Raw genomic sequence first — 57,671 nt, 5'->3', positions numbered from 1 at the left:
ACCGGGCAAGACTCCGTCCTGACGGCGGCAAAAGCGCTGGTAGGAAAATCGATTGCGCCGATACGGGCAGCCTGACAGGGTTGTCCCGTTCTTGTTCGGCGCGCGATCGCTTCGGTGGTCGCCCAGGGAGAGTTGAGGAGGTGGAATACGTGACTGCAGCACGGATTGTCGTGCCCGCGCGAGGTTCGTTCGATCGAACCGGCGCGCCGCGCGTACCCACCTCGAATTTCCCGCGCTGAGTCCTCGAACGGGCTCGGCCCGTCGAAGGACTCTCCCCTCATGTCTGTGGTCGATTTCGACCTGCTCGCCCCCTACGGCTGGACCGCCTCCGTGGCCGCCGAATACCTTCCGCTGCTCGGCAATTCGCTGATTCCGGCGCGGGTGCTCCGCATGGATCGCAGCGAATGCGATGTGGCCGTGCCCATTTCCGGCACCCGGCTGCCCGATCAGACTGCCGCCGTTATCGTGCGGGCTCGCTGCCCGCGCCCGGATTCCGACGTCAGTGGCCTGTGCACGGGCGACTGGGTCGCCCTGGGCAGTGATTCGGGGCAGCTGCCCGCCACGCGCGGGATGCTGAACAATGCGGTGGTGCGGCACTTGCTGCCGCGGCGCACCGCGATCGTGCGAGCCGCGGTGTCGGGGCACTCCGATTCCCGCGGCCGCGCGGCCGATCAGGTCCTCGCCGCGAATGTGGACGTCGTGCTGATCTGCACGCCCGGTGACGGGGATGTGGATCTCGGGCGCATCGAGCGCATGCTCGCCCTGGCCTGGGAATCCGGAGCGCAACCGGTGGTCGTGCTGACCAAAGCCGAACTGGCTCCGGATCTTTCGCTCGACGAGGTGCGCGGCGTCGCACCCGGCGCCACGGTGCTCGCGGTGAGTGCCGCGACCGGTCTCGGCATGGAGGCGCTGATCGCCGTCCTGGAGGGCACCGTCGCCCTGCTCGGCCCCTCCGGTGCGGGCAAATCCACACTCGCCAATGCCCTCCTGGGTGCGGAGGTGTTCGCCACCAACGCGGTTCGCGAAGGCGATAAGCGTGGCCGCCACACCACGGTGCACCGGGAACTCCGTCCACTCCCCACGGGCGGAACCCTCATCGACACCCCGGGCCTGCGTTCCATCGGGCTCTGGGAAGCCGCCGAGGGACTGGGGCGGACCTTCAGCGATATCGAATCCTTGGCTACCAGTTGCCGTTTCGCCGACTGCTCCCACAATCAGGAGCCGGGGTGCGCGGTGCTGGCCGCAATCGAAGCGGGCGCCCTCCCCCGGCGCCGGCTGGACAGCTACCGCAAACTGACCCGCGAAAACGATTGGATGGCCGCCCGCTCCGACAGCCGCCTGCGCGCCGAACGCCAGCGCGCCTGGAAACAAATCAACAAGGACCAGCGCCGAATGTACCGAGAGCGCAGCCAATTCGGGCGCTGAGCACCTGGTCAATCGATCACCGGGCTCTGATGGTGGCGACACGCCGCCAACCCCCACCATCAGAGCCCACTCGGCGAATCACCCCACCCTCGAGACTCTCTCGACCACCTCGATGGGTGGAGCGAGCGCCGAATGGGCGCTGTGCGGGTTGGACGAGTGATCACCAGGAACTGGTGGCGGGAGTTTCTCGGATGATGCCGCCGTCAGTTCCTGGTGATCGATTGTCCAGGGGGCTAGTCCTTTTGGCAGGTGAGGTCGGTGGTGGGGAGGGTGCCGTCTTTGAGGTAGGTGTTGACGGCGGAGTAGACGCAGGTGTTGGGGTAGCGGCCGAAGATCCAGTGGATGGCTACGTTGTCGAGGGTGACCATGCGGGAGGCGGTCAGGGCGCGGTGCATGCCTTCGGCGTTCGCGTAGGTGGTGCGGGTGTCCCCGGTGGATTGCACGATCAGGGTGGGGATCGAATTGTTCACCACGGTGGGCGTTTCGATGGGAGGCGCCCAGAATGCACACGGGGTGATGTTGTTGGTGAAGGCGCCGAAGACCGGCTGGGTGGGGCGGGCCGCTTCGATATTGCGCCAGTACCAGGCCGGATCGCGGGGGACTGCGACGTCACCGCACATGATCGCCATTTGCGCCGAACCGTCCGACGGGAGGGCGCGCACCATGTAGGCGAGGGCTTTTGTGGTGCCTTCGTCGGGCTGTACCGCGCGGCCGTCGGCGGCGTCGGCGAGCAGTCGCACCTGTTCCGCGACCTGCTGATGCTGCCGCGGATCGTCCAGTCCGGCGAACAGCAGCATGGGCAGATCGTGCTGATCGACATCGAATTCACCGACCCGGAGCGGCTTTTCGGCCGCGCGGCGAATCAGATCGACCACGGTGGCGCGCACTTGATCCCGGGTGCTGCCGAGGTGGTAATCGCCATCGTGCGCAGCGGTCCAGTCGGCCCAGTCGTCGAGAGCGGCCTCGTTCGCGGGACCCATGTCCTGGGTCATCTGCACCGCGCCGTAGCGGGCAGGGTCGACCGCGCTGTCCAGCACGATGCGATCGCTGCGCTGAGGGAACATCTGGGTGAAGACCGAGCCGAGGTAGGTGCCGTACGAGGTGCCGTAGTAGCTGACCTTCTCCTCGCCGAGTGCGCCGCGAATGACGTCCATATCGCGGGCGGTATTGCGGGTTGTGATGTGCCGCAGCCAATCACCCTCGGTGGTGGCGCAGCGCAGCGCGAGATCCGATTGTGTCGCAACGGTTTCGGCGTAAGCCCTGGCATCGATGCCTGCCGATTGCAGGCCGAAGCCGCGAGGCCACTTGCAGTTCACCGGGGTCGAGCGGCCGACACCGCGCGGGTCCATGCCGATGAGGTCGTAGCGGGCGCGGACATCGGGGGTCATGGCCGCACCGACGTCCACCATGAAGTCCAGGCCCGAACCGCCGGGGCCGCCGGAATTGGAGAGCATGACGCCGTGCCGTTGCGCCGAGTCGGTGGCAGCGATGCGGGAGATCGCGACGGTAATCGTCTTGCCCTGCGGCTCAGCGTAATTCAGTGGCACGGTGATATCGGCGCACTGGGCCTTGGCGGCGTCCAGTCTCGGGTCGTCGCAGGGTTTCCATTCGGGGCGCTGACTGTAGAAGCGATCCAGGCCGACGGTCGGGGACGGGTCGGCGCTCGCCCGATCGGTGATCACGACGCTGGTCACCGCGGTGGCCGCGGCGACGACGGTGAGGGCGGCGAAGGCGATTGCGTGTGTGCGGCGCATGGCTGGTTCTCTCATCCTTCACAGAGCGCGGTATCGAGCACCTTGGTGACGGCGGCGGAGGTCGCCTCATCGGTCGGCAGCTGGTTCACGGTGACCGTGACGGCCGCGCCGCCGGTCGCGACGCCATTGCGGGTTTCGAAGCCCGGAATGCTGCCGCCGTGTCCCCAGACCTCTTTGCCGCACGGACTGGACTGGCGGACGAGCCCCAGTCCGTAACCCGCGCCGGGCATTCGGTCGAAGGGGACCGTCTGCTTCATCTGCGCCAGTTGGGCGGCGGGCAGCAGATCGCCCTTCAGCAGTGCGGTGAAGAAGCGGTTGAGGTCGGCTCCGGTAGAGATCATGGCGCCGGCCGTACCGCCCCAGGACGGATCAAGATCGGTGAAATCGACTCGCTTGCCGTCGATTACGTGATAGCCCTCGGGGTGGGCGCCGCGGATCACGGATTCACCCGAGGCCGGGTAGTAGGTGTCGTGCAGGCCGAGCCGGTCGATGATGCGGCTGGTGATCTCGTCTGCGGCGGGACGGCCGGTCATGCGTTCGATGAGCATGCCGAGCAGTACGTAATTGGTGTTGGTGTACACCGCTTTCGCGCCGGGGGTGAATTGCGGCGGCATGGACATGGCGATGCGCACCAGATCGGCGGCTTCGAAGTGCTTCGTGCGCATGGCCTCCGTATCCACCTTCAGCTGCGGCGAATTCGGGTCCGGCGTGCGGGAGGGATCGCCGCTCGCGAGGTAGTCGGGCAGGCCGCTGGTGTGCTGCAGCAACTGCCGCACGCTGATTCGATTACCGTCATTGCCATTGCCCTGCACCACGCCCGGCAGATAGCGCTCGACGGGGGCATCCAGTTCGATCTCGCCCTCGGCGACCAGCTGCAACACCACCGCCGAGACGAAGGTCTTGGTATTGCTGCCTATGCGGACTCGCGAATCGTCGGCGATGGGTGCGCCGGTCGCGATATCACCCACACCCGCGGTCAGGGTGCGCTGCCCGTCCGGCCGGGTGATCACCACCTGAATGCCCGGAAATCCGGCCTTGACCGCCGCGTTCATCGCGTCCGCGATGGCCCGGTTCCGGTCCGGACTGCTGGGCTCCGAGGCCGTTCCCGCACTCGTGCAGCCCGCCGAGGCGAGCACCACGGCAAGGCCGACGCCGGCCAGTGCAATGCGACTCCGGCGCACCCGAGGTGTGCTCATAAGAAGGCGTTCCTCCTGTTCAGGCCAGTTTCTCCAGCCACCTCGAGCCTAGGAACGCAAGCCCGCCCCGCCGATCCGGCTCGCGCCCGAATCGCCGATAGCGGTGGCAGGTGCCGCGGGGTAGGGATAGCCCCACCTCGACGAGCACTAGTCCATGAAGCCCGGGGGCCGGGCCCCCGGGTAAGAATTCACTCGGCGAGTGTTATGCAACTCGTTGCATAACGTTCCGATCTCCCCTAGTGTCCGAATCAGGGGTTTCGCTCCGCCTGCGCATGGACGCGCGGATTATCGGAACCGGGGCGAAGCAGGAGACAGGAGCTGACCATGACGGAAGCGCGGAAGCCGCTGGCGGGCCGGACCATGATCATGTCCGGCGGAAGTCGCGGGATCGGCCTGGAGATCGCCCGCCGGGCGGCGGCGGACGGGGCGAATATCACCCTCATCGCCAAGACCGACACGCCCAACCCGAAACTGCCCGGCACCATCCACACCGCAGCGGCCGAGCTGGAGCAGGCCGGGGGTTCGGTACTGAAGTACGTCGGCGATGTGCGCGATGACGGCGCGGTCGCCGAGGCGGTCCAGCAGACGATCGAGCGGTTCGGCGGCATCGACCTGGTGGTGAACAACGCATCGGCAATCGACCTGTCCCCCACCGAATTCCTGCCCATGAAGAAGTACGACCTCATGCAGGACATCAATGCCCGCGGCAGCTTCCTGCTGTCCAAGCTGAGCATTCCGGCACTCAAGGATTCGGCGCAGTCCGGCCGGAATCCGCACATCCTCACCCTGTCGCCACCGCTCAACCTGGACCCGAAGTGGGCGGGCGCCTCACTCGGCTACACCATCGCCAAGTACGGAATGTCGCTGACCACACTAGGTTTGGCGGAAGAGCTGCGCAAATACGGCATCGGCGTGAACTCACTCTGGCCGCGCACCACCATCGCGACCGCCGCCGTCCGCAACCTGCTCGGCGGCGACGACATGATCGCCTCCTCCCGCACCCCCGACATCTACGCCGACGCCGCCTACCTGGTCCTGACCTCCCCCGCCAAGGACACCACCGGCAATTTCTTCCTCGACGACGATGTCCTTGCCGCCCACGGCATCACCGACCTCGACAAGTACCGCGTAGTCCCCGGCGACGGCCCCCTCACCACCGACCTTTTCCTCTGACCGCCCTCCCTCCGACCACACAACCCGCCCACTGACCGCACAGCCTGTGCGGCCGCTGCGCGACGGCCACACAGGCTGTGCGATGCAGCGCGGGTGTGGTGCGCCGCTGCCATCGGCCGCACAGTCCGTGTCGCAAACCGAACAACCCGCATTGGCACTGCGCGGCTGGTACGCGGGCTGTTCGATGTCAGTGCGGCACAGGCTGTTCGGCATCTGCGGGCGGAGCAGGGTGCGCTTCGCTCTCGGCCAGGTTCCTCAGGGTGAGGAGTTGTTTGCGCATCATGAGGTAGTCGCCGAATACCAGTGGGGCCACAAGGTATCGGGGGCCGCGGAAGTGGACTCGGGCGTGCAGGCGACTGGCGCCTGCGGCGGGGACGGGGTGTACGGCGTAGGTGACTGCCACACCGGAGGCGCGGAGGGTGATCTGTTCGCCCGGGGTGTATCCGGTGAGCGCGAACAGCTTCATGAAACGCTGGCCCGCAACGAGTTCGGTGAGCTTCGGGTCGCGGATTACAGGGCTGCGGTGGCCGAAATTGTCCAGTAGGTCGTAGCTGTACGGGGCTGCGCGCAGCTGGCACACCCAGGCGAATACCAGTTCTGGCGGGGCGGCGATATCGACGGCTCGGTCGCATACCACCGTCCGGCCGGAAAGTTCACTGTCACAAGGCAATTCCATGCCGACTTCGGCGGCCGTGACACCCCAGTATCGGCCGGGCATCCACGACCGTGGCCCGGTCATCACCGCTCCTCCGCCGCTCCGGCTATGCGGTGCAACATTTCTCGGACAACCAGGCGGTGTAGGCCGGTGCCGATCACCAGAGCTTTGTAGATCCCACCGTGCAGCCCGGGAAACGCGGCGTGAGTCAGGGCGGTCAGGCGGGTGGTGTGCGGGTCGAGCTCGTCCAGGGTGAAGGTGAGGCGGTAACGGGAGAAGGGGTGGCGGCCTATCGCGGACAATCGGGCGGGCGGGTCGGCCTCGTCGAGCGTGAAACCGGGTGCGAGTGTGCTGAGATCATCCGGGTTCTTGCAGGTCGTGCGCAGTAGGGCAGCCCAGGCCCGGGTGCGATCGGCGGCGATTGATGTGGAATGCTGATCGATATAGGGCAAACGCTCCATATAGAAGGACTGTACTAGTTCATGGCACCTCCCCGGAAGCACAGCACCGACGTGATCCTCGACGCAGCCCGCACCCTGGTGCTGCGCGACGGCCCCCGCGCGGCAGGTGTGGCCGCCATTGCCGAGGCCAGTGGCGCGCCCGTCGGCACCCTCTACCACCGCTTCGGCAATCGGGACGGGGTGCTCAGCGCGACCTGGCTGCGTGCGCTGGAACGCTTCCAAGCCGGGGTGCTGACCGCCACCGAAGTGGCTGATCCGATCGAGGCGGCCGTCGTCATCACCAGCGCCGCCCTCGCTTTCGGCCGCGAATTCCCCGACGATGCCCGCCTCATGCTGAACCTGCGCCTCGGCGATCTGCTGGACAACGGCCCCGACGCGCAATTCCGCGAACGCCGCGCGGAGATGAACACTCCGCTCTTCCAACTGCTGAACCGCATCGCCCACGGCATCTACGGCGCGGCCGGCGAACGCGAAATAGACGCCGTCACCCGCGCGGTCGTGGATCTCCCCTACTCCGCGCTGCGCCGCCACGCCCAGTCGAAGGAACTACCGGAGTGGCTGGAGGCCGACCTCGCCACCGCCACCCGCGCCCTGCTCACCGCCCACGCTTGAACAGCCTCGTCACGACCGGCCAGTCGGCCGACCACCGGCAATCGGCCGAACAGCCCATATCGCCCCCGTAGGAGGGCTGCGGCATTGCCACACAGCTGTTCGGAGTCATTGCCGCACAGGACGTTCGGTGCCATAGCCGCACACGCTGTGCGGCGGCATTGCCGCACACGCTATTCGGAGTCATTGCCGCACAGTCTGTTCGGTCCGGGAACTCGGCGGCAATGACGAAGCGGCCGCACCCTCTGGTGGGTGCGGCCGCTCGGTCGTTCAGGTCGGTTTACTTGGGGTCGATGCCGTAGAGGCGTTCCCAGTTCTCGCGGCTGGTGAGTTCCGGCATGGCGTTGCGCCACTGCTGTTGCAGGGCCGGGAGTTCGGTGCGGAGGCGCTTGAGGACGCGGTAGGCGCGCACCAGTAGACGGCGCGCGGTTTCCTTGTCCCGCTGGCGAATTCGTACACCGGACTGTGAGGCGTCGGTGACGACCACGTGGTCGAACAGACCCACGTGCCACCAGTGCGCGTCCTCGCGGGTGACGCCGACAACACCGTGGATGGTGCGGCCGGTCCACTGGTTCAGGGCGCGCTTGAACAGGATCAGCAGCGGGCGGCTGGGTTCACCGCCGGCGCGGCGCTGTTGCACGTGTGCGTTGACGACGGGCGCGGTGGCCGCCGGATGCTTGACGGTCTCCGGGTAGTCGCCGCGCGAACCGCGCGCGGCGGCCAGGGCCGCAATACCGCCGTCCTGCAGCGCCTTCGGGCCGCGCAGATAGTCCTCGATGCCCTGCAGCGTGGTGTGCGCCAGGCCGTACTGCATACCGACCAGGTATTCGCTGATCTCCCGGAAGAGTTGCCGGGTAACGGCTTTCGGATCCAGATCGGTGTGCAGGGAGGACACGATGAGCGAGTTGCGCGAGGAGAAGTAGCGCGCCCAGTCGTCGAAGTCCTTCCAGTAGAAGTCGGCATGCCAGACGGCCGCATTCGGCAGCGTGACGGTGCGGAAGCCGTGCTCGCGAGCGCGCAGGCCGTATTCGACGTCGTCCCACTGGAAGAAGATGGGCACCGGCAGGCCGATCTCGGCCACCACTTCGGCGGGGATGAGGCAGGTCCACCAGGCCTGGTAGCCGGCGTCCACGCGGCGTTCCTGATGCTTCTTGAGCATGCTGGTGTTGCGCAGCGCCTTGGACACCTTCTGCCCGTGCCGCAGCCTGCCCAGATCCGTCTCCTCCGCCCCGACATTCAGGTAGTCGGGGTTGTAGAGGAACAGCATCTGCGCGCCCACCAGCGTGGGCTCCACGGTCATATTCGCAAAGGCGTTGAGCCGCAGCACCGTTTCCGGTTCGCACAGGATGTCGTCGTCCATGAGGATGACGTCGGCGTGCTGATTGGCGCCGGACACCTCGTACAGCCCGCGCGTGAAACCGCCCGCGCCACCGAGATTCGGCTGCCGGATATAGCGCAGCTTGTCACCCAATTTGGGTGCCGTCTCGGCGAACACCGGCTGATCCTGCACCAGATCGGTGCCCTGATCGACCACGTACACGGCATCGATGGACGACAGCACGGTCGCGTCCGAGGCCAGCGCCGCCATGGTGGCGGCGCAGTCCGGTGCGCGGTTGAACGTGCAGATGGCAATGGCGACCGGGCGCACGGTCTCCGGCGCGGGCGCGGTCCACTCCAGGTCGGTAATGGTGACCTCGCCGCCGATGGCGTCGATCTCCAGCCACAGCGCACCGCCGTCGATGAACATATCGAGTGCCGTGTTGAGCACCAGCCGCCCGGTCTCCCGGGTTTCGGCGGTGGCGACAACACGCCGGTGACCGGCGATATCGGACGCAGCCAGGCGCACCTTGGTGCGGCCCGCGACCTCGAGGGTCATGGCGACCTGGACCGCCGTGACGGTGGTCCAGCGCTGCCAGTAGCTGGCGGCGAATCTCCCGAAGTAGGTATTGGTGTGTGCCGTCGCGCCCTTCTCCAGCCGCAGGCTGAAGCGTTCGCGGTGTGCCTTGCCGCCCTTCACGACCGCGTACAGCTCATCGCTGATCCGCTGCGCCGGTCCGGTGAACAGGCCACGCGCCAGCACCAGCCGCTCAGGAGCCACGTGCTCCGCGCGCAAAGTCGCGGGGGCCCCGGCAGTCTGCGGGTCACTGATTTCGGTCACGGCTTGTCCAGCCGACGCATCCATGAAATCCCTCGACATCCCTCGAAAAAATAGACACCGGCAACATACGACGTGGGATGCCTACCCACTGTCACCGCTCGGCGCGCCGACAATATCAATCAGCTCCGGTGGCGGCACCGCGAACCCGCGTTAACGCGCTTCTTCGCGCGCGCCGGTGAAGACGAATTTGTCATATGCCCAGTAGCGGAAGACTACTGCCACGATCTGCCCGATGAGGGTGCCGGAGATGTTGTCCGCCAACGGACTAGACAGGTGCAGTACGTAGCGGGAGAACCCGAGGCAGCTCAGTTGCAGGCCGATGGCGACAACATTGAACAGCGCGTAGAGGACATATTCGCGGGTCGGGCTGCCGCCCTTCTTGTGCGCGAATGTCCACCATTTGTTGCCGAAATAGGTGACGACGGTGGCCACCAGGATGGCGATGATCTTGGCGAGCAGCGGCTGATGGAACAGCACGCCCTCCCCGCCCCAGAACACCAGCAGGTTGTAGGTGCCCGCATCCACCACGAATCCGAGTGCGCCGACAACCAGGAAGGCGCTGCCCTGCTTGAGTGCCGCGCGCACCTTGCCGACGAAGGACTGCGGGTCGTTCTCGACGGCTGTCGACTCACTGCTGGACACTCGGCGACGGTACCGCAGCGATCTCGGGTACCCTCCCCGATGTTCGTATTCGCCTTCCGATCACATCGAGGATTGACCGGGTGGACCCCACCGAGCTCCGAATTGCCGCAGTGGTTCCGTGCCACAACGAAGAGGCCTCGGTCGCACAGGTCGTCACCGACCTCAAGGCTGCCGTGCCGGGAATTGTCGTATACGTCTACGACAACCTGAGCACCGACGCGACCGCGGAGCGGGCGCGCGAGGCCGGCGCGATCGTCCGTCACGAATATCGCAAGGGCAAAGGCAATGTGGTGCGCCGCGCCTTCGCCGATATCGAAGCCGACGTCTATTTGATGATCGACGGCGACGACACCTACGACGCCTCCGCCGCACCGCGGTTGATCGAGGCGCTGCTGTCGGGACCGTACGACCATGTCCTGGGTGTGCGCCGCGAACTAGCGGGCGAGTCGGCGTACCGGCCCGGCCACGCGACCGGCAACAAGGTGCTCAATGGCGTGGTCGCGCAGGTGTTCGGCGAGAACGTCGAGGACATGCTGAGCGGATACCGGGTCTTCTCACGGCGTTTCGTGAAGAGCTTCCCCGCCGTATCGCGCGAATTCGAGATCGAGACCGAGTTGACGGTGCATACGCTGCATCTGCGGGTGCCGCAGACGGCCGTGCCGGTCGGCTTCAAGGATCGGCCGGAGGGCAGCGAATCCAAGCTGCGCACCTATCACGACGGCTTCAAGATCCTGCGGCTGATCATCGGCCTGGCCCGGCACGAGCGCCCGGTCGCCTTCTACGGCCTGTTCGGCACCCTGGCCTGGATCATCTCGATCATCCTGATCACGCCGATAGTGATCCAGTTCTACGAAATCCATTCGGTCCCGCGCTTTCCGACGCTGTTCCTGGGCTTCACGCTGATGCTGCTGGGCAGTCTCGCCTGGACCGCCGGACTGGTGCTGGACGGCATCCGCCGGTCCCGGCACGAGGCCGCGCGGCTGATGTACCTGCGCTATTCGGCCGTCGGGGCGGACGAATGCGCCGGTGAACGCTCAGGCGGTACCCGGCGATGACGATCCGGACCGAACCGGACGCAACACCCCCGCCTACCGCCCCACCCACCACCCGTCCAGCAGAATCGGACATTGTGGCAACCGAAGTGAGCGATAACGGCAATCTCGAACCCGATGCGGCGCAGCCCGACACCGAGGTCGTGATCGCCACCCCCGTCGTCCCCGCGGACCTCGTACCCGAGACGCCTGCCGAGCTGTTGCCGGCCGACGCCGTGGAGGCGCCCGGCGTCGCACAGCCGACGAAGATCGCACCGGCGCCGGTTCCCGAGCCGCAGACCGGTGTGCGGCGGGTCGCGGCCCGGATCGAACAGCGTTTCGGCACCGCGACTTTGGTGTTCCTGCTGCTGGCCGGGGTGTTCGGCGCGGTGTTCTCGGTATTGACGCCGCCGTTCTGGGGGCATGACGAGATCACCCAGTTCGGGCGGGCCTATCAGGTGGCGCACGGCGGATTCCTGCCGGAGAAGATCCACGATGACCGCGGTCCCGCCTGGGGCGGCGACGTACCCGCGAGCGTGGACGCTCTCATGGGCTACGCGCACAACGATTACGTGAACAACAGTCCCGACGAGCAGGATCCGATGGTCGAGGATCCGCACGGCTACGACGTACTCGGCGACAAGGCGGTCTCGGCCCAGACCAAGCAGGTGTGGTTCACCAATACCGCCGCCTACTCCCTCGTCCCGTATCTGCCTGCCGCGGCGGGCATTCGGCTGGCCGAGGCCTTCGACTTCAATGTCGGCGGCATGGTGCTGGCGACCCGCTGGGCCGGGCTCATCGCCTATCTCGTGATCGTCGCGTTCGCGGTGCGCGCCCTGCGCGGGCACCGCATCCAGTGGCTGGCGCTGACGGTGGCGGTACTGCCGATCGCGGTGTTCCAGGCGGGCACGGTCACCGCCGATACGGTGACCAACGCACTGGCACTGCTGGTTTCGGCGCTCATCGTGAAGAGCCTGTTCCTCGGCGAGCGCCTGTCCCGGCCGGAAACCGTTGCGGCACTGGCCGCGGCGATCCTGCTGCCGGTCTGCAAGCCCACCTATGTACTGCTGGCCATGCTCATCGTGCTGATTCCCGCGCAGCGCTTCGGTTTCGGCAGCGCCGACCGTCCGGCCGTCTGGCAGCGCATCCTGCCGTGGGCCGGTGCGGGCCTCGGTGCGGTGGCCTTCGCCGTCTGGATGAAGATCGCCGCACCGACCGGTGACGGTATGAGCCTCATGCGCCCGCAGGAGCAGTGGGGCAGCGTCCGCCCCGGCGACCAGCTGCACGGAATCCTCAGCGACCCAGGGCATTTCCTGCGGGTGTTCGGCGACAGCATCGCCCGCCGCGATCAGCGCTGGTTCAGCCAGTTCTTCGGTGAGCTCGGCTTCGCGTACATCGACGTCCCCGCACTCACCATCTGCGCCAGCCTGCTGGCCTTCGTGGTGAGCCTCGGCATCGCCGACCGCCTGACCGGTGACCGGCTGCGCACCTGGCTGGTGCTGCTCACCATGCTCGCCAGCGTCGCGATGATCTACGTGACCCTGTACATGTCATTCACGCCGGTCGGCTACTTCATCATCGACGGCGTCCAGGGCCGCTACTTCGTGCCGCTGGCGCTGCTGTTCCTGGCCGTGCTGCTGCGCTGGATGCCTTTGCGCCTCACCACTTCCGCGGGCAGGATCCCGACCAGGGGTCCGGCCATCACGGTGGTCGTGGCCGTCACCGTCGCGCTCGCCGCCGCGGTGATCAAGTATTCGACCATCGTCTGGGGCTGACCCGCTCGGTAGTGTGCGGAGGTGGGTACACAGGGGTGGCTACGACGCCGCGTCGCGGCCACCCGTGCCGCAGGGCAGGGCCGGTCGCACCGGCACAGGTGGTGGCGGCGCATTTCGGTGACACTGCTGCTCATCGTGTGCACACTGCTGACACCGATCGGCGCCGCGGCCGCCTATCTGCGGCTACAGGATGCGGGCACGCCCGCCGCCTCCGCGCGCACGCGCGGCCGGGACGCGGTGTGGCTGGGGCACGCCTGGGTGGACGGCCGCAAGACCGAGGCCGATGTCGCCCAGCTCGGAGTCCTGCTGTCCGGCACCGGAATCAAGGACCTCTACGTCCACACCGGCCCGCTCGCGCATGACGGCACCCTGCCGCCGGAGCTGTATCCACAGGCCCGCTGGTTCGTCGAGACGGTGCATCGGCTGCTGCCCGGGATCCGGGTGCAGTCCTGGCTCGGCGATGTGCTGGCCCCCGAATTCGACGGTCTGAACCTCGACGATGCCGCGACCCGCGACCATATGGTCACCGCCGCGAACCAGGTGCTGGATCTCGGATTCGACGGCATCCATTTCGATCTGGAGCCGGTGCGCTCGGGTGCGGCCGGATTCCTGACGCTGCTGGATCGGGTGCGTCCCGTGACCGCCGCCCGCCAGGCCCTGCTGTCGGTGTCCGCACCGGTGATCGATCCGCTGCCGGGTCTGCATCTGCTGGGCCTGGCGCTGGCCGATCACGGAAAGTGGTGGTCGCAAGCCTATTTCGCGTCGGTGGCGCGGCGCGTAGACCAGATCGCGATGATGTCCTACGACACCGCCATGCCGACGGGCTCACTCTACGGCGGCTATGTCGCACAGCAGACCCGGCTGGCGTTGCAGGTCACGCCGCCGCAGGTGGATCTGCTGCTGGGGCTGCCCGCCTTCTGGGCCGACGATCTCGGTCACCACGGTGCGGCGGAGACGGTGGCGAGTGCGATACGCGGTGTCCGTTTGGGTTTGGGGCGCACCGCGCTCGACCGCCGGACATTCGGGGTGGCATTGTACGTGGATTTCGCAGCGACGCCAGCGGATTGGGCGGCGTATCGGCACGATTGGGGTGGGCTCACCCGTCCTGAGTGAGCCCTTTCCGGGGCTACAGGACTTTCTCTCCCGCGGCCGCGTAGGCCGTTTCGGTGGTGTCTTTCTGCGGGCGCCACCAGGCCTCATTGTCGCGGTACCACTGCACGGTCGCGGCCAAACCGGTACGGAAGTCCGAATATTCGGGCTGCCAGCCGAGTTCGGTGCGCAGCAGCGTCGAATCGATGGCATAGCGGAGATCGTGACCGGGACGATCGGTGACGTGATCGAAGTCGTCACGATCACGGCCGAAGGCTTCCAGAATCAGCTCGACAACGGATTTGTTGTCACGTTCGCCCTCGGCGCCGATGAGGTACGTCTGCCCGATTCGGCCGCGCTGCAGAATTTCCCATACGGCGCTGTTGTGGTCGTCGACGTGGATCCAGTCCCGCACTTGATGTCCGGTGCCATAGAGCCGGGGACGGACACCGTCGATGAGATTGGTGATCTGGCGTGGGATGAATTTCTCGACGTGCTGGTACGGGCCATAGTTGTTGGAGCAGTTGGAAAGTGTGGCCTGCACCCCGAAGGAGCGCACCCAGGCCCGGACCAGCATATCGCTGGAGGCCTTGCTCGCCGAGTACGGACTCGACGGGTTATAGGGTGTGACCTCGGTGAACGCCGTCGGATCATCCAGTGCGAGATCGCCGTACACCTCATCGGTGGAGATGTGGTGGTAGCGCACCTCGTGCCGGCGCACCGCCTGCAGTAGCGAATACGTACCGACGATATTGGTCTGGACAAATGGCCAGGGGTCGGCGAGCGAATTGTCATTGTGTGATTCGGCGGCGAAATGCACCACCGCGTCCACACCGCCGACAAGCCGGTCGACCAGCGCGGGATCGGCAATGTCGCCCTGTACGAACTCGATCCGGTCGGCAACGGCGGCCAGTGAGGCGCGATTGCCCGCATAGGTGAGTTTGTCCAGCACGGTGACATGGACGCCGGGACGACGGGTCACGGTCTGATGAACGAAGTTCGCGCCGATGAAGCCGGCGCCTCCGGTTACGAGCACTCGCACACCGAAAACCCTACGTCGCCTTGGTCTGCCGCCGCCGCGCGGACTCCGTGTTGCCGGGCCCACACTCGCTGTGAGTTTCCTGTGAGCGGAATCGGCTACAAGAAGGAAACAAGTTATCCCAACAATATTCGTACTTTCATCCGAAAAGTTGCAATTTCGTGGACTCTTCGAGAATTTCCGGTCAGGATCATTCCGGTTTTCAAGCATTCGATGTGACCTTGACCACAAACAGACCGATCAGTAACGGACTGGGTGTCGGGGAGCGGACCTGAAAACCATACGTACGCAGGGGATTTCCAGAACCTGACGAACCGCGTGATCACCGAGGTGAACGGAATTTGAACGAACGGTCACGGTGGGTTCACCGCACGTTAGCTGTCCTGGATTTGTATTCCCGTGTCCCCCCGAGCTATTCCGATGAGGTTTGCAACAAATGCTGATGAGGAAATTCGCCGCCACGTCGGCGCTGCTGATCGCGGCCATGGGCGTCACCGCCGGCACCGTGAACGCCGCGCCTGCTGCCGACGCCAACGCGCCGATCAACTACACCGCCACCACCACCGACGCCAGCACCATCATCAAGACCGATGGCGGCTCGCTGGTCAACGACAACGGTGTGTTCAAGATCAAGGCCGCCGACGGCACCACCGTCGCGGGCACCGATCTGAGCTTCCGTGTCGACGACTTCCAGTTCCCGATCGCTGCGCAGATCAGCGACAACGTCGCCACCCTGACCCCGCAGTTCGACGTGGACCACGCCGTCTACAAGCCGGTCGACCTGCCGTTCCAGGACACCGCCCCGTGGAAGTCCCCGTACGACCGTGAGCAGGCTGCCTGGAACCGCCTCAAGGACACCATCGCGACCGGCGCCACCATCGGCACCCTCGTCGGTGGCATCAGTGGCGCGGCTGTCGGCTGTGTCATCGGTGGCGTCATCGGCGCCGGTGCCGCTGCCGCGGCCATCGTCGGCCTCTTCGGCCCGATCGTCCCGGCCGCCGTCCTCGGCTGCCTCGGCGGCATGGCTGCCATCGGCTTCCTGGGCACCCTTGCCGGTCAGCTCTTCGTGACCGCCCCGGTCGCCATCCTGGCCGCGGTGCAGTACTTCACCACCATCAACGCGCCTTTCACCCCGGCCAAGTAATACAGCCGGTAATTCGGAACGCGTCCGGCGTTCCGGCGCAAGCGAACCCGCTCGACCACCATGGTCGAGCGGGTTCGCCCGTTTTCGGAACTGCTGTGCCCGCCGGGAACCGCTACGCGATCCGGGCGACCCGACCTGCTTCGATACGCTCGCGCACGAACTGTGCGACATGCGCCAGTGCGGCCCGGCTCTCCGGCATGCTCGGGAAGATCGCCATGAACGCGTGCACCTGGCCCCGCCAGATCTCCAGCGTCGCAGGCACTCCCGAGGCGGCCAGCCGCTGCGCCATGAGCTCGCTGTCATGCCGCAGCACCTCGTCCTCGGCGACGATCAGCAGTGCGGGCGGCAGCCCGACGAGCACATTGTTGACCGGCGAGAGCTGCGGATCCAGCCGCCCGTCCACCTCGGCCCCGAGCTTGACCACCGATTCCAAGGCGGACAACGGAATCAGCGAATCACGGTGGTAGTTGGGATGCGCGCGCTTCTCTGTGCAATCCAGATTCAGCGCGGGACACAGGCCGACCAGACCGGCGGGCACCGGAAGTCCGGCATCACGAGCGCGCAGCGCGGTCGCGAAAGTCATATAGCCACCGGCGGAGTCGCCTGCGAAGACGATGCGCGAAGCGGGCACGCCGTGTCCGAGCAGCCACTTGTAGGCGGTCAGGCAATCGGTGACCGAACCCGAGATATCGGTGTCGGGCAGCTGCCGGTACTCGACACTCACCACCGGCATGCCGGTGCGGCGGGCGATGGCGGCCACCACGGGCCGATGCGTGTCCAGGCCGCAGAGGAAGAAGCCGCCGCCGTGCATGTACATGACAACGCCCTCGCTCATCGAGCTGCGCGCTCCGGCGGGCCGCACGATCTCCATGCGGAAGCCGTTGAGCCGCACCTGCTCCCGTTCCACGCCGCGCGGGGCGGGGCGCAGTTTGGCGAGGGTGTTGATGACTCCGCTGACCACCGGCATGGCGCCCGCGCTGAGCGTCATCATGTCGCCGGCGGGGCGGATGGTGGCTCGGCAGGCGGCCTCGAGGGTGCGCGCGTAGACGCTGACACTGTCGGGATTGATCACCGGATCGGCGGAGTGGACGTTGCGGGTCGTCGCCATTGCGCACCTACTTCGTTGTTGGCGCGCCGAGCCGTTCGTCCGGTGACCGAAGGAGGGCTCGGCACCCGGTGCGGGAGAGTCGGCGCTGACATCTCACATAGCGTTGTTTCAGAACACCATGGGAACGTGACCTACGCAACAGATATCGCCGGATCGGTATGGCCGTAAACACATGTGACCGTTTCGCCGTCCACTCGGAACCTCCCCGCTCTCGCTCGCGATCGAACTGGCAGACTCTTGTGACATGCGTGGAATCATCCTGGCGGGCGGCACCGGGTCGCGTTTGCACCCGATAACGCGCGGGGTGAGCAAACAACTTGTCCCCGTCTACGACAAACCGATGGTGTACTACCCGCTGTCCACCCTCATGCTGGCGGGCATCCGGGACATCCTGGTCATCACCACCCCCGAGGATTCGGCGGCCTTCCACCGATTGCTGGGCGACGGCAGCCAGTTCGGGCTCAACCTCAGCTATGTGGTGCAGCCGGAGCCGGATGGGCTGGCGCGGGCCTTCGTGCTCGGCGCGGACCACATCGGCACCGAGCCCGCGGCACTGGTGCTGGGCGACAACATCTTCCACGGCCCGGGCCTGGGCACCAATCTGCGCCGCTACGCCGAGGTCGACGGCGGTGCGGTCTTCGCGTACCGGGTCTCGGACCCGACCGCGTACGGCGTAGTCGAATTCGCCGACGGCAAGGCCATTTCCATCGAGGAGAAGCCGAAGGCGCCGCGCTCCAGCTATGCGATTCCCGGGCTGTACTTCTACGACAACGACGTCCTCGCGATCGCGCGCGAGCTGAAGCCCTCCGACCGCGGCGAATACGAGATCACCGATATCAACCGCGCGTACCTCGAACAGGGCAGGTTGAATGTCGAGGTGCTGCACCGCGGCACCGCCTGGCTCGACACCGGCACCTTCGATTCGCTGCTGGCCGCGGCCAATTACGTGCGCACCATCGAAGAACGGCAGGGCCTGAAGATCGGCGTGCCCGAGGAAGTGGCCTGGCGGATGCGATTCATCGACGACGAACAGTTGCGGGCGGCAGCCGAACCGCTGGTGCGCTCCGGATACGGCGCCTACCTGCTGGGCCTGCTGGAACAGGGACGAGACGAATGAGCATGCGGATTCGGGAACTGTCGATTCCGGGCGCCTGGGAGTTCACCCCCAGCCTGCACGGCGACGATCGCGGGGTGTTCGCCGAGACCTTCAAATCCTCGGAGTTCGAGAAGACGGTCGGGCGCCCCTTCGACCTGCTCCAGGTCAACACCTCCACCTCGGCCGCCGGTGTGCTGCGCGGCATCCACTACACCGAAACCCCGCCCGGCCAGGCCAAATACGTGACCTGCGTGCGCGGTGCGTTCCTGGATGTGGTGGTGGACCTGCGGCCCGATTCGCCGACGTTCCGGCAGTGGGACAGCGTCGTCATCGACGATGTGGAGCGTAAATCGGTATTCCTCGCCGAGGGTCTCGGGCACGCACTGCTGTCCCTGGAGGACGACTCCACCGTCATCTACCTCTGCTCACTGGAGTACTCCCCCGAATTCGACCGGGACCTGGACGCTTTCGACCCGGAGCTCGGTATCGAATGGCCCGCGGTGGATCGCAATGGTGACCCGATGACGTTCACCCGCTCCCCCAAGGACGCTGCCGCGCCCTGCCTGGCGGACCTGAAACTCCCGCACTGACGAGCATTCCCCGATACGCAACTGGGGCGCACCACGTAATCGCGGTGCGCCCCAGCGCTTTTCTGCCGTGGCCGGATGGTTGCCCGTGTGAGCGGCGGGCGGGGCCCGGCGTGCCTGTCGGCCGAAACCAGGCGGTGCGGATCAGCCGACCAGGGCGACCTCGGCTTCCTCGGCCGCGGCCTTGCGGGCGCGGCGTTTGGGGAGGAAGGCGGTGAGGGCTACCAGGGCGCCGACAATGGCGACGCCGGCGGCGAATTGGAGGCCGGGGCGGTAGTTGTCGAGGGCCTCGGCCGGGCTGGTGCCGGTGTGCGAACCGGAGGAGATGATCGCGGTGGTCACCGCGAGCACGATGGCGGCGCCGACCTGCATGGAGGTCTGCAGTACGCCGGCCGCCAGGCCCTGCTCGTCATCGTCGATACCGCTGGTGGCCTGAATATTGATGGCGGGGAAGCCGACCCAGCCGATGCCGACCAGCAGGACGGCGGGCAGCAGGACCGTCAGATAGGCGGGCGAGGTGTCCAGGCGCAGGTACATCAGGTAGCCGAGGGCCATGATCACCATGGTGACCGCGATGATCGGGCCGGTGCCGAAGCGGTCGACCAGCTTGTCCGAGATGAAGGCCGAGGCGACGACCAGCACACCGACCGGCAGCAGTGCCAGCGACAGGTGCAGCGGCGTCCAGCCGAGCGTGTCCTGCAGGTACAGCGTGGTGATGAACTGCCAGCTGAAGAACGATCCGGCGACCGCGATGATGGCCAGGCTGGCCCGCCACAGGGTCGGCTTCTTCAGAATGCCCAGGCGGACAAGCGGGTAGCGCACCCGCTTCTCGACCACCACGAAACCGGCGAACAGGGCGGCGGCCGCCACGAACGACAGGACGGTGCGGGCCGAGGCCCAGCCGGCCTGCGGCGCCGAGACCACGGTGTAGACCAGCAGCAGCATGCCCGCGGTGGACAGCAGCGCGCCCAGCAGATCGTGACCGCCCTCTTCGGCGGGCTTGTCCTTGGGCACCAGGTAGAAGGCCGCGATCAGCGCGGCGATCGCGATCGGGAAGGGCAGCAGGAAGGTCCAGCGCCAGCCGAAGCCGGTCATCAGACCGCCGAACAGCAAGCCCATGGAGTAGCCGCCGGCGCCGAACACGGTGTAGATGGACAGCGCCTTGTTGCGGGCGGGCCCTTCGGCGAAATTGGTTGTGATGATGGACAGTCCGGTCGGCGCGGTGAACGCGGCGGCCAGGCCCTTGACGAAACGGGTGAGGATCAGCAGCGCGGCGGAGCTGACCAGTCCGCCGCCCAGGGACGCGATGGCGAAGACGGCCAGTGCGATCAGGAAGACCTTGCGCCGGCCGAGCAGATCGGCGGTGCGGCCGCCGAGCAGCAGCAGGCCGCCGTAGCCGAGGACATAACCGGAGACCAGCCACTGCAGGGTGGAGGTTCCGAGGTGGAGTTCGGTGCCGATGGACGGGAGCGCGACGCCGATCATCGACACATCGAGGCCGTCGAGGAACAGGACGATGCACAGGGTGATGAGCATGCCCCAGAGCCGAGGTGTCCACTGTGTGGAGGAGTCGGCCGCGGTGCTCACTGCGGGGCGAGTGTCTGTGGAAGTCACGAGAGAGGACGGTACATGCGTGTGCATTTATTGTCTACACATTTAATGCAGTTGCATGGGTTGCCGTGGCGGGCTAAGATCGCGGGCATGCCGAAGCCGACAGCGCCTGTCGAGCAGGTCGTTCCTGACGCCCTGGTTGCCCAATGGCGCGATCTGCTGACCAGGCACGCGACGACCTCCTGCGCCCTCGAAAAGGAACTGCAGGGCCGCCACCACCTCGGGCTCAGCGAATTCGAAACCCTGGACCGGCTCATCGACGCCGGCGGCGAGACCTACAAGATGAGCGATCTCGCCAATGACATCCACCTCAGCCAGAGCGCGCTCAGCCGCGCCGTGGCCAGGCTGGAACGCGACGGACTCGTCAACCGCACGCTCTGTACCGAGGACCGGCGGGCCATCTTCGTCTGCCTCACCGACAAGGGGCGTGAACTACATTCCGCGGCCGCGCCGACGCACCGCGAAGTACTGGAACAGTCGCTGCACTGACCGGAACGGTCACCACGCACTGACCGGAACGGTCACCGCACACCGACCGGAACGGTCACCGCGCAGCGCGGCCCGCCCCGTCATGCCATGCATGACGGGGCGGTTCTCACGGCCTAGCCGTCAGATCACACGGCGTAGCGCTCAGACTGCGGCGCGGATCGTATCGATCATCGGAAGTGCGTCCACCGCAATGGAAGCCGAGGCCGCGAAGGCTTCGCGGTAGCGCTCCACATCGGGCTCCTTGTCCAGATACGAGGCTCCGGTGAGGGATTCGACGTAGACCACCGGCGGTTCGGTGTTTTCGTTTGCGGCAGTGGGAAATTCGAGCAGTACGAAACGCCCGGCATCCATGCCGTGGTGGTAGCCGCAGTCCGCGGGCAGCAGGCGCAGCCGCACATTCGACAGTTCGCCGAGTTTGCGCAATCGCTCCAGTTGGCCGACGGTCACCTCGTCACCGCCGATGCGATGCCAGAGCACCGCCTCGGAGATCACCACATCCACCTGCAGTGGTGATTCAGCACGGGTGAGCAGCGATTGCCGGGCGGTGCGGACCCGTACGCGGCGGTCCATCTGCTCGGCGGAAATGCCCGGATAGGCGCCGGCCAGCACCGCGCGCATATACGCCTCGGTTTGCAAAAGCCCTGGCACCAACTCATTTTCGTAGGTGGTGAGCCGGGCGGCGGCCTCCTCCAGGCCGATGTAGACCTCGTACCCCTCGTCGATCACATCGCCGAATTCGGTCCACCAGCCGCGGGCCTTGGTTTCCCGGGCGAGGGCGGTGAGCGGCTCGATAGCCTCCTCGGGAGCGCCGTAGATGCGGCACATGGCCTCGACATCCAGGCTGCGCAACGAGGTCTGCCCGGTTTCGATGCGCCAGATCTTGGCCTCGGACCATTCCAGCCGCTGCGCTGCCACCCGGGTCGTCATCCGCGCGCGATTACGCAGGTCACGCAGGTTACGACCCAGTTGCCGCCGCGGCATGGTGGATCCGGTGATCCCCTGTGGTAGTGCCATCCCTCCCCCTTACGAGTTATGCGCTCGCATTGTCGCACAATTATTTGCGCGAGGACCGCCCTCGATAGCGCCAGAACTGCACGGCCCGAACGTCTTCCGACAATTGATTGACCGGTTCGGCCACATCCGACAGCGCCTGGAACAGGTCATCGGCCAACTCGGAGATGTGTTCCACCCGGGTGGCCAGCCGCGAAGCATTGAGCACGAACTCCAGCAGCAGTCGCACCACCGCGGCGATCGTCAGGGCCAGCGGGATCGCGAACACCACCGCGAAAACCACGCCCAGCCATGCCGAAACACGCCACAGCAGCACGGTTCCCACGACCGGAATGGCGAAAGCGCCTGCCAGGCCCAGTAGATAGGCCAGCGGCAGCAGGGTGCGGGTGGCCGAGCGCTTGAACTGCAGGTCCAGCAGCGACTTCGCCGCCTCCACGCTCCAGGATCCGAAAGCGCTTGGGCTGGTGAAGGGTTCGACCGGCTGCTCTTCGATCGCGGCCTCCGCTTCGAGCCGCCGGTTCCGGCGCCGGGTCGCGGATTCCTTCAGGGCCGCCCACCGCCCGACCTCGAACTCCTCGGCCTCGAGCGCGGCCAGCTCCGCTGCGTTCCCGTTCGATTGATCGGCCATGCCGACGATCTCCTCTCCCGCAGATCTTTTCGACCAAGCGAAGTCTCATCGCAATCCCCGCACCGGGACAGCTCGAAACAGTGTGTTCTAGAACACTTCCCGGCTTTCGCGGTAAGAATCGGCCCGCCCGGACCGATACCGCCCTTGACGCCGTCTTCGCAGGCAGCAGCACCCGAGGCCCGATATGTCGCAGATATGACAGTGGCGTGTCGGTGACAGCTCCAACGGCGAGGCGTCTCTTTTGGAGGCTCGAACAGTGACTCCAGAAAATGAGCTTGTAACGCAACGGGCATGAGGTTCCGATACCTCGCACAGAGCAGGACGCAGATCTACCGGGGAATGGAGAAACCAGTGCGCACGACGTTTTCGTCTTCCGCCATGGCGGCAGCACTGGCCGCCTCCACGCAGGAATACACCGAGCGTGGATGGACGGTCGCCGAAACGGCCAATGGAATCAGCCTGATCACCGACGAAAATCTGTCGGGTATCGAAGTCACCGGCGACACCGCCGCCTTCGTACGGCGCTTCCTTCGGGCCAATGACCTGACCGGACCGATCATCGAGATCCCGGGCGCCGAGCGCCGCGAGATCCACCTGGTCACCGGGCTTCGCAAGGCCGCCCTGGCCCTCGAGGCATTGCGTGCGGCCGGTGCGGTCGTGCACACCGACGGTGCGGGCATCCCGCTGCCGCCGACCCAGCTGTTCGACGGCTCGGCCTGCTGGAGCGTCGCTCCGCACGAGGCGCGCTGGATCCCGCCGGTGGTGGCGATCTCCGCCGCCGTTCGCGCCGCCGCCAAGGGCGTGCGACCGCAGGTAGCCCGTATCGCCTCTTGAAGCGATTCAGGCGCTCTTCCCGCTAGCGAATAGCCCAGAACCCCGAAACCGCGGATGCTCCCCGGCATCCGCGGTTTTCGCGTACCCGGGGGCAAACGTTGCCTTTTGATCGATACTCGATATGCCTCCAGCTAGCGGGTGTTTTCCGAACACGGCGGTACGGAACTGCCGAATTCGGGCGATGATGAGGTATGACCCACGTCACGGAAACCGCTGCCGCACCTGCCACGCGGACGCTGCCGCGCACCTGCCCGCTCTGCGAGGCGGTGTGCGGACTCGAGCTCACCCTGGATGCCGCCGACCATGTCACCGCCGTTCGCGGCGATCAGGCGGACCCGTTCAGCCGCGGCTTCCTGTGCCCCAAGGGCGCGACGCTCGGACATCTCGACGAGGATCCGGACCGCCTCACCGCACCCATGATTCGCGACCGGGCCACCGATACCTGGCGGGAGGCGAGCTGGGACGAGGCCTTCGGCGTCATTCGCGAGCGGCTACCGCAACTCACCGCCGCGCACGGAAACCATTCGGTCGGGTTGTACCTGGGAAATCCCAATGCCCATACCGTCGCCGGGGCGCTGTACGTACCGATCCTCATTCGCGCGCTCGCCACCCGGAGCCTGTTCTCCGCCAGCACCGCCGACCAGATGCCCAAGCAGGTGTCCTCCGGGCTGCTGTTCGGCGACCCGCTCACGGTGGCCGTGCCCGATCTGGATCGCACCGACTATCTGCTCATGCTCGGTGCGAACCCGCTCGAATCCAATGGATCACTGTGCACCGCACCCGATTTCCCGGGCCGCTTGAAGGCGCTGAAGAAACGGGGCGGACGGTTCGTGGTGGTGGATCCGCGCCGCACTCGCACCGCCAAGCTCGCTAGCGAGCATCTGTTCATCCGGCCCGGCAGTGACGCCTACCTGCTGTTCGGAATCGTGAACACACTTTTCGCGGAGAATCTCACCTCCGTGCGCATCGAGGTGCAGGGGCTCGAGGAGGTACGCGCGGCGGCAGCGCCTTTCACGGCCGCCGTGGTGGCCGAGCGCACCGGAGTGCCCGCCGACACCGTGCTGCGGCTGGCGCGCGAGCTGGCGGCGGCGCCCACCGCGGCCGTCTACGCGCGAATCGGCACCTGCACCGCGGAGTTCGGCACGCTCACACAGTGGCTGGTGGATGTAGTCAATGTGCTGACCGGCAATCTCGACTCCCCCGGCGGCGCGATGTTCGCCACCGGCGCCACCCTCGGCATCGTGCGCACCCGCCCGTTCCGCCTCGGCCGCTGGACCAGCCGGGTGCGCGAACTGCCCGAGGCCATGGGCGAATTCCCGGTGGCCACACTCGCCGACGAGATCCTCACCGAGGGCGAGGGCCGGATCCGCGCCATGGTGACCGTCGCGGGCAACCCGGTGCTCTCGGCCCCGAGCGGCACTCGACTGGACGCGGCCTTCGCCGGGCTCGACTTCATGGTGAGCGTCGATCGGTATCTCAACGAGACCACCCGGCACGCCGATGTCATCCTGCCGCCGCCGCGCATTCTGCAGTCCCCGCACTACGATTTCGCGCTGCTGCAGTTCGCGGTGCACAACTACGCGCGGTACTCCCGGCCGCTGGTCCCGCTCGGCGGCGCCCTCGCCGAATCGGAGATCCTGGCGCGCCTGGCGCTGGCCGTCAGCGGGCAGGAACCGCAGGACGGTGTCGATCCGCTTGCGGCGGTGGATGAATTCATCATCGCCGGAATGCTGCACAAGGCCGGGCTGGCGGACCGCCGGGCGGAGTTGATCGGCGCGAACACCACCGAACAGCGCATCGACCTGATGCTGCGGCTGGGGGCCTATGGCGAGTGGAATCCTGATCGCATCATTCCGGCGGACGGATGGGTGGGATCCACTGGTGGATCCCGGCCACAAGCACGCCGGGATGACGAGGAGAAGCCACTGGCAGATGAGGCGGGGGACACAGCCGGCGGCGACGGGGACCGACTGTCGGGCGGCCTGAATTTGCAAGTGCTGCTGGACAATCCGCACGGGATCGATCTGGGGGCGTTGCGGCCGAGCCTGCCCGGAATTCTGCGGACGGCGTCGAAGACGGTGGAGCTCGCACCGCAGGCGCTGCTGGATGATGTTGCGCGACTGCGGGAACGGCTGGCAGCGGCGGCGCCGGAGATGGTGCTGGTCGGGCGGCGGCAGCTGCGCTCCAACAACAGCTGGCTGCACAATGTCGGGCCGCTGATGGGCGGGTCCAATCGGTGCACGCTGCACATTCATCCCGAGGATGTGGCACGGCTGGGACTGGACGGACATGCCGTGGTGAAGTCGGCGGCGGGCACGCTCACGGTGGATCTGGAGCCGACCGACGACATCATGCCGGGGGTGGTGAGCCTGCCGCACGGCTGGGGCCACTCCGGCAGTGAGCAGGCGGTGGCGCGCACGCACGCGGGCGTGAATGCCAATGTGCTGACCGATGATTCGCTGGTGGACGCACCGTCGGGGAATGCGGTCTTCAATGGCGTACCGGTCACCTTGACACCCGCCTGAAAACTGACCGGGCGGTTCATGCAAGGGGGATGACGCTCGGCAATAACCGGACAATTCTCTGCAATAGGGACAAATCAGGATTGCGAAAACACTGCGCGCCCTGGGGATCTCGACCATCGATCCCCTCGAGCCCAGTCCAGCATCCTCGCAGCTAAGCGGCGCAAACCGCTTGTGGACACTTTCATTCGGGAGGATCCTCGCCCAGGAAGGATTCTCCGGCTTCCGTCGACCCGGCCCGAGCAGGGCATACACGCCGGTTCAGTCATTCGCCACATGAAAATAGTTAAACCGTATAGGATTTCGTACGGCCGAAGTTCGTGGCCGAGCCTCTTCCATCCGGTATTCAGCTACCAAAGGGGGCCCGTGATGTCCGGTACCAGAAACGGCAGCGACGGCGAGCGGGAACTGCAGGAACGCTACGGCACCCGAGATCGTGCGGAGCGTTTCTATTCCGATCAAGTACGAAATCGACTCAATACCCAGATGATCGATTTCCTGCGCCGGATGGACATGGCCTTCATCGCGACCTCCGATAAACACGGTGAGTGCGACAACAGCTTTCGAGCAGGGAAGCCCGGATTCCTGCACGTCATAGACGATTCCACGATCACGTATCCGGAGTATCGCGGCAACGGCGTGCACGCCAGCCTCGGAAATATGCTGGAGAATCCGCATATCGGGATCCTGCTCATCGACTTCGTGTACGACCTGATCGGCCTGCACATCAACGGCACGGCCCGGATTGTCGACGACGCCCTCATGCGCCGCTGCGTCCCCGATCTACCGCCCGATGCGCGCGGCCGCCAGCCGGAGCGCTGGGTGGTGGTGGATGTGGAGGAGGCCTATATCCACTGCCGCAAGCACATTCCGCACCTGGTCCCCGCACAGCGCGAGGATCGCGAGTGGGGCACCGACAACACCCGGGCCAAGGGCGGCGACTACTTCCGCGCGAAAGCCGAGGCCGAGGCCGAGGCCCTCGTCGACTACTGACGCACCGACCCTCGAGACAGCACCGGCCCGCCATCGGCGGGCCGGTCCCATACGGTCAGTTGATCTTGAAGATCACCATGCGCTGCACGATGAAATTGATCACGGTCGCGGTGCCCTGCGCGATGCAGAAGGCCAGTGCGATCCGCCACCACTGGTCGGGCAGGGCGTAGTAGCAGAGCTGATTGATGCCGACCTGCAGCGCGAAGGTCACCGCGTACAGCAGGATGACCGCGATGAAGCGGTTGCGATTGGGCTCGGCCTTGAAGGTCCAGCGCCGATTGATCAGATACGCCGTGGTGGTGCCGGCGATGAAGCTGATCGACTTCGCCACCGGCAGTGGCAGCCCGAACACCTTGAACAGCAGGGTGTAGAGGCCGAAGTCCACGATCGCGGAGAGGCCGCCGGTCAGCCCGAACCGGATGATCTGGGTCTTCAGATCGACGTCCGTGCCACCCGGTTCGTCGACGAGGGGCAGCTCGGGAGGCAGGGGCAGATGGGGTTCCGCGGTCACAACGCATGAGGGTATCGGTCGCGACCGAGGACACAACCCTCGCGACGGTTATGCCTGTAGCCTCTATCCCGATGTCCACGAAAGCTCAGACCACCACCACGGCCGCTCCCGATACCGAATCGGCGAGCGCTGGTGCGGACGCAGCGTCGAACGGTTCCTATGAACTGCCTACGCAGACCCGCCGCCTGACCGGATGGGGTCGCACCGCAGCCACTACGTCGGAAGTCCTGTCGACCAATGATCCGGAGCTGATCGCCAAGGCGGTCGCCCTGGTCGCGGAGGACAACGACTCCAAGCCCGCGCATCTGCGCCGAGGTGTCATCGCGCGCGGCCTCGGCCGCTCGTACGGCGACCACGCGCAGAACTCCGGCGGCCTCGTCATCAATATGCCGGCGCTGAACCGCATCCACCGCATCGACCGCGATTCCCGCCTGGTCGATGTGGACGGCGGCGTCAGCCTCGACCAGTTGATGAAGGCGGCCCTGCCGTTCGGGCTCTGGGTTCCGGTCCTACCCGGTACCCGCCAGGTCACCATCGGCGGCGCCATCGCCTCCGATATTCACGGTAAGAACCATCACAGCGAGGGTTCTTTCGGCAATCACGTGCGGTCCATCGACCTGCTCACTGCCGACGGCAAGGTGCAGACCATCGGGCCGAAGAAGAACGCGAAGCTGTTCTGGGCCACCGTCGGCGGCAATGGGCTGACCGGCATCGTGCTGCGCGCGACCATCGAAATGGTGGCGACGGAGACGGCGTACTTCATCAATGACGGCGTGAAGACCAGCACGCTGGACGAGACCATCGCGGCGCACAGCGATGGCAGCGAGGCCAATTACACCTACTCGAGCGCGTGGTTCGACGTCATGAACCCGCTGCCGAAGCTGGGGCGCGCCACCATTACTCGCGGCCGCCTGGCCAAGCTGGACGAGCTGCCCGCCAAGAAGCAGCGCAATCCGCTGAAGTTCGATGCGCCGCAGCTGCTCACGGTGCCGAATATCTTCCCGAGCTTCACCGCCAACCGGCTGACCCTCGGCTCGGTCGGCGAGGCGTACTACGCCATGGGCGGCAACTACACCGGCAAGATCCAGAATCTGACGCAGTTCTACCACCCGCTGGACATGATCGCGGAGTGGAACCGGGCCTACGGTCCGGCCGGATTCCTGCAGTACCAGTTCGTGGTGCCGACCGAGGCCGTCGATGAGTTCAAGAAGATCATCATCGATATCCAGGCGTCCGGGCACTATTCGGCGCTGAACGTTTTCAAGCTGTTCGGCGCGGGTAACCCGGCTCCGTTGAGCTTCCCGATGCCGGGCTGGAACATCTGCGTAGACTTCCCGATTCGTGCGGGTCTCAATGAGCTCGTCACCGATCTCGACCGGCGCGTCACCGAATTCGGCGGCCGGCTCTACACCGCGAAGGATTCCCGGACCACCGCGGAGACTTTCCACAAGATGTACCCCCGGATCGACGAGTGGATCAAGATCCGCCGAAGTGTCGATCCCACAGGCGTTTTCATGTCCGATATGGCCCGAAGGCTGGAGCTTCAGTGATCAACGCGGTAGGCAATCCGCAGTCCATTCTGCTGCTCGGCGGCACTTCCGAGATCGGTCTCGCGATCTGCTCGGAGTACCTGAAGAAGGGTCCGGCGCGCATCATCCTGGCCGCGCTGCCCGGTGATCCGCTGCGCGAGGACGCGGTCGCCACCATGAAGGCGGCCGGCGCCTCCGAGGTCGAGATCATCGACTTCGACGCGCTGGAGATGGACTCGCACCCCAAGGTCATCGACCAGGCGTGGGGACACGGCGATGTCGATATCGCCATTGTCGCGTTCGGCATGCTCGGCGACGCCGAGGAGCTGTGGCAGGACCAGCGCAAGGCGGTCATCGCCTGCGAGCTGAACTACACCGCCGCCGTCTCGGTCGGCGTGCTGATCGGCGAGAAGATGAAGGCGCAGGGCCACGGCCGCATCATCGCCATGAGCTCGGTCGCCGGTGAGCGCGTGCGCCGCTCCAACTTCGTCTACGGCTCCACCAAGGCCGGCCTGGACGGCTTCTACCTGGGTCTCGGCGAGGCGCTGCGCCCGCACGGCACCCGCGTCACCGTGATCCGCCCGGGTCAGGTCCGCACCCGCATGTCCGCCCACGTGAAGGAAGCGCCCCTCACGGTGGACAAGGAAGAGGTGGCGGCCCTGGCCGTCGCGGCGTCGGAAAAGGGCAAGGAAATCGTCTGGGCCCCCGGCACTTTCCGCTACATCATGATGATCCTGCGCCACGTCCCGCGCCCGATCTTCCGCAAGCTGCCCGTCTAGAGCAGCCCAGCATTCGACAGCGAGCGGTGACCAACGGTCACCGCTCGTTTCGTTTACCGAGCCCCGCACACTCACGACACGCATGAACCGGATCCCCACAGCGCGTGCCTCCGCCGCACAGCCCTGATAGGTGCTGTGCAATGCACTAGCCGGGCTGCGTGATGCGGGTTGTGGCCTGTCTCGCTCTGCCAGGCAGCGCCACGCAGTCACCACACCCATCGACCGGATCCCACAGCGTGTACCTCCCGCCGCACAGCACGGACAGGTGCCGTGCGAGACGACAGCAGGCTGTGCGGTACGGAACGGGCCGTGCGATGGATGCGGCTGGCGGCGAGGAGATCGACGCTGGTGGCCACGGTGGTCGGCCATGCGGCGGGTCATGGGGAGGCGAAGGTCGTTAGGGTGGCACAGCGGTAGGCGCGGTCTATGGAGCGAACCCGGAGGCGGAGTGCGTATGAGCGAGGAGTCGGGCGGCCGGGGGGCGATGCTGGTGCGGCGGGCCGGGGGTGCGGCCGGGGAGGGCGTGCTGGCCGGGGTGGTCGCCGTTGCGGTGGCCGGTATCGGGCTGGTGGCGTTTTCGACCGTGCACTGGCCGGCGTTCAACTCCTCCAATGTGACTCGGGCGCTGACCACCGTGGGACAGGTGGTCGCGCTGGCGCTGCTGGTGGCGGCGATTGTGCTGCTGCGGATGGACAAGTGGCCGTGGGTGGCGAAACTGCTGTCCTGGGTGGGGATTTCGACATTCGTGACGGTGACGCTGGGTATGCCGCTCGCCGCCACCAAGCTGTATCTGCTCGGGCTGTCGGTGGATCAGGAATTCCGGACGCAGTTTCTGACGCGGCTGACCGATAGTGCGGCACTGCGGGATATGAACTACGCGGATCTGCCGTCCTACTATCCGGGCGGCTGGTTCTGGATGGGCGGGCGCTTCGCGAATCTGCTGGGGATGGCGGGGTGGGCGGCGTTCAAACCGTTCGCGATCATCGGCATCGCGGTGGCGGCGGTGCTCGCACTCGTCCTGTGGTCCAAGCTGATTCGCGCGGATTGGGCCGTCGCGGTCGCGACCGCCACCACCGCGGTGACGCTGGCCTACGGTTCGCCGGAGGCGTACAGCGCACCGCTGGTGCTGCTGATCGCGCCGGTCCTGGTGCTGGCGTGGGGCGCCCTGTACCGGCCCGCCGAGCCCGCGGCGTCGACCGCCGGAGGCTGGGGCGCGGTGCTGGGGACCGGACTGTTCCTGGGCGTCGCCGCGACCTTCTACACGCTGTACTTCCTGGTGGCCGTGTTCGCGGTCTGTCTGATGGGTGTGGTCGCCGCCGGGCTCGCACTGCGCGAACGGGGCATTACGCGACGCTCCAAGCAGGGTGCGGTGCCGGGGATCCGGCAGGCGGTGTGGCCGATCCTGCTGCGGCTGATCAGCATCGGAGTGCTCTCCGGACTGCTGGCCCTGACCGTATGGCTGCCGTACCTGTGGAAAACGCTCACCGGCGGCACCGCCAGTTCCGGTACCGCACTGCACTATCTGCCCGAACCCGGTTCGCAGCTGCCGCTGCCCATGTTCGATTTCTCCCTGCTCGGCGCGTTCTGCCTGCTCGGGACGATCTGGCTGGTGCTGCGGGCCGGAAGTTCGCGGCGCGCACAGGCACTCGCGATCGGTGTGGTCGCCCTCTATCTGTGGTGCCTGCTGTCGATGGCGGCGACCGCCGCGGGCACCACGCTGCTGTCGTTCCGGCTGGAACCGATTCTTTACACCCTGCTGGTGGCGGCCGGAGCGTTCGGCTTCGCGGAGGGTCTGCGGGCCGCCTACCAGGTGCTGAACGAGCCGTCGCGGGTGCGGCTCGCCGGTGCGGCGGTGGCGCTGGCGGGTGCGGTGGCGTTCAGCCAGGGCATTCCGAATGTGCTGGCGACGGAGATCAATACGGCCTACACCGATACCGATGGCAATGGCGTGCGAGCGGATGCGCGGCCGCCTTCCGCCGTCTCGCACTACGCGGAAATCGATGCGGCGCTGCGGGAGCAGACCGGCCGGGCGCCGGATCAGAGTGTGGTGCTGACGGCGGACACCAGCTTCCTGTCCATCTACCCGTACTTCGGATTCCAGGCGCTCACTTCGCATTACGCGAATCCGCTGGCCGATTTCAAGCCGCGCGCGGCGGAGATCAAGCGGTGGAGCACCCTGAAGTCGCCGCAGGAGTTGATCGACGCGCTGGCGCACTGCCCGTGGCGGGCCCCGGATGCCTTCCTGTTCCGCAAATCCGGTAGCGAGTACACGCTGCGGCTCGCCGAGGACGTGTATCCGAACGATCCGAACGTGAAGCGCTACACCGTGGCATTCCCCAGGGCGCTGTTCGATGACCCGCACTTCCGGGTGACCGATATCGGGCCTTTCACCCTCGTGGTGGCCCAGCACTGAGAGTTATGTGAGCTGCACTCGAATTGTGGTGCAGCTCACTTCTCATCTCGATAAGACCTCGAGACAAGGGTCACTTATCCCCAGATATGGGCCTAAACCTGTGGATGAAGCCCCATATCTGGGGATAACTCATCCACTTGCCAGTCCAATCTCAGTCGAACCCGGTAGCGTGGGCCGCTGATTGAGAGGCAAGAGGAGTTATCGCGTGGCACAGGGGTGGGATACGGACCGCACCAACGAAGACGGCTCGGCGGTCGCAGTTCTCGACCGGACAGTACCGAAAACGGTTGCCCCGGTGCGCACCCGGCAACAGCGTGTCGCGGGCCTCCTGCGACTGGCTCGCGCCGACCTGTTCGTCGCCACCGGCTACCTCTCCCTCGCCGTGCTGGTGCTCTCCGGCCAGTGGCTGCACACCGATCGCGGCTATCTGATCAAGAGCGGCCAGGACCAGACCATGTGGGAGTGGTTCTTCGCGGTCACGGCGCACAAGGTCGCGCATCTGCAGAATCCGCTCGGCACCGGACTGCAGAACTATCCCGACGGCGTGAACATGATGGCCAATACCGCCATGTTCGGCGTCGGCGTGCCGCTGACCCCCGTCACCCTGCTCTTCGGACCGACCGTCACCTTCGTTCTGGTGCTCACGCTGGGTCTGTTCGGCACCGCCTTCGCCTGGTACTGGCTGTTCTCGCGGGAGCTGGTCACCTCCAAATTCGCTGCGGCCGTGGGCGGTGTGTTCTGCGGCTTCGCGCCCGCCATGATCTCGCACGCCAACGCGCACCCGAATTTCGTACTGCTGGCACTGCTTCCGCTGATCGCGCTGCAGTTGATCCGCATCGTCCGGCATGCGCAGAGCCCGCTGGAGACGCGGAAGGCGCGGCGACTGCGCGATGCGTTCGTGCTCGGCCTGCTGATCTCGCTGCAGATCGCGCTCGGCGAGGAGCCGCTGCTCATCTTCGCGCTGGCCTTCGGCCTGTACGCGGTCATCTATTATCTGCACGCCCCGCGCGCCGGGCTGCGCGCGCTGCGCACCCTCACCCCGACGCTGCTGCTGGCTGGCGTGATCACGGTGGCGCTCACCGAGATTCCGCTGTGGTGGCAGTTCTTCGGGCCGCAGTCCTACCGGTCCATCGACCACGGGCCGATGAACAACGATCTCAAAGCGCTGTTCCAGTTCCCGTCCGAATCGCTGGGCGGCATGTTCCAGCACGGGCAGAACGTGGCCATCAATCCGACCGAGGAGAACTCCTACTTCGGCTGGCCGCTGCTGCTGCTCGTCGCCATGGCCGCGGTATTCCTGTGGCGCGAACGCGTGGTGCGGGCCGCGGCCCTCATCATCGTGTCCTTCACGGTGCTCTCGCTGGGCGCGAACCTGATGATCGGGAAGCACAACACCGGAATCTCGCTGCCGTGGAAGCACCTGGAGAATGTGCCGCTGCTGAATTCGGTGCTGGAGTCGCGGTTCACCATGGCCGCCATTCCGGCCATCGCCGTCATTCTGGCCATGGGAACCCAACGCGCACTGGACTACTGGCGCATCTCCGCCGTGGATTGGCGGCCGCTGGCCTGGTTCGGCGCGCTGACGCTGGCACTGCTGCCGCTCACCCCGACCATCCTGCCGGTGGTGCAGCGCCCGGCGACGCCCGCCTTCTTCGCGGACGGCACTGTGCGCCAGTATGTTTCGCACGGTTCGGTGGTCATCGCGCCGCCGCCCACCCCGCCGGACGCCCGCGCCCTGCGCTGGCAGACCGATGCCGACTTCCAATTCCCGCTTGCCGGAGGCTATTTCGTCGGACCCACCGGCACCGAGAAGAAGGGCCGCTACGGTCCCGACGACCGGCCCACGGCCAGTCTGCTCATCAAGGCGCAGCAGGCCAACAAGGTGCCGGTGATCGACGATGCCACCCGCGCCCAGGCGCTCGCGGATCTGCGGTACTGGCAGGCCGATGTGGTGGTGCTGCCGCCGACCGACAATGGTGATGCGCTGCGGCTCACCGTGGATCAGCTGCTCGGCTTCCCCGCACAGCAGGTGGACGGCGTCTGGCTGTGGGACGTGCGCGGACTGGTCTCGGCCTGATTCGGTTCACGGCCTGAGTCAGTTCACGCGGGTATAGGTCACGTGGCCGCTGACATCGAGATCCCGGACGATCTGTCCGGCCGACAGTCGCAGCACCTGGGTGGCCTGCGGCGAACACTGTGAACCCCCGCTCGTGGTCACGCCGTTGCCGACGGTGATATCGGCGGCCGTGACACCGACCAGCCGATAGTCGAAGGCGCAGACCAGATTTCCACCGCGGTAGATCGTGGAGGTCTCGACCACCTGATTCACCTCACCCTGGCGGACGGTGAGCCGGTAGTCGTCGGCGTTCTGATCGCTGGTCCCCACCCAGGTGCCCAGGAAACCCGCCGGAATACTGCCCGCGGGCAGCGGCGCGGCTGCGGCGGCGGAGGTCGCGGTCAACACCGACGCGGCGGCCGGCCCGGCAGCCATGGTCTGCACCGGAGCCGACACCGGCGCACCGGAATTGCCGTGACTCTCCAGCTCGTAGGCCACCACGAAGCCGCCCCCGGCCAGGACTACCGCGGCCGCGCCGGCCAGCACCGCCGCCAGCACCCGGCCCTGTCCCTCGTTCCGCACCGGAGTCACCGGCGCCGGGACCGGTTCCGGCGCCGGGAGATACGGGTCGAAGGCTCCGCGGGCGTGCTCGGTGACCGCCCGCCGCGCCGGGTCCACCGGCGGCGTGGTGATCGGCCGCGGCCCGGTGAAATACGGGACGTGCTCGACGGTCGCCGGACCCGACATCGCCTCCCAGGCCGCATCGACGAAATCGGCACAGCCGGCGAACCTTTGCGCCGGATTCTTGGCCAGTGCCCGATCGAAGACCGAATCCAGACTCCGGGGCAGGTCCGGACGGACCTGTGTCACCCGCAGCGGCGGAATCTGGGTGTGTGCGATCACCCACCCCCCGAGATCCTTCGCCATGAACGGCCGATGCCCGGTGAGCAGTACGAAAAGCGTGCAGGCCAGCGAGTATTGATCCGTGCGCGGATCCAGCGGGGCGCCGGAGACCTGTTCCGGCGAGGCGAAGGCGAAGGTCGCGGTGACACTTCCGGTGCGCGTGAGACTGGTCGACTCGTCCCGCAGGCGCGCAATGCCGAAGTCCGTCAGCAGGGCTCGCTCCACCCGCCCGTCCTCGGCCGGGGAAAGCAGAATGTTCGAGGGCTTCACATCACGGTGCAGCACACCTTTGCCGTGCGAATAGTCCAGGGCCGAGGAGACTCCGCTCGCGATCCGCAGCGCGCGATCGGGGGCGGTGCCGCGCAGCACATCCGCATCGGCGCCCTCCACGAACTGCATGGCGATCCAGAGCCGGCCCTCGTCGAGCCCGCGGTCGTACACCGCAACGATATTCGGATGATCGAAGCGAGCGGTGATATCGGCTTCGCGTTCGAAGCGCCGCCACTCCTCGGCATCGGCGTTCACACCGTCGCGGCTGAACACCTTGAGTGCGGCCAGACGGGGTAGCCGGGGGTGCCGGGCGACATAGACGGTCCCCGAACCGCCCGCCCCGATGCGCCGCTGAATGACATATCCGGCGATAACCTCGCCCGGTCGCAGTTCAGTCATGACCGCCACACCTACGTCGATGGCGCCCGGGAAATACAGTCGCCCAACAACATTATCGACCGAATGTCCGGGGAAGCGGAGCACAAGTTCGAAATATACGGTCGAAACACGCCCTTCCGGACCCCTGAACAGCGACAGTTCGGACATCTGAACCACGACGGCGCGAGCACCGGGAGCACGGCGACCCGGTGCGCGGTCGAGTCGCGGGGGATGTCCGGGACGGGGGTGGATAGCATCGGACACCGTGCGCGAAGACACCCGAGCGTTTCAGCGAATCCGACTCATTGCCGTGGTATCCGGAATTCTCGGAATTCTGCTGGCGGTGTTGACGCCGATTCTGCCGGTAAAACAGGACCGGCCCACCCTGCACTGGCCGCAGGGGGATACGCCGAACATCGCCGCGCCGCTGGTGTCGTACGTGCCGCTCACCCTGGACGTGAATCTGCCCTGCCAAGTGCTGGCGGATCTGCCCAGCGGCACGCTCTTCTCCACCGTCCCGGCAGCTTCGGGGCAGGCGGTGAGCAAGGGTCTGGTCATCAAGGTCGAGGATGTGCCCGAGAAGGGGCGCACGCTGTCGGTGCTGTTGCGCCTCATCCCCTTGCTGTCGGTTCCGGTCGCCGATGTCCAGAGTTGCGGATCGCTGGTCCTGCACTCGGATGCGACCGCGACCCAGGTGCAGCTCAGCGGCGTCACCCGGCAGGACGGAACTCCGTTCGCGGGCAAGGTGAACGGCGATACCCGGCCGCAGGTGGTCGGCATGTTCACCGATCTGAACCGGCAGCAGATCGGGACCGCCGTGGCGACGGCCGATATCGACGCGCGCTTCACCTCCAGCCCGAGCTGGATCAAACGCGGCGCGACCATCGGCGCGGTGCTCTGCACGCTGCTCGCCATGTACATGCTGCACCTGCTCGACAATCGGGACGGGCGGCGCGCACGGCGATTCCTGCCCGCGCACTGGTGGCGTTTCCGCCTCGCCGATGCGGCGGTGCTGGGGACGCTGGTGGTGTGGCACTTCATCGGCGCGAACACCTCCGATGACGGCTACATCCTGAATATGGCTCGGGCCTCGAAGGTTTCGGGCTACATGGCCAACTACTACCGCTGGTTCGGCGTGGCCGAGGCGCCGTTCGGCTGGCCGTACGAGGTGCTGTCCTGGATGACCCGGATCAGCGACTCCAGCCCGTGGATACGACTGCCCTCGCTGCTGGCCGGAATCGTCTGCTGGCTGGTGATCAGCCGGGAGATACTGCCCCGGCTCGGCGCCCGGGTGCGGCGCGACAATGTCGCGATATGGACTGCGGCACTGGTCTTCCTGGCAGCCTGGATGCCGTACGACAACGGCCTGCGGCCCGAACCGCTCATTGCCGCGGGCGCGGTGCTGACCTGGTGCTCCATCGAACGCGCCATTGCCACCGGGCGACTGCTGCCCGCCGCGATCGCCGTGCTCATCGCGGCGTTCTCGCTGGCGGCCGGTCCGACCGGGCTCATCTGCCTCGCCGCGCTCATCGCCGGATCACGGCCGGTGCTGCTGGCGATCCTGAAGCAGGCCAAGGGCACCGGGTCGGCGCTGCTGCGCTACGGCGCGCTCTTCGCGCCGGGCATCGCGGCCGGAACCCTGGTGCTGGTGGTCGTTTTCGGCGATCAGACGCTCGCCTCGGTCATGGAGGCGACGCGGGTGCGCACCCTCATCGGCCCGAATGTGGCGTGGTTCGACGAGCGCACCCGCTGGGATTCGCTGCTCATGCTCTCCCCCGACGGCTCGCTCGCCCGGCGGTTCGGCATTCTCGCCATGCTGCTGTGCCTGCTCGTCTGCGTCATGGTCATGCTGCGCAAGAACGGTCGCATTCCGGGCACCGCGCGCGGGCCGGCGGCGCGCATTCTCGGCATCGTCTTCATGTCGCTGTTCCTGATGATGTTCACGCCCACCAAGTGGACGCACCACTTCGGCGTGTACGCCGGACTCGCCGGATCGGTGGCCGCACTGGCCGCGGTCGCGGTGGGCGTCAACGGGATTCGCTCACCACGCAATCGCACGCTGTTCACGGCGGCGGTGTTCTTCCTGCTGGCCATCACCTTCACCGGGCCCAACGGCTGGTGGTATGTGTCCAGCTACGGCGTGCCGTGGTTCGACAAGGCGCCGCTCATCGCGGGCAAGGGTCTGTCCACGCTGTTCCTGGGGCTGGCCATCCTGTGCCTGCTCATTGCCGCGTACCAGCACTATCGGGAACCGTTCACCCATCCGAAGCCGGTGCGCGCCTTCGACAAGTTCGCGAGCATGCCGCTCACCATCGCGGCGGCGCTGCTGGTGCTCTTCGAGGTCGCCTCGCTCGCCAAGGCGGCCGTCACCCAGTACCCGGCCTACTCCATCGCCAAATCGAATTTCGATGCGATGACCGGGGATTCGTGCGCACTCGCCAATGACGTGCTGGTGGAGACGAATACCGCCGACTCACTGCTGCAACCGTGGACCGGCGCGGCCGCCGACGGATTGTCCGCGGACAACACCGGATTCACCGCCAACGGCGTCGCCACCGACCTCACTGCCGATGCGGAGGAGACGGTCAGCGGCGGGGCCAACTCGGTGGGCAAGAACTCCAGCAACAAGACCACGAACACCACCGGGGCGGGCACCGGCGGCGGCACCGACGCACAGGCCGGCCTCAACGGCAGCACCGTCGCCCTGCCGTTCGGACTGGACCCGGCGCGCACACCGGTGCTGGGCAGTTACACCGCCGACGAGCAGAATCCGGCCAAGCTGACCACCAACTGGTACAAGGTCGATCTGTCCGACAGCGTGCGCAATGATCCCGCCTACAAGGTGCTCATCGTGACCGCGGCCGGCCGCATCCGCTCCTTCACCAAGGACGGTGTGGAAACCTACGGTCAGGACCTGTTCGTCGAATACGGCACCCGCGCCGCCGACGGCAGCATGACGAATGTGGGCCGCATCCGGCCCACCGATATCGGGCCGAACCCGTCCTGGCGCAATCTGCGGGTCCCGCTGGACCAGATTCCCGTGGGCGCCAACAGCGTTCGCCTGGTCGCCAATGACCCCGACATCACGCCCAAGCAGTGGCTGGCCGTCACCCCGCCCCGGCTGCCCCGCCTGGAATCGCTGAACAGCCTTGTCGGCCATACCGATCCGGTGCTGGAGGACTGGCACGTCGGACTCGCCTTCCCGTGCCAGCGGCCGTTCGATCACCACGACGGCGTCGCCGAGGTGCCGGACTGGCGCATCCTGCCCGACCGCGTCGGCGCGGACGCCTCGAACGCCTGGCAGGACGATATCGGCGGCGGGCCACTCGGCTGGACGGGGCTGCTGCTGAAGTCGGAGAGCATTCCGTCGTACCTGAACCACGACTGGGGACGGGACTGGGGATCGCTGGAGAAGTACAGCCCGTATGCCCCGGACGCGAAGCCGGCGCAGTTGTCGGTGACGGCGCAGACCCGTTCGGGTCTCGCGAAGGATGCGCCGATCCGGGCTAAGTAGCAGTGCGGATCCCGGCCGAAAGCATGCCGGGGTGACAGGGTGCTCGACGAGCTCACGAAGCGTGCTTCGTGAGCTCGTCTGCTGTCCAAGCCCGTTGAGACCGGGCATACGTGTCGCACCGCCGGAGTGAACAGCGCCACTCACAGTCCGGGGCTATACGATCTGCAATCGTGCCCGACGCCTCCGCTGTCCTGAGCAAACCGCCAACGCCGCCCACTGCGACGGCGACGCCGCGTGACTATCGCACCGCGAAGTTGATCGCGATCGTCGCCGGTGTGCTGGGAGCGCTGTTCGCCCTGGCGACGCCGTTCCTGCCCGTCGTGCAGACCACGGCGGCGGTGAACTGGCCGCAGGGCGGGACGCTGGGCAATGTCGACGCACCGCTGATGTCGCAGGTGCCGCTCGATCTTTCGGCCACCATTCCGTGTAGTGCGGTGCAGCAATTGGATCCGCGCGGCGGCATCCTGCTGGCCACCGCGCCGCCGCAGGGCAAGGGCGCGGATCTGGAGGGGCTGTTCGTCCGGGTGTCCGGCGAGACCGTGGACGTGCTCGATCGCAATGCCGTCGTGGCGTCGGCGCAGCGATCCGAGATGAGCGACTGCTCGCAGATCGTCATCACCTCCGACGACAAGCGCACCTACGCGAAATTCGACGGGCTCACCCACAGCGTGGAGAAGACCAACGCGGACGGCGGCCGCGAAATGGTCACCGCGCCGGTCGACGGGCAGCTGCTCGGCGATCTGCGGCCGCAGGTGGTCGGCGTCTACACCGATATGAAAGGCGGCGTACCGCAGGGCCTTTCGTTCCACATGAACGTGGACTCGCGGTTCTCCTCCAGCCCGACCGTGCTCAAGTGGGTCGCCATGGTCGCGGCCGCACTGCTCACACTGCTGGCCATGGGCGCGCTCGCCGCGCTCGACACCAGTGACGGGCGCGGGCACCGGCGCATCTTCCCGCGGCACTGGCTGAAGCCGACCTGGGCGGACGGCGGCATTATCGGCACGCTGACGCTGTGGCATTTCGTGGGCGCCAACACCTCCGACGACGGCTACATCCTCACCATGGTGCGGGTCGCACCGCACGCGGGCTATATGGCCAACTACTTCCGCTGGTTCGGCGTGCCGGAGGCGCCGTTCGGCTGGTACTACTACGTCATCCAGGCCTTCGCCGAAATCTCCACCGCGAGCCCCTGGGTCCGAATTCCCGCGCTGCTGTGCGGCATTCTCTGCTGGCTGGTCATCAGCCGCGAGGTGGTGCCCCGGCTCGGGCGCGGGGTCGCGACCTCCAAGGTGGCGCTGTGGACCGGCGGCCTGGTGTTCCTGGCCTTCTGGCTGCCCTACAACAACGGCCTGCGCTCGGAGCCGATCGTGGCGCTCGGCGCGCTGCTGACCTGGGTTTCCATCGAAAGGGCCATTGCCACTTCACGATTGCTGCCCGCGGCGGTCGCGGTACTGGTCGCGGCGTTCACACTGGCGGCGGCCCCGACCGGACTCATGTGCGTGGCGGCGCTGCTCGCCGGTATCCGCCCACTGGTCAAGATCGTGGTGCGGCGGCGCAAACAGTTCGGCGACGTCGCGCTGCTGGCGCCGATAGCCGCGGCCGGATTCCTGGTATTGGCGGTCGTTTTCGGCGATCAGACCTTCGCCGGAATCATGGAGGCCAATCGGGTGCGCCAGAACATCGGGCCCAATCTGGCCTGGTACGAGGACTACCTGCGCTACTACTACCTGTTCGTGGAAACCGTGGACGGTTCGCTGGCGCGGCGGTTCGCCTTCCTCGTCATGATCCTGTGCCTGATCACCACACTGCTGGTGCTGCTGCGGCGGCGGCAGGTGCCGGGCATCGCCTCCGGGCCGACCTGGCGACTGCTGGGCGTGGTGTTCGGAACCATCTTCTTCATGATGTTCAACCCGACCAAGTGGACGCACCACTTCGGGTCCTATGCGGGCATCGCGGGCGCGCTGGCGGCGGTGACCGCGGTCGCGGTGTCGGCCACGGCCTTGCGATCGCGCAAGAACCGGTCGGTCTTCCTCGCCGGGCTGATGTTCACGCTCGCGCTCGCGTTCTCCGGCATCAACGGCTACTGGTACGTGTCCAGCTACGGCGTGCCGTGGTACGACAAGCGGGTCTCGCTGCACGGGCACGAGGCCAATACGCTCATTCTGCTGCTGTTCGGGCTGGCGCTGGCGGTGGTCGGATGGCAATCGCTGCGCGAGGGCTACGCCAAGCCCATGGAGAACGGAAAGACCCAGCGCGGCAGGCGGGTTCGGCGTTTCGCCGCCATCCCGCTGACCGTCGTCGCCGCACTCATGGTGGCGTTCGAGGTGCTGTCGCTGGTCAAGGGTGCGGTCGCGCAGTACCCGGCGTACTCGCTGGCGCGCTCCAACTTCGACGCGCTCTCCGGTAAGAGCTGCGGGCTCGCCAATGACGTTCTGGTGGAACCGAATCCGAACGGCGGCAATCTGCAGCCGATCATCGATCCGGCGCATCCGCCGCTGAACGGCGATCCGCTGGCCGGCGCCGACCCGGTCGGCTTCTCCCCCAACGGCGTTCCCGACAAGATCGACGCCGACAGCGTCGAGGTGAAGCCGGGCACCGGCAATACCTCCAACCAGACCGTCGGGCCCGCCTTCGAGAAGGGCCAGAACGCCGGCACCGGCGGCGGCAAGGGCGCCGAGGGCGTCAACGGCTCGACCGTGGCACTGCCGTACGGCCTGGACCCGGCCACCACACCGGTCATGGGCAGCTGGCAGGACGGCGTGCAGCAGCCCGCCACCCTCATCTCCAGCTGGTACAAACTGCCTGCGCGGTCGCCTGATTCACCGCTCATCGTCATCTCGGCGGCGGGCCGCATCATGTCCTACGACGAGACCGGCAATATGACCTACGGTCAGACCCTGCTGGTCGAGTACGGGCATCAGAACCCGGACGGCAGCGTCTCCGAGCTGCCCGGCAACTACCGGCCGTTCGATATCGGCCCGGCGCCGTCCTGGCGTAATCTGCGGGTTCCGATGGACGCACTGCCCAGCGGCACCGACGTGATCCGCATCCACGCCATCGACCCGATTCTGATCGGCGATCAGTGGCTGGCCTTCACCCCGCCGCGGGTGCCGAAGGTGCAGTCGCTCAACAGCTTCCTCGGTTCCGAGCAGCCAATCCTGGAAGACTGGGCGGTCGGCCTGCAGTTCCCGTGCCAGCGGCCCTTCGACCACCGCTACGGCGTGGCCGAGGTCCCGAACTACCGCATCCTGCCGGACCGGCCGCTCGCGGTCAGCTCCACCGACACCTGGCAGGCCGAGGAGAACGGCGGACCGCTCGGCTTCACCGAAATGCTGGCCGACTCCAAGACCATCCCGACGTATCTGAAGGACAACTGGGGACGGGACTGGGGCTCGCTGGAGAAGTACGAACCGTACTACCCGGCCAAGGCCGCCGAGCTGGACACCGGGACCGCGAACCGGTCCGGGTTCTGGTCACCGGGCAAGCTCCGGGTGTTCTAGGCACTGATCGAACCTTGCGGCGGCCGTCGGCATCATGCCGGCGGCCGCTGCCGTTTCCTCCCGGCCGCACGGTTCCTGCCACCCGTTGTGGGTGTGACCCACGTCAACCGGGAGACTGGTGTCATGGTGAACATTCAACTCGGCGACGTAGCAACCTGGTACGACGTCCACGGTGACGGCGAATCGGTGGTGCTGCTGCACGGCGCCTTCGTCGATGCGCGAATGTTCGCACCGGCCATGCCCTCCCTGGTCGGGCGCTTCCGGGTGTACAAGACCGATCGCCGCGGGCACGGGCACACCCCCGATGTCGAAGGACCGCTGTCCTACGACGTGATGGCCGAGGACACCATCGCCTTCCTGGAGAAGGTGGTCGGTGAACCCACGCATCTGATCGGCCACAGCGATGGCGCGAATGTCGCGCTGCTGGTCGCGCTGCGGCGTCCGGACCTGGTCCGCAAACTCGTGCTGATCAGTGGAAACTTCCACTACGACGGCATTCTGCCCGGCGTGCTCGACGGTTTCGAAGATCCGGAGACACTGCGCTATCTGGCCGCGAATTACGGCGAGGTATCCCCCGACGGGGAAGACCATTTCCCGATCGTCGCGCGCAAACTTGCCGAAATGTGGGAGACGCAGCCCGACCTCACCCCCGAGGACCTGCATTCGATTTCGACGCCCACGCTCGTCATGGCGAGCGACGACGATTCGGTCTCCCTGGAACACACCCTCGCCCTCTACCGGGCGATCCCCGATTCCCAGCTCGCCATCGTTCCCGGCACCTCACACCTGCTGGTCATGGAGAAGCCGAACGAGATCTACCCCCAGATCGCCGGCTTCCTCTCGCATGACCCGGTTCCGACGCGACTACCCATCCGTCGCGCCGCTCCGGCCTAGTTATCGCACTGCGAATATCTCAGTGTTCGGTGTGAGAAACCCATTCGTAGACCGGCAAACTGCCCTCCGGTGTGTCCTCCCACCGCGGCGTCACCTTGAACCTTTCGTACCCCCCACCGTGCGCCACCCGCAGTTCGATCCCCGGCGGCGTAATAGGCACAATCCGCTGTTCCAGCCCGTCAGGTCCGCCTTCGAGCAATGCCTTAGGTGAGCTACTCATAGCTGAAGGCTCTCACATCCACCCCACCCGACCGACCGATTCCGAGCAATCGGCGAGCCGTGTTTCACCTCGACTGAAACAGCCGGAACAGGTGTCAGAGGGGCAGCAGGTGGTGTTTGCGGGGGTTGCGGGGGACGGATTTGGCGCGGAGGAGGTGGAGGGCCTTGCGGATTTCCAGGCGGGTGGTGGCGGGGTCTATGACCGCGTCTATGTAGCCGCGTTCGGCTGCTACCCAGGGGGTGGCGACGGTGGCGTTGTAGAAGGCGATCATCTGCTGGCGCATGGCGGCTCGGTCGGCTTCGGGGGCCGCCTCCAGAGACTTTGCGCCGATGAGGCTTACGGCGCTCTCCGCGCCCATGACGGCGATGCGAGCGGTGGGCCAGGCCAGGTTGACGTCGGCGCCGAGTTGTTTGGAGCCCATGACGGCATAGCCGCCGCCGTAGGACTTGCGAATCACCACCGTCACCTTCGGGACGGTGGCTTCCACGAAGGAGAAGATGAAGCGGCCGCCGCGTTTGATGACGCCGATCTTCTCCTGTTCGACACCGGGTAGGAAGCCGGGGGTGTCCACCACGAAGACCAGGGGGATTTCGTAGGCGTCGCAGAGTCTGACGAAGTGCGCGGCCTTATCGGAGGCGCGGGCGTCCAGGGCTCCGGCGTAGACCAGTGGCTGGTTCGCCACGACGCCGACGGTGCGGCCGTCCACCCGGGCGAAGCCGCAGATGACGTTCTTGCCCGCGGACTGGCCGAATTCGTGGAAGTCGCCGTCGTCGAAGATGCGGATCAGCACCTCGTACATGTCGTAGCCGGCATTGTCGGCATCGGGGACGAGGTCGATCAGCTCGCGATCCGAATCGGTGATCTCCGGCTCCAGGCCGGGGTTCACGATGGGCGGCAGCTCCGAGCAGCTGGACGGCAGATAGCCGAGGTAGTCGCGAACCCAAGTGAAAGCCGCGAGTTCATCTTTGGCGACATGGTGGATATTGCCGTACAGCGCTTGACTGTGCGCGCCGCCCAGCTCTTCGAGGCTGACATCCTCACCGGTGACCTCGCGAATCACCTTGGGACCGGTGACGAACATATAGGCCTCTTCGGTGGCCACCACGACATCGGTATTGATGGGGGCGTACACCGCACCGCCCGCGCACTTGCCCAGGATCATCGAAATCTGCGGCACCAGACCGGAAAGCGGCTCCTGGCGACGGCCCAGTTCGGCGTACCAGGCCAGTGAGGTCACCGCCTCCTGCACCCGCGCGCCGCCGGAATCATTGATACCGACAACGGGGCAGCCGACCTTCGCCGCGAACTCCATGATGCCGGCGACCTTGCGCCCGAAGGCCTCCCCGACCGAACCGCCGTACACGGTCTGGTCGTGGGAGAACACCGCGACCGGACGCCCCTCGACGAGGCCGTGGCCGGTGACCACGCCATCGCCGTAGAGGGCCGTCTGATCGCCCGGGTTCCGCACCAGCGCACCGATTTCCACGAAGGTGCCCGGATCCAGCAGCATCTTGATGCGGTCGCGAGCCGAAGGGATGCCCTTCTTGGCTCGCTTCGCGACCCCCGCATCTCCCGCCGGTTCCCTCGCGACTTCCAGCTTCAGTCGCAAGTCTGCGAGTTTCTCGGCGGTAGTGCTCACTGGACTCCTCCCCTTCGGCAGAAACCTACTTTCGCAGAACCCGTTTCGCAGTGGGGCTATTTCGCAAGCGTGTCGATCTCGGACAATTTCTTGCTGAGGTCGGCGCCGATCACTCCGATGCGGGGCTCGTCGATGATCTGGAGGTGATCGCCCGGGATGTGGACGATCTCCAGATTCGGAATGTGCTCGTCCCAGCCACCATTCGGCTTACGCTCGCCGAATCGCGGTTCCAGTTCGATCATTCCGTCGTGGTAGCGATCGGCCAGGTAGAGAACCACGTCGCCTTCGTAGCGCGACGGGGTCACCGCCTGGAGTTCACGGCTTTCGATCCACGAGGTGCGCTGATGCTCGAGCACACCACCCGGAATCTTGACCCCGGCGAACTTGATGAGTTCGAAGACGATCTCGATCTGTTCCTGATCGGAGGCAGCGGCCAGCTCTTCCAGCTGTTCCTGATCCAGCTCACCGTTGAAGCCGTAGGTCTTCTGCGCGAAACCCTGGAAGCGCTTCATCCGCTCGACCCGCTCCTGCGGATCGTTGCTTTCCGGCTCAGTGGGAACAGCCAGATCGATCAGGCCGACCAAACGCACGTCCGCGCCCTCGGCCCGCATGATCTGCGCGACCGTCAGTGAGAACACCGCACCGAGCGACCAGCCGTAGAACACGTACGGGCCTTCTGGCTGCCGCTTGCGAATCTCCGGAATGTACTGGCGCGCACGCTCTTCGATCGAACCGTCCACGCGTTCGAAACCGTACATGGGGGTCCCCGCCGGAAGACGCTTCAGAAGCGGCTCGTAAACGAGGGTGTTACCGCCCGACGGATGGAACACGAAGACCGGGATGGCATTCGAGCCGGCTTCCTTCCCGCGCAGCGTGCGCACGAAGCCTTCGACATCGTCACCGTTCTCCTGGTACCGCGCGACGATGTCAGAGATCTGCTCGATGGTCTCGCAGGCCCGAAGCTCCGCGGGATCGAGCTGCGCCTTCGCTCGCTCCGACAGGCGCGCCACCAGCTTGTCGAAGGTCGCATCGTCCAGTGTGGGCAGCGGGTTGAAGATGCCGCCCGCCGACTTTCCGGTCACCAGCGCCCAGGTGGCGAAGGCGAGGCGCTCCGGCGCATTACGCGGCGGAACATTGTCCTTATCGGTCTCCGCAACCGGCGGGGCGTCCTCGAAGTCGGCCTCGGTGGTCGACGAATTCGCTTCGGAGGCTTCGGCTTCCGCCACGATCTCGGTGGCTTCCGCCACCACATCGCTGTTCTCGACATCCAGGCGATCGGCCAGGGTCGGCACCGCGTTCTCGGTCACCCCGGGCAGTGCAGCCAGCGGATCGGTGCCCGCCGCCATGGCAGCGCGGGCCGCGGCGACGATATCGCCGCCGATCGAGATGTCCTCGCCCGCGGCCTGGCGCGCGGCCAGTTCCGCCAGCTGCGCACGGTTCTCGATGGCGTAGCGCAGTACCTTGCCGACCTCGAGCAGGCTGGCATCGCGCACCGCCTGGATCTGCAGCTGCGGGATGTCGAATTCGTATTCGACGCGGTTCTTGATGCGCATGGCCATCAGCGAATCGAGGCCCAGCTCCATGAGCGGGATCTCCATCGGCAGATCCTCGACGGCGTAGCCCATGGACTCCGCGACGATGAGCGCCAGGCGCTGTTCGATGGTCTGGCTGCCCTCGGGATTCCAGCGGTCACCGATCACCTCGGCCACCTCGGCAGCGGCCGGAGCCGCGGCGATAGCCGCAACCGGCTGTGCCACAACCGATTCCGGCAACGGCGCACCGGCGGTGACCACGGCGTCGAACAGCGCCCGGAAGGCATTGCCCTCCTTGGCGTGCACCGATACCGACGCGCCACCCGGATGCGGGGTCAGCGTGGTGGTGAGGGTGCCGGCGGCCGGAACCGCGCCGTGCGCAACGGACGCGCCCAGCGTGACATCCGAAAGCACCTGTGCGGCAGCGGCATTCACCAGCGCGCCGAGGTCGGAGACCAGATTCGCCTGCACCTCCCACACGTGGCGGCCGTCCGGCAGCGCCACATGCGAGCCCGGCGCCCGGCTGCTGCCGGAGTCGGCGGACAGCGAAACCTTGGGCCAGTACTGCTTACGCAGGAACGCGGTGCGCGGCACCTGTGCGTAATCGCCGTCGGGCAGCAGCGAGGACAGGTCCACCCGGTGGCCCTGCACATACAGCTGCGCGAGCGCCGAGATGACCGCGGCGGATTCGTCTTCCTTGCGCTTGAGCGTCGGAATCAGCGCCGCATTGTGCACACCGGCCGCGAAGGTGGTGCCCATGACCTGCATGAGCGCCACCGAGTTCGGCGCCAGCTCCAGGTAGGTGGTGATACCGGTATTCACAGCCTGCGCAATGGCATTGGTGAAGTACACCGCGCCACGCATATTGGTGACCCAGTAGTCCACGTCGTGCACCGCGGCGTGACCCGCCCGGAACACGCCGTCCTTGCGGACGGTCGAGTACAGATCGTGCTTGAGGACCGTCGGCTCCAAACCGGCCAGCTCGGCAGCCAATTCGCCGAGCAGCGGATCCATCTGCGAGGTGTGGCCGGCGCCGCGGGTCTGCAGCACGCGCGCGAACTTGCCCTCGGCCTCGGCGCGCGCCACGATGGCGTGCACCTGATCCGGCGGGCCGCCGATCACGGTATTGGTGGGCGCGGCGTAGATGGCGACCTCGAGGTCCGGGAAGTCCACCAGGGCTTCCTGGATGGCCTCCGTGGAGTACTCGACGAGGGCCATATTGCGGACCTGATCATCGGTGATCATGGCCTCGCCCTCGGCCATGAGCCGCGACCGCGCGCAGATGACGCGCACCGCGTCCTCCAGGTTCAGGCCGCCCGAAATGTACGCGCCCGCAACCTCACCCTGCGAATGGCCGACCACGCCCTCCGGCTGTGCGCCGTGCGCACGCAGGATCGCGTTCAGGCCCAGCTGGATGGTGAAGGTGCCGACCTGGCCGGTACCGATATCCCAGTCCTGCTCGTCGTCCAGGATGATCTCCCGGACCGAGTACCCGGCCTCGTCCATGACGTACTCGTCGACCTGGTCGACGGTCTTGCGGAAGATCGTATTCTCGTTGTAGAGCTGCTTGCCCATCTTCCGGTGCTGCGCACCGAAACCGGCCATCACCCACAGCGCGCCACGCGCGGAAGGGGAATCGGCGGTGAAGACGCCGGTGCCCGGCTTGCCCTCGGCAATGGCGCGCAGACCTGCGGTGGCCTCTTCATGCGTCTTGGCGATGACAACACCGCGCGAACGGCCGTGATTACGCTTGGCCAGCGCACGCGCCACATCGACGAGCGGAGTCGCCTGTCCCGCTTCCGATTCCAGCCAATCGGCCAGATCCTTCGCAGCACGCTTACGACGCGAAGGCAGGTAGGCCGAGACCGGGAGGATCAGCGGCAGCGGCTCTTCACGATTCACCCACTCCGGTTCCGGTGCAACGGCTTCCGGCGCGGACTCGGTGACGATGCGCTCGGCCTCGGCCAGCACATCGGTGTCCTCGTCATCGAGGTCGGCGCTCGCTTCGACAGCCTCCGGGGCGACCGGCGTGGGCACGTACTCCTGAATGACCACGTGCGCATTGGTGCCACCGAAACCGAATCCGGATACACCGATGGTGGCGGTGCCGCTGTAGCGCGGGAATTCGGTGGGCTCGGCGACAACCTGCAGGTGCGCGGTGTCCCAGGGAATATACGGATTCGGCGCCGAGAACCCGAGGTTCGGCGGAATAACGTTGTGCTGCAACGCCATAACGACCTTGGCAAGCGCGGCCGCACCCGCGCCACCCTCGAGATGGCCGAAGTTGGTCTTGGCTGAACCGAGCAGGGCGGGCTTGTCGTCCTCACGACCGCGGCCGACCACACGCGCCAGCGCGTCCGCTTCGATCGGGTCGCCGATCAGCGTGCCGGTGCCGTGCGCCTCGATGTAATCCACGGTGGACGGCGCGATTCCGGCATCCCGGTAGGCGCGGCGCAGCACCTCGGCCTGGGCATCGGGGTTCGGCGCGAGCATGCCGTTGGAGCGGCCGTCGTTGTTGACAGCGGAGCCCTTGACGACGGCGTAGATCTTGTCGCCGTCGCGTTCGGCGTCGGCCAGGCGCTTGAGCACCACCAGCGCGCCGCCCTCCGCACGGACCATGCCGTCGCCGTCCGCGGAGAACGCCTTGATGTGACCGTCCTTGGCCACACCGCCATTGGCGTCGAAACCGAGCGTCGCCATCGGCGCGAGCAGCATGTTCACGCCACCGGCCAGCGCCAGATCGGCATCGCCGGTACGCAGTGCGCGCACCGCATCGTGCACGGCAACCAGCGAGGACGAGCATGCGGTATCGATGGACACGGACGGACCGCGGAAGTCGAAGAAGTAGGAGGTGCGGTTCGGGATGATGGCCGAAACGCTGCCCATGATGCCGTACGCCTCGGCGGACAGCGGCGTCTTCTCGTCGCCTTCCGTGCTGCCGACGCCCAGCGCCGCGATCAGCATGAATTCATTGCCCGCCGAGCCGACGAATACGCCGACCGGCTCGCCCTTCAGCGTGTTCGCCGGAATTCTGGCGTGCTCCAACGCTTCCCAGGTGAGCTCCATGATGAGCCGCTGCTGCGGATCCATGCGCTCGACCTCGACCGGCGAGGTCGCGAAGAATTCGGCGTCGAAGCCCTTGATCACCTCTTGATCGAGGTAGCCGCCCTTGGTGTTCGCGTTCGCGATGGCCTCGGCCGCCCGCGGGTCGCTCATGAACTCGGACCAGCGGCCCTCCGGTAGATCACGGATGCCGTCACCGCGATTGATCAGGAAGTCCCAGGTGGATTCGGGCGTATCGCCCGCACCCGGCAAACGCGTGGCCAAGCCGACAATGGCGATGTCATGCGCCTCGCCCGGCGTGAATCCCGCGGTATAGAACGAGTCATCAGCCGATTCGGCCGGAAGATCAGGTTCCCCGTTGATGATTCGCTCCGCCAGCGAAGCGATCGTCGGGTGCTGGTACACGATGGTCGCGTTGAGGACGATCCCCGTCAGATCCTCGATATCGCCGCCGAGCGCGAGCGCATCCCGCGAGGCCAGGCCGAATTCTTCCATCGGCCGGTCCACGGTGATCTGCTCGAGCGCCTGTCCGGTCGCGTCGGAGACCCAGCGGCGCAGCCACTCCCGCAGCTCGCCCACGGACATGTTCGCGCCGGTGGGTTCCGGTTTCGCGACGGCATCGGACGCCGTCGGAGCGTTATCGGTCATCGGGGTGGGGGACGTGCCCTCGTTCTCAGCCATCAGTTCCTCAAGTTACCTGTCTGCGTACGGTGCGCGGCAGTATTGAGATTCTCGCCGTTCCGGTGGAGAGCGGCGCTTCATGCATGAATGGCGCGGACCTGTTCGGACCGCGCCACTCCACGTTAGATGCTCCGACTCACTCCTTGTCAGGAGCATCGGGGAAGGCCTGCTGCGTGTAACCACCACGCAGCGTGCCGTCCAGGTACGCCATCTTGCAGGCGGCACGGGCGATCTTGCCGCTCGAGGTGCGCGGGATCGAACCCGCGGTCACGAGCAGGATGTCCCGTGCGGTGACACCGTGCCGTGCCGAGAGCGCGCCACGCACCGCGTCCGTGATCGGACCCGGATCGGCCTTGCCGGCGCCGGGGCCACGCTCGGCCACGATGACCAGCTGTTCGGAGCCATTGTCCGCGTCGTACTTCAGACCCGAATGGCTGTCCGACTCGAAGACTTCCGCGGGCAGCTGATTGGCCGGAACCGAGAACGCGGCGATGAAGCCGGGCCGCAGCGACTTCGAGGCCTCCTCTGCGGAGTACTCCAGATCCTGCGGGTAGTGATTGCGGCCGTCCACGATCACCAGATCCTTGACGCGGCCGGTGATGTAGAGCTCGCCGTCGACGTACACACCGTAATCGCCGGTGCGCAGCCAATTGCCGTCGGCCGGAACACCCTCGGCGTGACTGCCGTCCGCGACCCGGTTGACGATCCGGTTGCGGAAGGTCTTCTGGGTCTCCTCGGCCCGGCCCCAGTAGCCGATGCCGATATTGTTGCCGTGCAACCAGATCTCGCCGACCCGGCCCTCGGGCAGTTCGGTCGCGCCCTCCGGGGCATCGACCGATTCGGGGTCCACGATGGCGCCCCACTGCGAGAGCGCCACATAGCCGCAGGAGACCTGGGCGATGGAATCCGGCGTGCCCTGCTCGACCTTCACGATGCGACCGGCATTGAGCTCGACGCGGTCGACGTAGATGACCTTCGCCTCGTCCTCGTGCCGGGTGGCGGAGACGAACAGCGTCGCCTCGGCCATGCCGTAGCAGGGCTTGATCGCGGTCTTGGGCAGGCCGTACGGCGCGAACGCCTCGTTGAACTTCTTCATCGAACCGGTGGTCACCGGCTCCGAGCCGTTGATCAGGCCGATCACGTTCGAGAGGTCCAGCGACTCGCCGTTCTTCGGCACGGCACGCGCGGCGGCGTGCTCGAACGCGAAGTTCGGTGCGGCCGCGAAGGTTCCGGCGCCGTCGGAGACGGCCGCCAGTTCCTGGATCCAGCGCGAGGGCCGCCGCACGAACGCGGACGGCGACATGATGGTGATGTACTTACCGCCCACGGCGGGCAGGATCACCGTCAGCAGACCCATGTCGTGGTAGAGCGGCAGCCAGGTGACGCCACGCGAATTCCAGTTCAGATCCAGCGCATTCACCATCTGCAGCACATTGGTGCCGACGCCGCGGTGGGTGATCTCGACACCCGCCGGGGTGCGTGTCGAACCCGACGTGTACTGCAGATACGCGATATCGTCGACCGCGATATCGGGGCGGATCCACGACTCTCCGACACTGTCGGGAATCGCGTCCACCGCGATGATGCGAGGCCGCTGCGCCGCGGGCAGCCCGCGGAAGAACTGGCGAACACCGGCGGCCGAGGAGCTGGCCGTCAGGATCGCCGCGGGTGTGCAGTCACCGAGCACCGCGTGCAGGCGATCGGTGTGGCCCGGCTCGTCCGGATCGAACAGGGGCACCGAGATGGTGCCCGCGTAGATCGCGGCAAAGAAGGAGATGACGTAATCCAGCCCCTGCGGGGCCAGGATCGCGACACGATCACCCCGCTTGGTCACCTGCTGAAGTCGTGCAGCTACCGCGCGCAGCCGAACGCCGAATTGACTCCACGTGAGGTCCTGGTAGACCCCGTCGCTCTCGCGTGAGTAGTCGATGTACCGGTAAGCCAGATCATCGGCGTCATTCCCGTGGGTGTGCTTCTCGACGTAGTCGACGAGGGTGCGCCCCTCGGGAATCGTGATGTTCCCCGTTTCGTCGAGGTAATCGTCGAAAGTCTCGTCCATTCCTTCTTCTCCTCCGAGGCACACGCGGCATGGGCGGCGACGATGCCGCTGTTACCTGTGAGGCCCCGACTCTTCGCCCGCGGGGAGCTTCTCGCGAAGCCGACCTGCAGAATTCTGTTGCGGTCTGCGCGGTGACCGTCTATTGGCTAGATGTACTCAAACCAGGGTCATGTTACAGAGGAGCCACCCTGCCATGCTCCGGAGCGGCTAAACATATCCCAGCTCACCAGACTCGCTTCCACGGGATCACCGGTGCGAATGTGGTGCTTTGGGTGGGCAGCTCTCCCGCTGGGGGACGAGGATGTGAGTTGCCGCACCCGGGGTTCCCGGGGGTGGTCCGGGTGGATGTGCCGACCACCCGGAGCGGGTGCGGCGACTGCTGTCATGAACACCTGCTCCTGGCTGTCCGGATGGTGCTGGGACACCGAGCGAACCGGGGCCACAACCTCGCAGCACTCTACAACGAGACCCCGAAACTAGGGGCTCGGTCGGAATTCACGAGTGTGCGGGATGCGGAGCCTTCTCAATCAGGCCGTTGGCCCAGCTGACCGTCCACTGAGTTGCTGTGGTGCCGCTGTCGTCCACGACAAAGCCGTTGTAGAGGCTGTGGACAGGGTTGCCCGCCGCCTTCACGAGGGTGCCGACACTGCCGAGGATATTGAGCGGGTTGAGCGCCTGCTTGGGGGAATCACAGATGAGATCACCCTGCGCGCAGATGGTGAATGTCCGATTCGCCAAGTCGCCGAAGCCGTCTCGCGGACCGGTCATGGTGATGCCCGGCACGTTCAGGCCCCGCAACGCGACCTCCGCGCCCACACCGGCCGGCGGCTGCCCGATCTCGATGGCCTGTCCCGGCCCCTGATCGCGACGCCCGTCGGCGATGACGGTCACGCCCAGCACCTTGTTCGCGGGCACCGGTCCCTTGCCCGCACCGATCTGCGCGGCCACATCACCGGCGATCACCGCGCCCTGCGAGAAGCCCGCGATCACATAGCTGGTGAGCGGGCAGTCGTGATAGGTCGCGGTGAGCTTCTCGTTGGCGCGCTGGGTGCCCTCGGAACGACTGTTGTTGTAGGACTGCTGACCGTCCGGCGGCAACGCGATCGGGTTCGAGAACTGCGCCACGTAGGGAACCGTGTAGACCTCGACCCGGCTGTTCGGGAACTGCGCCCGCACCGGATTGGTGATGTTCAGCATGAGCGACGCCGGATTCGCGGTCGGGTTGTACGGATCGTCGGTGCTGCTCGACTCCCAGGTGCCCGGGACGCCCAGCATGAGCACGTCCGGGCAGTTGGCCGACTGCGAGGTCGGCTCCTTGGGCCCGGGCGGCTTGGGACCCGGCAACCGCAACCGGCCCGCCAGCAGGTACCAGAGCAGCAGCGCCACGATGATCACGATCACGATCGCGGCGATGAGCAGCAGGCAACCCGCCGGCTTGGACCGGCGTCCGGAGCGGCGTCGCGTCGTCACTTGTTGCAGTAACTCTTCGTCGCGACGTCGACGTAGATCTTGCCCGCCTGTTCGACCGACATCTTCGACTGGTCGAAGGACGGATCGGAGCCGGCGATCGCGGTGACGTAGGTGAGGATCTGATCGTCGGTCGCGCCCTGGGACTTGCCCTGGCACACCAGGTTTCCGGCGGTCAGCGCGATATCGGAGGCGGCGGGGGTGATGCCCTGCTTCTTCAGCTCGTCGAGGAAGGTCTTGTCACGGTCGGTGAGCGGGGGCGTACCGCTCGGCGTGGTGAGGAACTGGCTCGGCACCGGCGCCGGGCGCTCGGGCGTCGTGGCGTCCGAGGAGGTCTGCGGCGCGGCCTGATCGGTCGGGCTGCTGTCCCCGCCGGCCGTCGTGGTGGGAGCCGCAGACGTCTTGCTCGTGGTCGGAGCCAGCGTGGGCGTGCTCGTCGCGGTCGAATCGTTGTTGCCACAGGCGGCAAGCAGTCCGGCGGCGGCGAGAGCAACAACGACGCCGAAAACCTTTCCACGGGTCCGATGCATTTATTCGCTTCCTTGATCTGTCTGGCGGGCACAAGGTCGCCCCCAGGCTAGCGGCAACCCGCGCCGCCGTCGCCGCTCCGTTTCGAACCTCATGCACTTCTCAGTCAGTTGGGACGGACTTCCGGGCCCAGCGCCGGAATCAGCGGGGGCGAAATTTCCTCGGGCGGAGCGGCCGGTTGGGGGTCCGGTGCAGCGGCCGGTAGAGGTGCGGGGGCGAGTGCCGCGGCAGGCGCGGGCGCAGGAGCCGCGGCAGGCGCGGGCGCAGGAGCGCCCGGGAGGGCAATCGGCTGGCCGGCCAGCGTGAAGGCCTGCGCCTTGCCGTCGTTCACGATGATCGAGCCGCCCTGGAAGGTCTGCTGCGCGCCGGTGGGCGTGGCGGCCTCGTCACTGATCGGGAAGCCGAGCCCGCCGTTCTCGAAACCCTGTGCGCCCCAGGCGTCCATGATCGGACCCGAGCGCACGCCGAAGGCGCCGGACAGCGGACTCCAATAGATATTGCCGCCCTCGAAGCTCACGAAGCGGCCGAGATCACGCACCGGCTGCTCGGCGGCGGTCGGGAAGCCGAAAGGACTGTTCTCGAAACCGATTTGCGCGTACTTGCCGAGAATCAGGCCCTGCAGCTGGTGCGCACCGGTCTTCGCGCTGAAGTAGATGGGCCCGTTCTCGAAGCTCTGCACCACGCCGTCCTTGTTCGGGGTGCGTGTTTCGGGTCCGTTCGGGTAGCCGGCCGGACCGCGTTCGAAGCCGCCTTTACTCCACTCGTCGAGGATCGCGCCGCGCACCATCTGGGCGCCGGTCTGCGGTGTCCAATAGATCAGGCCGTTCTGGAACGGCTGGAAGCGCCCGCGGCCGTCCGGCAGTCCCTGGTCTCCGGCGGTCGGGAAGCCGATGCCGCCGGCCGCGCCATTGAGCCCTGCGAAAGTACCGGCGATCGCGCCGCCGACCGCTTGCGCTCCGGTGCCGGGCGAGTACGCCACCTGTCCGCCCCGGAAGTCCTGCGTCACACCGCCGGTCACCGGATACTCCGGCGTCAGGCAGTCGCCGAGCCAGGTGTTGACCTGTGCCGCACCGGCGATCGCGCCGCCGAGCTTGCAGCCGCTGGGGGTGTTGTCCACACCGAGCGCGGCCGCCGTATTCGGCCAGGACTGCCGCATTTCGAAATCCCAGTACGGCCAGGTGTGCGTGCCCGAGGGGCGGTAGCTCACCTGCACCGGAATATTCAGCTTGCCGAGTTTGGTGACGAAGTTCTGAGAGCTCAACCGCGACAGCACTTCCAGGCCCATACCCGCGTAATTCGTGGTGAGGCCGGGGATATCGCCGGGCGGATCGGTCGCGCCCGCGGTGCCGCTGCCGCTGGAGACATAGAGGCCGATGCCCTTGAGCTTGTCGGCCAGCTCGTACGGATCGTGTGCCTTCCATTCCGGACTGGTCGGCGGCCCGAACATATCGTTCGAATCGAATCCGCCCGCGTCCTTCATGGCGAAATTGACCATCTGCGGCATGCCGAGCGTGGTCAGGGTGAGGAAGCCGGAGTAGGAGGCCGCGTGCCGGACCCAGCCGGGATTGCGCGCGGCCAGCATCATGGCGGCCGTGCCGCCCATCGAAAGTCCGGATACCGCACGCACATCCGTGGCGCGCCACTGACTCTCGAGCAGTGGGGGCAGTTCCTTGGTGAGGAAGGTTTCCCACTTGTAGTTGTGGCCCTGATCCGGTTGCAGCCAGTCGGCGTAGAAGCTGGACTGGCCGCCGACGGGCAGCACCACGGTGACGTTCTTGTCGGCGAAGAAGCCGGCCGCGCCCGCATCCTTCGTCCAGCCGTTCTCGTCATCGGTGGCGCGCAGACCGTCGAGCATGTACATGGTCGGGAATTTCGCGTCCGGACGCGAACGCCAGTCCCGGGCCAGCAGCAGCTGCACTTCGATCGGGGATCCGGAGGCGGGCGAGTTCACCCACAGCGCCACCCGGCGATCACCCAGCCACACTGCCTTCTGGACCGTCGCCGCAGCGCCGGACGTATCGGGTTCGGCGGCCGCGGGGGCTATGCCCGCAAAACCGCCTACTCCCGCGAAAGTGCCCGCAGCCAGCGGAAATACCACTGCCGCAGCACATGCCGCCCAGCGACGGCGCGCCCGCTTCGTCCCACGAACCACTCCAACCACACAAGTGTTGTACCCCTGAAAGTCCAATTCCAGGGGTGCGACGCGCGGGAAACGGGTGCACTACAGCAAACGACCGGTTTCCTTTTCCGGGAATGTCACCGGCTACGCGCCGAGCGCGGCCAGGATCTCCGGACGCGCACTCGTCAGCTGGTCCTGCCAGTAACCCCACGAATGGGTGCCCTTGGTCGGCAGGCTGTAGTGCGCACCGATGCCGAGCTGATTCATTCGCCCCATGAACGCGATGGTGTTGACCATCGAGAGCGCCTCCAGCGCCACCGCGTTGACGGTGTTGAACGCCCCCGCCTCCGGATTGTCGTGCGCACCCAGTGCGCCCCAGGACGCCGAGATGTACATGGGCAGGCCGCGCAATTGCGGTGCGAAGACGAAGGGATCCATCCGCAGCCACTGCGGGCTCCACGGCCACGCCATCGAATCCACATTGAAGCGACCGGCATCCAGCATGGCGATCCGGATCGCCTCGCGCATACCGGGCGCGGAAATGTTCAGGTAGCCGGAGAAGGACGAGGCGTGCTTGAACATATCG

Annotated in this window: 42 protein-coding genes (2 of these 42 running past the window's edge); 21 read left to right on the top strand and 21 right to left on the bottom strand. The window is 66.5% G+C overall.

Annotated elements, in window-relative coordinates; translation table 11 throughout:
• Positions 1 to 22, top strand: the final stretch of a protein-coding gene (locus tag ABZX86_RS20535; RefSeq protein WP_355125604.1) for a glycosyltransferase family 2 protein. Its footprint begins 956 nt before the window's first position; 22 of the gene's 978 nt are visible here — the last part of the coding sequence; its start codon lies beyond the left edge, outside the window; the stop codon is at positions 20 to 22.
• Between the two features lie 263 nt (positions 23 to 285).
• Positions 286 to 1,425: a ribosome small subunit-dependent GTPase A gene (rsgA, locus tag ABZX86_RS20530; protein WP_355125873.1), complete on the top strand. Its 1,140-nt coding sequence runs from the start codon at positions 286 to 288 to the stop codon at positions 1,423 to 1,425.
• Between the two features lie 233 nt (positions 1,426 to 1,658).
• Here rsgA and ABZX86_RS20525 read toward each other — a convergent pair whose 3' ends face one another.
• Entirely contained in the window at positions 1,659 to 3,179 is a 1,521-nt protein-coding gene (locus ABZX86_RS20525; RefSeq protein WP_355125602.1) for an alpha/beta fold hydrolase, read from the bottom strand.
• A gap of 11 nt (positions 3,180 to 3,190) precedes the next feature.
• Positions 3,191 to 4,375 (bottom strand): serine hydrolase domain-containing protein, encoded by a 1,185-nt coding sequence (locus ABZX86_RS20520; RefSeq protein ID WP_355125600.1) that lies wholly within the window; start codon positions 4,373 to 4,375, stop codon positions 3,191 to 3,193.
• Positions 4,376 to 4,699: 324 nt separating this feature from the next.
• On the opposite strand from ABZX86_RS20520, the gene ABZX86_RS20515 reads away from it, so the two are divergent.
• On the top strand, positions 4,700 to 5,548 hold the full coding sequence (locus tag ABZX86_RS20515) for an NAD(P)-dependent oxidoreductase (protein WP_355125598.1): 849 nt from the start codon (positions 4,700 to 4,702) through the stop codon (positions 5,546 to 5,548).
• 187 nt (positions 5,549 to 5,735) lie between these two features.
• Here the strand turns inward: ABZX86_RS20515 and ABZX86_RS20510 are convergent, their stop codons facing one another.
• Both ABZX86_RS20510 and ABZX86_RS20505 read right to left on the bottom strand, forming a co-directional pair.
• Positions 5,736 to 6,287, bottom strand: coding sequence for a hypothetical protein (locus ABZX86_RS20510; RefSeq protein ID WP_355125596.1), 552 nt, complete (start codon positions 6,285 to 6,287; stop codon positions 5,736 to 5,738).
• Entirely contained in the window at positions 6,287 to 6,664 is a 378-nt protein-coding gene (locus ABZX86_RS20505) for a hypothetical protein (RefSeq protein WP_355125594.1), read from the bottom strand. Before ABZX86_RS20505 ends, ABZX86_RS20510 begins: the two co-directional genes overlap by 1 nt.
• A 21-nt stretch (positions 6,665 to 6,685) precedes the next feature.
• On the opposite strand from ABZX86_RS20505, the gene ABZX86_RS20500 reads away from it, so the two are divergent.
• Positions 6,686 to 7,276 carry a TetR/AcrR family transcriptional regulator gene (locus tag ABZX86_RS20500; RefSeq protein WP_355125592.1) on the top strand — a complete coding sequence of 197 codons (591 nt, stop codon included), beginning with the start codon at positions 6,686 to 6,688 and terminating at the stop codon, positions 7,274 to 7,276.
• A 277-nt stretch (positions 7,277 to 7,553) separates the two neighbouring features.
• Here ABZX86_RS20500 and ABZX86_RS20495 read toward each other — a convergent pair whose 3' ends face one another.
• Together ABZX86_RS20495 and ABZX86_RS20490 are read right to left on the bottom strand one after the other, a co-directional pair.
• Entirely contained in the window at positions 7,554 to 9,455 is a 1,902-nt protein-coding gene (locus ABZX86_RS20495) for a glycosyltransferase (RefSeq protein ID WP_355125871.1), read from the bottom strand.
• 126 nt (positions 9,456 to 9,581) lie between these two features.
• Positions 9,582 to 10,073, bottom strand: a complete 492-nt coding sequence (locus tag ABZX86_RS20490) for a GtrA family protein (protein WP_355125590.1) — start codon at positions 10,071 to 10,073, stop codon at positions 9,582 to 9,584.
• Positions 10,074 to 10,153: 80 nt separating this feature from the next.
• Here ABZX86_RS20490 and ABZX86_RS20485 point away from each other — a divergent pair, with 80 nt between their 5' ends.
• The 3 genes from ABZX86_RS20485 to ABZX86_RS20475 all read left to right on the top strand — a co-directional run bounded on the left by ABZX86_RS20485 (position 10,154) and on the right by ABZX86_RS20475 (position 13,992).
• A complete protein-coding gene (locus ABZX86_RS20485; RefSeq protein WP_355125588.1) occupies positions 10,154 to 11,128 on the top strand; it encodes a glycosyltransferase in 975 nt (324 codons plus the stop codon).
• Positions 11,129 to 11,202: 74 nt separating this feature from the next.
• Entirely contained in the window at positions 11,203 to 12,879 is a 1,677-nt protein-coding gene (locus tag ABZX86_RS20480) for a DUF2142 domain-containing protein (RefSeq protein ID WP_355125586.1), read from the top strand.
• A 21-nt stretch (positions 12,880 to 12,900) separates the two neighbouring features.
• Positions 12,901 to 13,992 (top strand): hypothetical protein, encoded by a 1,092-nt coding sequence (locus ABZX86_RS20475; protein ID WP_355125584.1) that lies wholly within the window; start codon positions 12,901 to 12,903, stop codon positions 13,990 to 13,992.
• Between the two features lie 13 nt (positions 13,993 to 14,005).
• On the opposite strand, the gene rfbB is transcribed toward ABZX86_RS20475, so the two are convergent.
• The gene (gene rfbB, locus ABZX86_RS20470; RefSeq protein WP_355125582.1) at positions 14,006 to 15,010 is read right to left on the bottom strand and encodes a dTDP-glucose 4,6-dehydratase; all 1,005 of its coding nucleotides are present in this window, start codon (positions 15,008 to 15,010) and stop codon (positions 14,006 to 14,008) included.
• Positions 15,011 to 15,443: 433 nt separating this feature from the next.
• On the opposite strand from rfbB, the gene ABZX86_RS20465 reads away from it, so the two are divergent.
• Complete coding sequence (locus ABZX86_RS20465; protein ID WP_355125580.1) at positions 15,444 to 16,151, top strand: hypothetical protein; 708 nt, start codon at positions 15,444 to 15,446, stop codon at positions 16,149 to 16,151.
• Between the two features lie 112 nt (positions 16,152 to 16,263).
• Here the strand turns inward: ABZX86_RS20465 and ABZX86_RS20460 are convergent, their stop codons facing one another.
• Positions 16,264 to 17,259, bottom strand: a complete 996-nt coding sequence (locus ABZX86_RS20460) for an alpha/beta hydrolase (RefSeq protein WP_355125578.1) — start codon at positions 17,257 to 17,259, stop codon at positions 16,264 to 16,266.
• A gap of 244 nt (positions 17,260 to 17,503) precedes the next feature.
• Here ABZX86_RS20460 and rfbA point away from each other — a divergent pair, with 244 nt between their 5' ends.
• Positions 17,504 to 18,376, top strand: a complete 873-nt coding sequence (rfbA, locus tag ABZX86_RS20455) for a glucose-1-phosphate thymidylyltransferase RfbA (RefSeq protein ID WP_355125576.1) — start codon at positions 17,504 to 17,506, stop codon at positions 18,374 to 18,376.
• Between the two features lie 2 nt (positions 18,377 to 18,378).
• A complete protein-coding gene (locus tag ABZX86_RS20450; protein ID WP_355125869.1) occupies positions 18,379 to 18,945 on the top strand; it encodes a dTDP-4-dehydrorhamnose 3,5-epimerase family protein in 567 nt (188 codons plus the stop codon).
• Positions 18,946 to 19,086: 141 nt separating this feature from the next.
• Here the strand turns inward: ABZX86_RS20450 and ABZX86_RS20445 are convergent, their stop codons facing one another.
• A complete protein-coding gene (locus tag ABZX86_RS20445; RefSeq protein ID WP_355125574.1) occupies positions 19,087 to 20,556 on the bottom strand; it encodes an MFS transporter in 1,470 nt (489 codons plus the stop codon).
• 87 nt (positions 20,557 to 20,643) lie between these two features.
• On the opposite strand from ABZX86_RS20445, the gene ABZX86_RS20440 reads away from it, so the two are divergent.
• On the top strand, positions 20,644 to 21,042 hold the full coding sequence (locus ABZX86_RS20440) for a MarR family transcriptional regulator (RefSeq protein ID WP_327143128.1): 399 nt from the start codon (positions 20,644 to 20,646) through the stop codon (positions 21,040 to 21,042).
• A 141-nt stretch (positions 21,043 to 21,183) separates the two neighbouring features.
• Here the strand turns inward: ABZX86_RS20440 and ABZX86_RS20435 are convergent, their stop codons facing one another.
• Together ABZX86_RS20435 and ABZX86_RS20430 are read right to left on the bottom strand one after the other, a co-directional pair.
• A complete protein-coding gene (locus tag ABZX86_RS20435; protein ID WP_355125572.1) occupies positions 21,184 to 22,056 on the bottom strand; it encodes a helix-turn-helix transcriptional regulator in 873 nt (290 codons plus the stop codon).
• Positions 22,057 to 22,096: 40 nt separating this feature from the next.
• The gene (locus ABZX86_RS20430) at positions 22,097 to 22,681 is read right to left on the bottom strand and encodes a DUF4282 domain-containing protein (RefSeq protein WP_355125570.1); all 585 of its coding nucleotides are present in this window, start codon (positions 22,679 to 22,681) and stop codon (positions 22,097 to 22,099) included.
• A 351-nt stretch (positions 22,682 to 23,032) separates the two neighbouring features.
• Here ABZX86_RS20430 and ABZX86_RS20425 point away from each other — a divergent pair, with 351 nt between their 5' ends.
• The 3 genes from ABZX86_RS20425 to ABZX86_RS20415 all read left to right on the top strand — a co-directional run bounded on the left by ABZX86_RS20425 (position 23,033) and on the right by ABZX86_RS20415 (position 27,030).
• A complete protein-coding gene (locus ABZX86_RS20425; RefSeq protein WP_297619475.1) occupies positions 23,033 to 23,515 on the top strand; it encodes a hypothetical protein in 483 nt (160 codons plus the stop codon).
• Between the two features lie 191 nt (positions 23,516 to 23,706).
• Entirely contained in the window at positions 23,707 to 26,040 is a 2,334-nt protein-coding gene (locus tag ABZX86_RS20420) for a molybdopterin-dependent oxidoreductase (protein WP_355125568.1), read from the top strand.
• A gap of 366 nt (positions 26,041 to 26,406) precedes the next feature.
• Positions 26,407 to 27,030, top strand: coding sequence for a pyridoxamine 5'-phosphate oxidase family protein (locus ABZX86_RS20415; protein WP_355125567.1), 624 nt, complete (start codon positions 26,407 to 26,409; stop codon positions 27,028 to 27,030).
• 55 nt (positions 27,031 to 27,085) lie between these two features.
• Here the strand turns inward: ABZX86_RS20415 and ABZX86_RS20410 are convergent, their stop codons facing one another.
• The gene (locus ABZX86_RS20410) at positions 27,086 to 27,541 is read right to left on the bottom strand and encodes a GtrA family protein (protein ID WP_297619484.1); all 456 of its coding nucleotides are present in this window, start codon (positions 27,539 to 27,541) and stop codon (positions 27,086 to 27,088) included.
• A gap of 71 nt (positions 27,542 to 27,612) precedes the next feature.
• Here ABZX86_RS20410 and ABZX86_RS20405 point away from each other — a divergent pair, with 71 nt between their 5' ends.
• The 4 genes from ABZX86_RS20405 to ABZX86_RS20390 all read left to right on the top strand — a co-directional run bounded on the left by ABZX86_RS20405 (position 27,613) and on the right by ABZX86_RS20390 (position 34,339).
• On the top strand, positions 27,613 to 29,091 hold the full coding sequence (locus ABZX86_RS20405; protein WP_327143123.1) for an FAD-binding oxidoreductase: 1,479 nt from the start codon (positions 27,613 to 27,615) through the stop codon (positions 29,089 to 29,091).
• A complete protein-coding gene (locus tag ABZX86_RS20400) occupies positions 29,088 to 29,849 on the top strand; it encodes a decaprenylphospho-beta-D-erythro-pentofuranosid-2-ulose 2-reductase (RefSeq protein WP_355125564.1) in 762 nt (253 codons plus the stop codon). The genes ABZX86_RS20405 and ABZX86_RS20400 overlap by 4 nt, the downstream gene beginning before the upstream one ends.
• Positions 29,850 to 30,303: 454 nt before the next feature.
• The gene (locus ABZX86_RS20395; protein ID WP_355125562.1) at positions 30,304 to 32,262 is read left to right on the top strand and encodes a galactan 5-O-arabinofuranosyltransferase; all 1,959 of its coding nucleotides are present in this window, start codon (positions 30,304 to 30,306) and stop codon (positions 32,260 to 32,262) included.
• Positions 32,263 to 32,467: 205 nt separating this feature from the next.
• On the top strand, positions 32,468 to 34,339 hold the full coding sequence (locus ABZX86_RS20390; protein WP_355125560.1) for a glycosyl transferase: 1,872 nt from the start codon (positions 32,468 to 32,470) through the stop codon (positions 34,337 to 34,339).
• A gap of 18 nt (positions 34,340 to 34,357) precedes the next feature.
• Here the strand turns inward: ABZX86_RS20390 and ABZX86_RS20385 are convergent, their stop codons facing one another.
• Positions 34,358 to 35,890, bottom strand: coding sequence for a serine/threonine-protein kinase (locus ABZX86_RS20385; protein ID WP_355125558.1), 1,533 nt, complete (start codon positions 35,888 to 35,890; stop codon positions 34,358 to 34,360).
• A gap of 244 nt (positions 35,891 to 36,134) precedes the next feature.
• Here ABZX86_RS20385 and ABZX86_RS20380 point away from each other — a divergent pair, with 244 nt between their 5' ends.
• From ABZX86_RS20380 to ABZX86_RS20370, 3 genes are all read left to right on the top strand, one after another.
• Complete coding sequence (locus ABZX86_RS20380; protein ID WP_355125556.1) at positions 36,135 to 39,383, top strand: arabinosyltransferase domain-containing protein; 3,249 nt, start codon at positions 36,135 to 36,137, stop codon at positions 39,381 to 39,383.
• 191 nt (positions 39,384 to 39,574) lie between these two features.
• Positions 39,575 to 42,883: an arabinosyltransferase domain-containing protein gene (locus ABZX86_RS20375; RefSeq protein ID WP_355125867.1), complete on the top strand. Its 3,309-nt coding sequence runs from the start codon at positions 39,575 to 39,577 to the stop codon at positions 42,881 to 42,883.
• Between the two features lie 123 nt (positions 42,884 to 43,006).
• On the top strand, positions 43,007 to 43,777 hold the full coding sequence (locus tag ABZX86_RS20370) for an alpha/beta hydrolase (protein WP_355125554.1): 771 nt from the start codon (positions 43,007 to 43,009) through the stop codon (positions 43,775 to 43,777).
• A 19-nt stretch (positions 43,778 to 43,796) separates the two neighbouring features.
• Here the strand turns inward: ABZX86_RS20370 and ABZX86_RS20365 are convergent, their stop codons facing one another.
• The 8 genes from ABZX86_RS20365 to ABZX86_RS20330 all read right to left on the bottom strand — a co-directional run.
• The gene (locus tag ABZX86_RS20365) at positions 43,797 to 43,997 is read right to left on the bottom strand and encodes a DUF5988 family protein (RefSeq protein ID WP_297619507.1); all 201 of its coding nucleotides are present in this window, start codon (positions 43,995 to 43,997) and stop codon (positions 43,797 to 43,799) included.
• A gap of 94 nt (positions 43,998 to 44,091) precedes the next feature.
• Positions 44,092 to 45,636, bottom strand: a complete 1,545-nt coding sequence (locus ABZX86_RS20360) for an acyl-CoA carboxylase subunit beta (RefSeq protein WP_355125552.1) — start codon at positions 45,634 to 45,636, stop codon at positions 44,092 to 44,094.
• A 56-nt stretch (positions 45,637 to 45,692) separates the two neighbouring features.
• Positions 45,693 to 50,912, bottom strand: coding sequence for a polyketide synthase Pks13 (gene pks13, locus ABZX86_RS20355; protein WP_355125550.1), 5,220 nt, complete (start codon positions 50,910 to 50,912; stop codon positions 45,693 to 45,695).
• Between the two features lie 136 nt (positions 50,913 to 51,048).
• Entirely contained in the window at positions 51,049 to 52,971 is a 1,923-nt protein-coding gene (gene fadD32, locus ABZX86_RS20350) for a long-chain-fatty-acid--AMP ligase FadD32 (protein ID WP_355125548.1), read from the bottom strand.
• 495 nt (positions 52,972 to 53,466) lie between these two features.
• Positions 53,467 to 54,441 carry a cutinase family protein gene (locus tag ABZX86_RS20345; RefSeq protein ID WP_327143114.1) on the bottom strand — a complete coding sequence of 325 codons (975 nt, stop codon included), beginning with the start codon at positions 54,439 to 54,441 and terminating at the stop codon, positions 53,467 to 53,469.
• A complete protein-coding gene (locus ABZX86_RS20340; RefSeq protein WP_355125545.1) occupies positions 54,438 to 54,968 on the bottom strand; it encodes a DUF732 domain-containing protein in 531 nt (176 codons plus the stop codon). Before ABZX86_RS20340 ends, ABZX86_RS20345 begins: the two co-directional genes overlap by 4 nt.
• Before the next feature lie 104 nt (positions 54,969 to 55,072).
• Positions 55,073 to 57,064 carry an alpha/beta hydrolase-fold protein gene (locus ABZX86_RS20335; protein ID WP_355125543.1) on the bottom strand — a complete coding sequence of 664 codons (1,992 nt, stop codon included), beginning with the start codon at positions 57,062 to 57,064 and terminating at the stop codon, positions 55,073 to 55,075.
• Between the two features lie 165 nt (positions 57,065 to 57,229).
• Positions 57,230 to 57,671: the final stretch of an alpha/beta hydrolase family protein gene (locus ABZX86_RS20330; protein WP_355125541.1), read on the bottom strand. 668 nt of this gene lie beyond the right edge of the window; the window shows 442 of its 1,110 coding nt (coding positions 669–1,110); its start codon lies beyond the right edge, outside the window — the gene reads right to left on this strand; its stop codon occupies positions 57,230 to 57,232.

It is taken from the genome of Nocardia sp. NPDC006630, from assembly GCF_040611495.1.
GTDB lineage: Bacteria > Actinomycetota > Actinomycetes > Mycobacteriales > Mycobacteriaceae > Nocardia.
Note: the sequence above shows the minus strand (reverse complement) of the source record. Positions and strands in the feature narration are given on the sequence as shown.

Coding starts and splice junctions, on each gene's coding strand:
- ABZX86_RS20525 (WP_355125602.1), bottom strand. CDS start 3,179: ATGCGCCGCACACACGCAATCGCCTTCGCCGCCCTCACCGTCGTCGCC.
- ABZX86_RS20365 (WP_297619507.1), bottom strand. CDS start 43,997: ATGAGTAGCTCACCTAAGGCATTGCTCGAAGGCGGACCTGACGGGCTG.
- ABZX86_RS20500 (WP_355125592.1), top strand. CDS start 6,686: ATGGCACCTCCCCGGAAGCACAGCACCGACGTGATCCTCGACGCAGCC.
- ABZX86_RS20395 (WP_355125562.1), top strand. CDS start 30,304: ATGAGCGAGGAGTCGGGCGGCCGGGGGGCGATGCTGGTGCGGCGGGCC.
- ABZX86_RS20510 (WP_355125596.1), bottom strand. CDS start 6,287: ATGACCGGGCCACGGTCGTGGATGCCCGGCCGATACTGGGGTGTCACG.
- ABZX86_RS20495 (WP_355125871.1), bottom strand. CDS start 9,455: ATGGATGCGTCGGCTGGACAAGCCGTGACCGAAATCAGTGACCCGCAG.
- ABZX86_RS20465 (WP_355125580.1), top strand. CDS start 15,444: ATGCTGATGAGGAAATTCGCCGCCACGTCGGCGCTGCTGATCGCGGCC.
- rfbA (WP_355125576.1), top strand. CDS start 17,504: ATGCGTGGAATCATCCTGGCGGGCGGCACCGGGTCGCGTTTGCACCCG.
- ABZX86_RS20405 (WP_327143123.1), top strand. CDS start 27,613: ATGTCCACGAAAGCTCAGACCACCACCACGGCCGCTCCCGATACCGAA.
- ABZX86_RS20460 (WP_355125578.1), bottom strand. CDS start 17,259: ATGGCGACGACCCGCAACGTCCACTCCGCCGATCCGGTGATCAATCCC.
- ABZX86_RS20430 (WP_355125570.1), bottom strand. CDS start 22,681: ATGGCCGATCAATCGAACGGGAACGCAGCGGAGCTGGCCGCGCTCGAG.
- ABZX86_RS20385 (WP_355125558.1), bottom strand. CDS start 35,890: ATGACTGAACTGCGACCGGGCGAGGTTATCGCCGGATATGTCATTCAG.
- ABZX86_RS20440 (WP_327143128.1), top strand. CDS start 20,644: ATGCCGAAGCCGACAGCGCCTGTCGAGCAGGTCGTTCCTGACGCCCTG.
- ABZX86_RS20505 (WP_355125594.1), bottom strand. CDS start 6,664: ATGGAGCGTTTGCCCTATATCGATCAGCATTCCACATCAATCGCCGCC.
- ABZX86_RS20435 (WP_355125572.1), bottom strand. CDS start 22,056: ATGGCACTACCACAGGGGATCACCGGATCCACCATGCCGCGGCGGCAA.
- ABZX86_RS20520 (WP_355125600.1), bottom strand. CDS start 4,375: ATGAGCACACCTCGGGTGCGCCGGAGTCGCATTGCACTGGCCGGCGTC.
- ABZX86_RS20450 (WP_355125869.1), top strand. CDS start 18,379: ATGCGGATTCGGGAACTGTCGATTCCGGGCGCCTGGGAGTTCACCCCC.
- ABZX86_RS20415 (WP_355125567.1), top strand. CDS start 26,407: ATGTCCGGTACCAGAAACGGCAGCGACGGCGAGCGGGAACTGCAGGAA.
- pks13 (WP_355125550.1), bottom strand. CDS start 50,912: ATGGCTGAGAACGAGGGCACGTCCCCCACCCCGATGACCGATAACGCT.
- ABZX86_RS20370 (WP_355125554.1), top strand. CDS start 43,007: ATGGTGAACATTCAACTCGGCGACGTAGCAACCTGGTACGACGTCCAC.
- ABZX86_RS20420 (WP_355125568.1), top strand. CDS start 23,707: ATGACCCACGTCACGGAAACCGCTGCCGCACCTGCCACGCGGACGCTG.
- ABZX86_RS20340 (WP_355125545.1), bottom strand. CDS start 54,968: ATGCATCGGACCCGTGGAAAGGTTTTCGGCGTCGTTGTTGCTCTCGCC.
- fadD32 (WP_355125548.1), bottom strand. CDS start 52,971: ATGGACGAGACTTTCGACGATTACCTCGACGAAACGGGGAACATCACG.
- ABZX86_RS20515 (WP_355125598.1), top strand. CDS start 4,700: ATGACGGAAGCGCGGAAGCCGCTGGCGGGCCGGACCATGATCATGTCC.